Below are 56,044 nucleotides of genomic sequence, written 5' to 3' on the forward strand. Positions count from 1 at the left end.
TGAACCCACCAAAAAAGGTGAGCCGAGGTCAAACATCTGGCACTAACTTTCAAACACACTGTTGAGTTCTCAAACAACACACGCGCACCGGATCCACCCGCTAGGGTTTCACTCAGGGCTTCTTACTGTGGTTAGCTGCATCTAGTCGGATTCGCGTCGCGCTGGACTTTCGTCCGCGCCGCTCCGCCCGCAGCAACCCCTCCAACCTACCCCGGTCGGTCTCGCTTCGTCAACCCGGAAGTTGTAAAAACTTCTGTGTCGGCTCTGCAACCGCCCGTTGGTTCGTCCACCTGCATACGCTGGTTTCCGATCCGCGTCGCTGCGGTGAATCTTTCGACCCGCTCGCGGCGACAGGCAGAACTTTAGGCAGAGGCCCATGCCATCTGCAAATCGACTGGTCAGAGGCTTGCCGACCGTTCCCAAGGTCCAGTCGCGTTCCCGAGGTGACCGCCTCCGCCGCCACATCGTCCTCATCAGCCCGGTCTTTCGTCCCACGTGGTGGAACGCGTACGGCTGGGTAACCTTCCGGCGTGTCAGACCTCGAGCTTCCCCTTACCGACCGGCCGCGGCCCTACGTCGACAGTGAGGTGGGCCGGCTCCGAACGGTCATGCTCCATCGACCGGGCCCGGAGCTCCGACGACTCACTCCTCGCAACAACGGCTCCCTGTTGTTCGACGGCATCCCCTGGGTCGACAGAGCCCAGGAGGAGCACGACGCTTTCGCCGAGGCACTGCGCGCGCACGACGTCGAGGTTCTCTACGTCGACCGGCTGCTCGCCGAAGCGCTCGCCGACCCCGGCGCACGCAAGGAGATCTCCGAATCTCTGCTCGGTGACCGGCGGTGGGGCGACACGCTCCGGCGGCGGGTGTCCGACCATCTCCAGGAGCTGGACGCCGAGCACCTCGCCGCAACTGTCATCGCGGGCCTCGCGCACGAGGAGCTCCGCAACGGCTCCGGGCTCACCTACCAGCTGATGGACCAGTACGACTTCGTGCTCGAGCCCCTGCCGAACACACTCTTCACCCGCGACTCGAGCGTCTGGATCCGCGGCGCGTCCGCGGTGATGAGCATGGCTATGCCCGCACGCCTGCGCGAAAGCACGATCACCGGCACGATCTACCGCTGGCACCCGCGCTTCGCGGGTTCGCCGTCCCTGTACGGCCGTGACCTCGAACCGCTCGAAGGCGGCGACGTCCTGCTGCTCGCGCCCGGCGTTGTCGCTGTCGGCGTCGGTGAGCGCACCACGCCTGCCGGGGCCGAGCGACTGGCGAACCGACTGTTCGCGGATGGACGATCGAGCACGGCCCACACCGTGCTGGCCGTTCCGATCGCTCAGCAGCGCGCGACCATGCACCTCGACACGGTCTGCACGATGGTCGACCTGGACGCGGTCGTCGCCTACCCCGCCGTGGCCGACACGCTCATGGCGTACCGGCTGACGGCGGGTCACGACGGCGAGCCGACGGTGAGCGGTCCGGTGCCGTTCCTCGCCGCGGCCGCGGAGGCGATGGGCCTGGAACGGCTGCGCGTGATCCCCACCGGGCTCGACCCAGTGACCGCCGAGCGCGAGCAGTGGGACGACGGCAACAACACCCTGTGCCTCGCCCCCCGGCTGGCGGTCGCCTACGAGCGGAACGTCGAGACGAATGCGCAGCTGGAAGACGCCGGCATCGAGGTGATCAGGATTCCGGGCAGCGAGCTGGGGTCGGGTCGCGGTGGACCGAGGTGCATGTCGTGCCCGATCGTCCGCGACCCCCTCCCAAGCCGTGATTAGCGCAGCGTGAGCTGGCGCCCGCGAAGGCCGTCGCGGGCGCGACGCTCGGCAGCGTTCAGCGGATCGGTGACCGACACCGCGTCCGCGTAGCGCTTGGCGAGATCGGCCAGGGGCTGCTCGTACTCCGCGGGCTCGGGGTCGCGGGGCAGATCCCATACCGGCGCCAAGAGACCGTGCGCACGGAAAGCGCCGACGTACCGGCCGGTCGAGCCGAGCGCGAGATCACCCGCGGCCTGCAGCCGGGCGAGCGCGTCGAGCGCGACGTCTTCCGCCTCGGGGAGCACCCACCGCAGGTGCGCCTTCTCCGTCACCTGGCACCAGTACGCGGCCGGTGCGGTGGTGACGGCGACCGTCGGCAGGATCGACGAGTTCGCCTGTTCGAGGCTCCCCGTGATCTCCGGGTCGTCGGGGCGGGGCTCGTCGAGCCAGTAGTCGAACGTCTCGTGCACGGTGACGTCGAGCCGCCCGTCGTCAGCAAGCATGTCCTGCAGGCGGGGACCGGGCTCCGGAAGGCCGGACGCACCGACGTAGTTCCCGGGTTCCGCGAGTAGCGCGTCTTCGAGCACGGCCGCGACGTCACGGCTGAGGTCGCCGGACCGGGCCGGCATCTGCACCGACAGGAAGATCCGGCCGTCGGGCTTGACCAGGGCCGGGAGCGCCATCGGCAGCACCGTGGTCAGCACGACCGGCCGGTCGGGGTGGTCTTTGAGTGCCAGTGGTGCGGTCGCCGCTGGTACCAGCTCGCGGAGCGCGACCCACTCCGCCTCGGTCGCCAACCCTTCGAACGGACGCCCGACGAAGACTTCCCTGACCCTCTTCTCGCGACGCTCGCGTCCCCGCTTGCCCACAACCGCTCCTCACTGCTGACTTCGGTCGGCAGGAGCCTACGACGAGGGTCCGACAGTCGGATGCCCCGCACGGCGCAGACGTACTTCGATCACCGTGCCGCCGCCTTCCCGCGGGCGCAGCGAGACCCAGCCGCCCTGCCGGTCGAGCAGCTGCCTGATGATGTACAGCCCCAACCCGACGCCGCCGAACCGTCGCTGGTCGCCGCGGTCGACCTGCCAGAACCGCGTGAACACCGACTCGGTCTGCTCGGGCGGTACGCCGATCCCCCGGTCGGCAACGCGGAACCACACCGAGGCTCCGTCGGCCCCGGCGGTGACCTCCACGTCGCCACCGTCCGGCGAGTACTTGTAGGCGTTCGTCAGCAGCTCGGTGACGATCGTCGGAATCGTGTCGGCCTCACCGACCGCCGCCGGCAGTGTCGCCGGGATCCGGGTCCGGAGCCGGTGGCCGTCCTCGCTGGCGGGTGCGGACGCGAGCGCGGAAGCCAACGTGGTGCGCAGGTCGAACGGGTGGGTCGGGGGCTGCGGCGTTCCACCCGCGCGGTCACCACTGAGCAGTCGATCGACGAGGTCCGCGAGCTGCCTGCTGCGGGCCACGATCACGTCGGCGGCGCCGCGGCGCCCGGCGTCGTCGAGCTGGTCCCACCGGGTGACGAGCGTTTCGGCGTACCCGCGGACGATCGTGAGCGGCGTTCGCAGTTCGTGGCTGGCGGTCGCGAGGAAGAGGTTCTGCGCCTCGTCCTGTCGTCGGGCCTCGCTGATGTCGTAGAACGTGACGACGCGGCGGGCGGCGTCGAGCGCGGCGCACCGGGCCTCGACCCAGCGGCCGTTGGCCAGTCGGTGCTGACCCACCTGACCGGGCACCGGGATCGGGAACGGCAGGGGCTCGTTGAGCATCGTCTGCGCCGAGCGACCGGTGATCTCCTCCGCTGCGGGGTTCCAGGCCTGGACGAGCCCGCCGACGTCCGCCACCGCCAGGCCCTCGGGTACGGCGGCCGCCACCGTGCCGATCGGTTCGGGCAGCCGATCGGGGCGCATCAGCGCGAGTGCACCGACACCGGCGGCGAAGCATTCGAGAACGGCCCGTTCGGTCTCCAGCCGCCCGTCACGTGGCGACTCGAGGGCGACGGCGAGCGCCCCCAGCGGACCGAACCGGCGGACGACCCGCGTCATCAGGATCCAGTCGCAGTGATGTTCGCGCAGGTCGTCGCGGATCAGCGGGGTCGCGTCGTCCACGCCGAACTCGATCGTGCGATGCGGGCCGCCGAACAGGCGCGAGAACGACGAGCCCGACAGCGGTAACCGCAGCCCGGCCATCCAACTGACGCTCTCGCCGGCGGCGACGACCCGCAGCGCACCGGGCTCGCTCAACAGGAACGCGGCACCGACCCCGCCGACCAGCTCCTGGAGCGCGTCCAGCACCCGCCCGAGCGCGGACAGCTCGGCCGGGCGACCGGCGACGTCGTCGAGGATCCGGGTGACGGACCGGAACGCCTCCGCGGCGTCCAGCGATGGCAGCACGCCCCCATCGTGCCCTAGGCCCTGTCCTGCGGATCCATGCTCGGCTACGGCTGCGAGCGAGATCCGCAGGACAGGGCTTAGTGGACTTTGCGGTCCAGGTGGCTCAGCAGACGTGCCGGGCGGTTGGTCGCGACCATGTCGGCGCCCAGTCCGACGACGAACTCGATGTCCTCGGGCTCGTCGACGGTCCAGACGTAGAGCTGGTTGCCCGCGTCGTGGATGCGCTCGGCGAAGCGGGGCCTGGACCGCAGCACGTGCAGCCCCGGCCCGGCGATCGTCGCCCCGAACGGCAGCGTGCCTTCCCGGTAGAGCCGCGGAATGCCGTCGAACAGCATGACGGCGGGCAGCGTGGGCGCGAGCTCGCGCAACCGCCGGACCGCCATCGGCGAGAACGACATGACGACGACAGTGGAGTCGGCGACGTCCGGGGACCGGTACCGCGGCACCAGCCCGAAGCGGCGCAGGCTGGCGACGACACGCTGCTCGACCAGTCCGCCCCAGCGGGTGGGGTGCTTGGTCTCGACGTAGAGCTGTACCTGCCGGCCCGAGTCGACGAACAGCTCGAGCAGCCGGTCGAACGTCAGCACCCGACGCTCGGCGTCGCGGATCTTGTCGTCATCGAGGTGGGGAAGTCGGTAGTCGAGGTCCCGACCCCTGGCGACCAGCGCGTCGGCCGACTCCGGCAGGTCGATTTTCCACCCGCCGAAGTCGAGCGAATGCAGGTCCTGCAGCGACCGGTCGCTGACGGCGCCCCATCCGTTGGACGTCCGTTCGAGCCGACGGTCGTGGACGCAGACGAGGTGGCCGTCGCGGGTCAGCCGGACGTCACACTCGAGGCCGTCAGCACCCTCTACCAGCGCCTTTTCGTAGGCGGCCAGCGTGTGCTCGGCGAGCAGAAAGGAAGACCCTCGATGGGCCACGACCAGCGGGTCGTCGAATCGCACGGCAAAAAAGATAGCTGAGTGGCTGGAGGGGAAGGGGGTACGCCTGGAAACACTGCGTCACCCTTTGGTGAACGAAAAGTGACTAACCAGGCGAACGGGCTCAGAGGACGCGAGCGGGCAAGCCCGTGTCCGCGACCACGGCCCGGCCGGACCGCTCCCAGGCGAGCATCCCGCCGTACAGGTTCGCGACGTTCTCCCAGCCCTGCGCGGCGAGATACGCGGCTACCTGCGCCGACCGACCACCGACCCGGCACACCACGACGACGTCACCGACGGTCGGCACCTCGGCCAGCCGATGCGGGATCTCGTACATCGGGATGTGATGGGCGTGCGGCGCGTGGCCGGCGTCCCACTCGTCCTGCTCACGGACGTCGAGCAGGTAGATGTCGTCGCCCAAGGAGTCGGGCGTGACATCGGGAACGTCTGCGGGAATCGACGGCTGCACCATGAGGTAAGTCTGGCTTATTTCCGAACGAGGGCGGGTGGGCGGGGGGTGTAGGGCCGGACTGTCAGCTTCAGCGCTGGATGAGCTCGCTGGTGCCCGCAGTGGTGGGATCGGCCTGCTGGTTGACCGCGTATGCGGCGCCCAGCCCACCGAATCCGACCAGGATCAGCACCGCGCCGAGCACCACGCAGATCTTCGTCCACGTGGGGAGCGACCGCGGCGACTCGTCCTCGGACTCCTGGAGCGGAGCCCGCATCGGCGGCGGCGCCAGGCGCATGTTCATCTGCACCTGGGGAACCGGGCGGCGCTGCTGCACCGGCGGGGCACTGACCGGCCCGCGCTGCGGAGGAATGCGCGGACTCGGAACAGCGACCGCGACCGCGACCCGCGGCGGAGCCTGCTCGGGTACCCGACGCTGCGCTGGGATCATCGCGGTCGCCGCGCCCGGTGCGGACGGTGCCGACTGAGCCGGCAGGAAACCGGTGTCGGCGGACGGCGGCTTGATCCTGGGGATCTTGCCGGTCTTGCGCCCACCCGCTGCCCGTCGGAACTTCGGGTCGTCGGGTTTGACGAAAAGAACTCCGGTCGGCGTGTCGCCGTTCGCGTGCCTACCCACGGTGGCCTCTGTGCGTCCTCTCGAGCGACGGTCATGAGACTGCCAGGACGCCAGTACTGTAACGACTCAGCACTACTCCGGGGTAGTTTTCGGCCAGACAGTTGGCGATTAGCGGGACGGGCCGATGCGAACGACCGAAATGTCGATGCGTTCGGTTGATTAGTTGAACCGCCGCTCGCTGTCGTACGTCTAGGCGCGTAACAGCGAGCGACGGCCCTGGTCGTGCCGGTGTCACCTACCGCGCGTAGCGTTGTTGGCCGGATTCGCGGCCAGCCACTCGCCCACGCTGTCCTTCTCCACCGCGCTCCACAGCGCGATCGCCTTCTCCTTGTCCGAGACGACGACGCTCTGGCCGTCGACCTCCTGCGACCCGAGGTGCGGCGAGGTGATGAACGAGATGTCCCCCGGGCGCAGGCTGCGGAACTCCAGCGCCATGTCCTTGAGCGAGAAGTCGTTGTCCACGGTCAGGGACTTAGTCGAGGCGTCCAAGAAGTTCTTCAGCTTCACCGGGTTGGTCAGCGTGCCGGAGTCGGTGGCCTTCTGCATCAGCGCCCGGAGGAAGATCTGCTGACGCTGGACCCGGTCGAAGTCACCGTTGGGCAGGCCGTAGCGCTGGCGGACGTAGTCGAGCGCGGCATCCCCGTCCAGGTGGTTCACCCCGGCCTTGAACGTCCGCTTGCTGCGCGGGTCGGTGACGGTCTTGTTGACCGTGACGTCGACGCCGCCCAGCGCGTTCGTCATGTCCTTGAAGCCGTTGAAGTCGATCTTCACGACGTGGTCGATCTTCACGCCGGTGAAGTTCTCGACGGTCTTCACGGTGAGCGGGATGCCGCCCCACGAGAACGCCGCGTTGATCTTGGCCCGGGCGCCGCCGTGGCCGTCGAGTTCCGGCACGGAGACGTAGGTGTCCCGGGGGATCGAGATGATGTACGCCTTCTTGTGGTCCGCCGGGATGTGCAGAACCATGATCGCGTCGCTGCGCTCGTTCTTGCTCGCGCCGCCGGTCTTCGGTGACCCGTTCGGGTCGTAGTCGGCGCCGTCGCGGGAGTCCGAGCCGAGGAACAGGATGTTCTGGGTTCCGCCGACGGACTTGCCCGGCCGGTCGTCGAGGCCGGAGAACGCGTCGGTGCGGTGCAGCTTCTCGTCCAGGCCGGTGACGTACGCGACGCCGCAGCCGGCCACCACGAGGAGGATCACGGCGACCAGAGCGCCGATCACGAGGGCGATCCGGCCCCAGCGGGGCTTTGCCTTGCGGGGCGCGGTGAGGGGGCCGGCTCCGCCGGGATTGCCGTAGACGGTGCCGCGGGTGACGCGTGGTTTCGACGCGGGGGGTTCGGTGCGCGCCACGGGGTTGGCTCCTCGCTGTGGGGGTCGTCTTTCGCTGTATCGCCTGTGTCGGACGAAATTCAGCGTATAGACGGCAGTCGAGGAGAACTGTTGCGCTGCTGACGTACCAGCGCACCCCTAACGAGGGTTTTCGCAGGTCAGAGCGCCGACGTCGGAGAACCGACAGTCGAGTGCGAGGCGAACCACTCGATGGTGCGGGCCAGGCCGTCCGCCGGACTCACCGCGGGTGCGAAGTTCAGCAGCTCACGGGCGCGCGTCAGGTCGGGGCGGCGCAGCTCCGGGTCGTCGGTCGGCCGCGGCAGGTAGCTGATCGTGGACCGCGAGCCGGTCAACTCGACGATCGTCTCGGCCAGCTCGCGCATCGTCAGCTCGTGCTCGCTGCCGAGGTTGACCGGGCCGGGCTCGTTCGAGTCGAGCATCGCGAGGATGCCGTCGACCAGGTCGGAGACGTAGCAGATCGACCGCGTCTGACCGCCGGTGCCGTGCACGGTGATCGGTGCGCCGGCCAGCGCCTGCGACACGAACGTCGGGATCGCCCGGCCGTCGTCCGGCCGCATGCGCGGCCCGTACGTGTTGAAGATCCGGACGATGCCGGTGTCGACGTCGTGGATGCGGCGGTAACCGGCGGCCGCGGCCTCGGCGAACCGCTTGGCCTCGTCGTAGACCGAGCGGGGCCCGACCGGGTTGACGTTGCCCCGGTAGGTCTCCGGCTGCGGGTGCACCTCGGGGTCGCCGTACGCCTCGGAGGTGGACGCCAGGACGAGCCGGGCGCCCTGCTCGCGGGCGAGCTCCAGGCAGTGGAACGTGCCGGCCGAGTTGACCTTCATGACCTCGAACGCGAGCTTCTCGAAGTCGGTCGGTGACGCCGGTGAGGCGAAGTGCAGCACCGCATCGAACCGGCCGGTGACCGGGAGGCCCTCGATCACGTCGGCCTCGACCAGGGTGAATCGGGGCTCGTCGACCAGGTGCGCGATGTTCTCGCGGCTGCCGGTCACGAAGTTGTCGACGATGACGACTTCGGCCCCGCGGGCGAGCAGCGCGTCGCTGAGATGGGATCCGACGAACCCGGCACCGCCCGTCAGCAAGATTCGGTCGCCGGTTCCGTACCGCTGTGCCATCTGCGTGCGACCGCCCCAGGTGTGTCGGCTGTGGTTCGGCCCAGGGTACCCAGGCCGCCCGGAAACGAACGCAGCCCGGGGTGCCCAGCGGCGTGATGCCCTGCCAACACGGCGGAAACCAAACCAAAGTGGCGGCGTCCCACCCTCCCGGACGAGGGGTGAGACGCCGCCACGTGGCGGGGAAGGATCAGAGGCTCAGACCGCGCCCGAACCGGTCAGCGACCGGACCTCGAGCTCGGCCCACTTCTCCTCGTCGCGCTCCTTCGACAGGTACGTACCGATGATCGCGCAGGCGAACCCGATCGGGATAGAGACCAGACCGGGGTTGTCCAGCGGGAACCAGTGGAAGTCGACGTCCGCGGGGAACAGCGACAGGCTCTTGCCGGTCGTCGGGCTCACGCCCTTGCCGGACACGACCGGTGAGAAGAACACCAGTACGACGGCAGCGATCAGGCCGCCGTAGATGCCGGCGGTCGCACCGGTGGTGTTGAATCGCTTCCAGAACAGCGAGAGCAGGATCGCCGGCAGGTTCGCCGACGCCGCCACCGCGAACGCCAACGCGACGAGGAACGCCACGTTCAGCTGTTGCGCGAAGATCGCCAGGACGATCGAGATCGCACCGATCACGAACGCGGAGATCTTCGCGACGTTGACCTCCTGCCGCTCGTCGACCTGGCCGCGCTTGATCACGTTGGCGTAGAAGTCGTGCGCGAGCGACGAGCTGGACGCCAGCGTCAGGCCGGCGACCACCGCGAGGATCGTCGCGAACGCCACCGCGGCGATGACCGCGAGCAGGATCGCTCCGCCGCTGTCGCCCGCGTACTCCTTGCCGAGCTCCTCGGCCAGCTGTGGTGCCGCGGTGTTGCCTGCCGCGTCCTGGGCCGCGATCGCCTTCCCACCGACGAGCGCCGCGGCACCGAAGCCGAGCGCCAGCGTCATCAGGTAGAAGATCCCGATCAGGGTGATCGCCCAGTTGACCGACGTCCGGGCCGCCCGGGCGGTCGGCACGGTGTAGAAGCGGATCAGGATGTGCGGCAGACCCGCGGTGCCGAGCACCAGCGCGAGGCCGAGGCTGATCAGGTCGAGCTTGCTGATCAGCGTCTTCGTCGCATCGCCGGCGGTCTCGACGCCGTAGCGCAGGCCCGGTTCGAGGAACGCCGTCCCCTTGCCGGAGGCCTCGGCCGCCTCGCCGAGCATCGTCGAGATGTTGAAGTTGAACTTCCACAGCACGAGCACGGTCATCAGGGCGGCGCCGGTCATCAGCAGCGCGGCCTTGACGATCTGCACCCAGGTGGTGCCCTTCATGCCGCCGACCGTGACGTAGACGATCATCAGCGCGCCGACCAGCACGATCGTGACGATCTTGGCCGTGTCGGCGGTCATGCCGAGGAACGTCTCCCCGGCCTTGATGCCGAGCAGGAGGGCCACCAGCGCACCTGCGCCGACCATCTGCGCGAGCAGGTAGAAGATCGAGACGACGATCGTGGAGAGCGAGGCGGCGGTGCGCACCGGCCGCTGGCGCATCCGGAACGACAGCACGTCGGCCATCGTGAAGCGGCCGGAGTTGCGCAGCGGCTCGGCGACGAGCAGCAGCGCGACCAGCCAGGCCACGAGGAAGCCGATCGAGTACAGGAAGCCGTCGTACCCGTTCAGCGCGATGATGCCGGCGATGCCGAGGAACGACGCCGCCGACATGTAGTCGCCGCCGATGGCCAGGCCGTTCTGGAAGCCGGAGAAGCTGCGTCCGCCCGCGTAGAAGTCCGTGGCGGTACGGGTCTGCCGGCTGGCCCAGATCGTGATGCCGAGCGTCGCGGCGACGAAGATGATGAACAGGACGATCGTGAGCGTCCTGGCGCCGGAGCTCGTGCCGCTCGCCTCCGCGGCGAGGATCGTGTCGACGGTCATTCAGCTGCCTCCCCCGACGCGGTGGTGTCGTCCTTGCTCTCCGACTTGACCTTCCCCTCCGAAGAGGTGGAAGCGGTCGGAGTGGGTGAGGCGACCGACGCCGTCTCGGCATCGAGCTCGGCCTTGATCTGCGTGGCGAGCGGGTCGAACTTCTGCGCGGCGTAGCGCGAGTACAGCCACGCGATGAGGAACGTCGAGACGAACTGCAACACGCCGAAGACGAAGGCGATGTTGATGTTGCCGACGACCTTGGTGGCCATGAAGTCACGCGCGTAGGCGGACAGCAGGACGTAGAGCAGGTACCAGACCAGGAAAGCCACGGTCATCGGGAAGATGAAGCGGCGGATCGTGCGGCGTAGCTCGGTGAATTCCGGACTCGACTGCATCGCGAGCGCGCGGGCGGCGCGTTCGTCTGGAGCGTCGGCGTCCGTCGGCTGGACATCGGTGGACATGCGGGCACCTCCCCGGTGATCAGAGTGGGTGCCCGCACGCTAAGGGTGCTTGACCGGTCCGGACGCTGCGTGTGCACCTAGTTGCGACGAGCGGTCACGCGGCTGCGCTCAGTGGCCTGGGTCACAGCGCCGGACGGTCTCCCAGCCACTAAGTCCTCCACCCAGACGCCCGGAACCGGAATCGATTGTCAGACCGGGAGTTTCTCCCGAGCGAGCTTCGCGGCGTGCTCGGTCGACTTCCGCGCGGATTTCGCCGCGTGTCCGGTCGACTTCCGGGCCGACTTGGCGGCGTGCTCGGTCGCCTTGCGGGCGTCCTTCGCGGCACGCCGGGCCCGCCACGACATGCTCGGGCGCCCCTGGGTGTCGACTGCGGCGAGCACGAGCCCACCCAGCACGGCGAGGTTCTTCTCGAACTCGGCGCGCTGGCGGGCCTTGGTCTCCGGCGTGGCGTCGGACGACTTGTGCGGCAGGATGCCGCCGGCCGGAACCAGCGAGCCGGCGAGCAGGAGCGCCGAGAGCCGAGGAGCGCGGCCGAGCGCGAGCGTGGTGCCGGCCAGGATCTGGATGGCGCCCGTCGCGCGGACCACCGTCGACGGGTCCTTGGGAACCGACGGGAACTGGTTGGAGACGCGCTCGATCAGTGGCCGCACGGCTTCCGCGGATTCCTCGGGGTCACGCAGCGCGGCGTAGCCCCCACGGACGAACGTGTAGCCCAACAGCATGCGGGCAGCGAAGCGTACCGGTGTCATCTCTTCTTGATGCCCGCTGATCAGCTCTCTAACGCGCGGTGGCGACGAACAAACCGGTATCCGTGGTGAGGTGGAAGTGACCGTCGCGGTCGATCACGGCGGCTACTTCGGCCCGGATCTCCGCGGCGTGCTCGGCGGAGAGCCGCGGCCCGCACACGGCCGTCAGGAGCGTCATCACCGCACTCGGGTCGACCAGGCGGAACCCGTCGGAGAAGCGTTCCTGGCGTACCCCGGCGAAGCGGTCGGCCAGCACCAGCGCGCCGTTCCCGAGGTGGAACCGCGGCACGTCGAGCGGACGCCACCCCACGACCCGACCCGCTAAGAGCCGGTCGAGCTCGATGAGGTGCGTGGGGCCGTCGGCGGCGAGCACGATCGACCCACCCGGCCGCAGCACCCGATCGAACTCGTCCAGCGCGGGCATCGGGTCGTCGAGCACCTCCAGCAGGTGGTTCGCGACGACGGTGTCGAACGCCGAGTCACCGAGCGGCAGGTCGGCGAGCTCTCCCTGAGTGACGGTGACCTGCGGGGCACCGTCGACCGCGTTGCGCAGTTCGGTCACGGCGTCGGGATTGGTGTCGGTGAGCCAGACCCACCAGGCCATCGGCAGACGGTCGTAGTTGTACGTCCAGAGCAACCCGGCGCCAGCGCCGACCTCGAGCACCGCCGCGACGTCCGGCGTGTGGGCGAGGATGCGGTCGAACAGCCAGCCGTACCACGGCAACCCCGCGGTCAGCGGGTCGTGTTGCGCGCGCATCCCTTCGGATAGCTGGGAACGGCCGGTGCGCCGCACGGATCCACCCTGGGTGGCATCGCGGAAACGGTGCATGGTTCCCGTCCTCTCGGGTCGCGCGCCTCGCCACGACTGTGAATGCCTTGGGTATAGCGTCTGTTTGCTGCCGTTCGGAAGAGGTTTCCCCGTACTGGAATCACCATTCTGGGGTACAGGGCGATTTTCCTCGAAACGTTCGACAAGACCACAACTATCAGTGACGAAGTGACTCTGGTGCGTGTAGGCGAAGCATCATTGCTCCGACGTTCGCGGGAATTCTGCGCCGCGTCACCATGGACACCGTAACCATCACTGCGAATGCCAGGGGAACCGTCCAGGCGGCGGGCTGGGCCACCAGCGCGGCCGGCCACCCGGTGAGCGTCGGACCGGCCACGGCGAGCAGCACCGCGACCGCGGCGGCGCCACCTCCCACCAGCAGACCGGCAGCCGCTCCGGCGTCGGTGAGCCCACGCCACCAGATACCGAGTACCAGCAGTGGACAGAAGCTCGACGCCGCGACCGCGAACGCCAGTCCCACCACCTGGGACACGTCGAGACCGTGCAGCTGGAGCGCGAGCACTGTCGGCACCGCACCCGCGAGGACCGCCGCCCAGCGGAAGCCGGCCACCGAACCGGCGGACCGGCTGACGTCGGGTGTACCGAGCACGTCGGTGGCGAGCACACCGGCCACCGCGACGAGCAGACCCGACGCCGTCGACAGGAACGCCGCGAACGCCCCCGCCGCCACCAGGCCACCGACCAGCGAGGCCGCGAACCCGTCGAGCATCGCACCGGGCAGCACGAGGACGACCGCATCGGTGTTGCCGGTCATGAACAGCTCGGGCGTGTAGATCCGCCCGAGCGCTCCGTAGATCGCCGGGAACAGATAGAACGTGCCGAGCAGGCCCAGCACGACCAGCGTCGTCCGGCGGGCCGCCGCGCCGTCGGGGTTCGTGTAGAAGCGCACGAGGACGTGGGGCAGGCCCATCGTCCCCAGGAACGTGGCGAGGATCAGCGAGTAGACGCCGAACAGCGTCGATCCGCCGGTCGTCGACGGGGTGAGCCAGGCGGTGCCGTTCCGCGCGGCGAGGCCGACCAGGTGCGGCACCGTGGCGTCGGCCGGGAACGTCACAGTGGCCGGGCCGAGCTCGTGCGTGCCCGGGTTCAGCGTGGCCGTGCCGGCCCGCTCGCCGCCGTCGACCCGGCCGTCTACCCGGATCGTCACCGGCTCGGTCACCTCGACCTGCACCGGCGCGCGAACGTCGACGTCGGTCGCGGCCCGGAACGTCGGGGCGGTCGGCGGGGTGAGCTCGGCACGCTGGTCGGCTTGCCACGCGAGGAGCAGGACGGCGACCGGGAACACGATCGCGGTGAGCTTGAGCCAGTACTGGAACGCCTGCACGAACGTGATCGAGCGCATGCCGCCGCCGGCGACGTTCGCGGTGACGACGATCGCGACGCCGACCGCGCCGACCCAGTAGGGCGCGCCGGTCACGGTGCCCAGCGTCAGCCCGGCCCCCTGTAGCTGGGGCACCAGGTAGAACCAGCCGATGAAGACGACGAACGCGGTCGTCAGCGATCGCAACCGCGGCGAGGAGAGGCGCGTCTCGGCGAAGTCCGGCAGCGTGTAGGCGCCCGAGCGGCGCAGCGGGGCGGCGACGAACAGCAGCAGCGCGAGGTACCCGGCGGCGAACCCGACCGGGTACCAGAGCATGTCGATGCCGTTCTTCATGACCAGGCCGGCGATGCCGAGGAAGCTGGCGGCCGACAGGTACTCGCCGCTGATCGCGGCCGCGTTCCAGGTCGGGCTCACCGCGCGGCTGGCGACGAGGAAGTCGCTCGTGGTGCGGGCCAGGCGGACGCCGTAGAGGCCCAGCGAGATCGTCGCCAGCGTGACCGCGACCACGGCCACCAGCCCGGCGACATTCATGAGGTGGTCGCAGCTGCGAAGCGGCGGCGGCCGCTGGGGCACACGTTCACGATCTTTCGACCAGTTCGACGAAGTCGCGCTCGTTGCGTTCGGCGCCCCGGGTGTAGATCCACCCGGCACCGACGAACAGCGGGTACGCGGCGACGCCGAGCAACAGCCACGGCAGGCGGACGCCGAACAGCGTCACCTCGGCGAGCGCCGGGAACAGCGCGAACAGCAGCGGCAGCGAGCCGACGGTCAGCGCGACCAGCGCCGCGATCCGCACCGCGAGACCCAGCTGAGCCCGCACCAGCCCGCGTACCAGGACCTCACCGACGTTGGTCTGCTGGTCGAGTTCGGCCCGCACCGGCGGAGTGCGACGCGTTGGCGCCATGTCACCGAGGACCACGCGGACGCGCTGCGTACGAGCAGGTTCCTCCACGTCAACGCCACCCCGTCTTCGCGGCCCGCACCAGACGGTCCTTGAGCTCACGAGTGTGGCGGCGACTGACCGGCAGCTCCCGTCCGTCCACCACGACCACGTACCCGCTCGAGCCCAACCGGAGCTCGGCGATCACCCGCAGCGCCACCAGGTACGAGCGATGGATCCGGACGAACCCGGCGTCGGCCCAGCGTTCGGCGAGCAGCGAGAGCGGCACCCGCACGAGGTGGTTACCGTCGGCGGTGTGCAGCCGCGCGTAGTCGCCGTGCGCCTCGACCCACCGAACCGACGACCGCGGCAGCATCCGCGTGGTTCCGGCCAGCTCGACCGGGATGACGTCGTCCGCGACCGGCTCGGGCTGCGTCTGCCGACCGGAGCTGACCGCGCGTGCCCGCGCCGCCCGCCGGACCGCCTCGGCCAGCCGGTCGGCGCGCACCGGCTTCAGCAGGTAGTCGGCGGCGCCCAGGTCGAACGCGTCCACCGCGCGGTCGTCGTGCGCCGTCACGAAGACGACCACCGGCGGCGACGCGAAGCGGCCGAGTAACCGGGCGAGCTCCATGCCGTCCAGGCCCGGCATGCGGATGTCGAGGAACACGACGTCGACCTGCCCGTCACGGAGGTGCCGCAGCGCCTCGGTGGTGTCGCCGGCCGTCACGACCTCGGCGACGCCCTGGTCACCGCGGAGCAGGTAGGCCAGCTCGTCGAGCTGGAGGGCCTCGTCGTCGACCGCGAGCACTCGCAATTTCATGACGCCCACCCACTCACCACACGCACGCCCGGTTGGAACTTCGGCACCCGCATGCTCACCTTCGTGCCGGCTCCGGGCGCGGTCTCGACGACCAAGCCGCAGCCGGGCCCGAACACCGAGCGCAGTCGGTCGTCCACATTAGTCAGGCCGACGTGTGCGTTGCGGCTCTCGTCGTCGGTGCGTTTCAGTTGGTCTGGATCCATGCCGACGCCGTCGTCCTCGACGCTGATCAGGCACTCCGACCCGGCGTCGGACGCGATGATGCTGACCGTCCCGGTGCCGGCCTTGCTCGCCAGCCCGTGGCGGACGGCATTCTCCACCAGCGGTTGCAGGCACAGGTACGGGACGACGACCGGCAGCACCTCGGGCGCGACCTGCAGGCGTACCTGGAGCCGGTCGCCGAACCGGGCCCGCTCGATCAGCAGGTAGCGGTCGATCGAGCGCAGCTCCTCGGCCAGCGTCGTGTACTCGCCGTGCGCGCGGACGCTGTAGCGGACGAATTCGGCGAACTCCTCGATCAGCTCCCGGGCGCGATCGGGGTCGGTGCGCACCAACGCGGAGATCGCGGACAGCGCGTTGTAGATGAAGTGCGGGCTGATCTGGGCTCGCAGCGCGCGTAACTGCGCCTCCGCCAACCGCTCGCGGGAGGCGTCGAGCTCGGCGACGGCCAGCTGCGCGGACACCCAGTCGGCGGTTTCGACGGCGGCTCGGACGAGACCGGGTACCGGGTCGGTGTCGACGATCGCGACCAGCGCGCCGGCCATCTCCTCCCCCGTCGACAGCGGGACGACCACGGCGCCGCGGACCGGGCACTCGAGGAGGTCGCAGAGCAGGTCGTCGGCGTGCAGAGCGACGACGCGACCGGTGCCTTCGAGCGCCTTCAGCACCGCAGGGGCGTGGTGCTCGCCGGGACCGTCCCAGGCCAGCACCCGGTCCGGTGCGACGAGTCCGACCGCCGGACCGCCGAGCAACTGGTGCAGCGGGCGGATCGCTTTCGCCGCGGTCGCCTCGGTGAGGCCGGACCGCAGCGGCGGCGCGGCCAGGCTCGCCACGTGCAGCACCTGGTAGGTCGCCCGCTGGGTGGGCGTCACGATGACCCGCCGCTTCCGCGACCGCAGAACCAGAGCGACGCCGAGCAGCACCGCGACGAGGACGACCGCGGCGGCGGCACCCGCCGTGGGCGATAAAGGAGCAGCACTGCTCATGCCGTCATTTTGGGGTGTGGTGGACGGACCGCGCGAGCGGATCCGTCAGTACGCCCCGTCCCGCTTCATGACCGCGAAGAGCGTTTTGTACAGAATCATGAAGTCGAACGCGAGCGACCAGTTGTCGACGTAGTACAGATCGAGCCGGACCGCGTCCTCCCAGGAGAGGTTCGACCTGCCCGAGACCTGCCACAGGCCCGTGATGCCGGGCCGCACCAGCATCCGGCGCCGGACGTCACCGTTGAACTCCTCGTTCTTCACCGGCAGCGGACGCGGACCGACCAGCGACATCTCGCCGAGCAGCACGTTGATCAGCTGCGGCAGCTCGTCGATCGACGTCTTGCGCAGGAAGTGCCCGACCCGGGTGATCCGCGGGTCGTTCGACATCTTGAACAGCAGGCCGTCGGTCTCGTTGCTGCCGAGCAGCTCGGCCAGCCGTTCTTCCGCGTCGACGTACATCGTCCGGAACTTCCAGACCCGGATCGTCGCGCCGCCGCGGCCGGCCCTGGCCTGGCGGAAGAACACCGGACCGGGGTCGGAGATCTTGATCGCCAGCGCCGCGATGCCGAGGATCGGCGAGATCAGCAGCAGGCCGAAGAACGCGGCCAGTCGGTCGAGCAGGCCCTTGAGCAGCCAGCCGACGCCGGAGATCGTCGGCTCTTCGACGTGCAGCAGCGGCAGGCCCTCGACCGGCCGGATGTGCACGCGCGGGCCGGCGATGTTGGTGAGCGCGGGCGCGACGACGAGCTCGATGCCGCTGCCTTCCAGCTGCCACGCGAGCCGGCGCAGCGCGTCGGGCGTCACGCCGCGGGCGCCGCAGACCGCGATCGTGTCGGCGCCGACCTGCTTGACCCGGTCGAGCGGCTCCACCTTGCCGTTGAACACCGGGATCGGCAGCGACGCCACCTCGGCGGTGGGTTCGGTGAGGCAGATACCGACGGGCACCAGGCCCGCGTTCGGGTTCCGGGTGGTGATCCGGTAGACCGACAGCGCCTCGCCGAGCGTGCCGACCAGCAGGATGCGCTGGGACGCACGGCCACGCTTGCGGACGACGTGCAGCACCTTGCGCGTCACGAACCGCACGAACAGCGTCACGACGGCGGTGAGCGGCAGGACCGTGCCCACCGACAGACGCGACAGGTCGGCCTTCTGCGTGAACGCGAGGAAACAGACGATCGCGGTGAGCGTGATGATCGCCTTGACCACACGCTTGAACTCGTCCGGGCCGAGGCCGAGGTAGCGGCTCTCGTAGGCGCCGTGCACCCAGAGCGCCAGCACCCAGGACGCCGGCAGGATGGCCAGCGCAGTCCAGTTCAGCACGTCGCGGTCGAAGAAACCCGAACCGGCCTGCTCGTAGGAATTGATGACGAACCAGCCGGCCGCCGAGCAGCTCAGGAAGTCGAGCAGGAGCAGCAGCCAACGGTACCGGTTGGCCCAGCGCGGGTGCCGGGTGCCGCTCCGCGTACGGGGCGAGCGCTGCACTCCTCCTGGCTCGAGCACGAGGCTGCTCTCCAGCGTCGGCGCCAGCGCGTTCGCGACTGCCTCGGGAGGCTCGACCGGAGCCGGGGCGATGGTCGCCGGCGGGGCAACGGGCGAAGGTGCGGGTGGAGCGGCGAGGTCGGGCATACGGCCGTTCTTCTTAGGGATTGGCTGTGAGGTAGGTGCCGGTGTCCGTTCAGCGCGCTGGGTCACGACTGTCGCCTCGACCGCACGAAGGTCCACTCCCCACTCCGGTCACCCGTCGGATGAAGCACGGTAGCGCTCCTTCTCCCAGTGCGAAACCAGGGACACCGGTGACTGGTGGGACTGATCACTGAGTGCATGGACTTCACCGGATCAACTTGGACATTCTGCGGTCAGCGAGCGGTTTGCCGCCCGTCTGGCACGTCGGGCAGTACTGCAGCGACCGATCGGCGAACGAGACCTCGCGTACGAGGTCTCCACACACCGGGCACGGCAAACCGGTCCGCGCGTGGACCCGCAGCCCGGAGCGCTTCTCCGCCTTCAGCGTTGCCGAACCCTGGCCGATGCTGCGCTTGACGGCGTCGCTCTCGACCGATCGGAGAGCACCGTACAGCCGGGTGATCTCTTCGTCATTCAAACGACTCGAGATAGCGAACGGCGAAAGCTTCGCGACGTGCAGAATTTCGTCGGAGTAGGCGTTACCCACTCCGGCGATGACGGTCTGGTCGGTGAGCACACCCTTGATCTGGCCGCGGTGGCTGCGGATGCGCTCGGTGAACTCCTCCTCGGAGACCGCCAGCGCGTCCGGGCCGAGGCGCGCGACGCCCGGGACCTCGTTCGGGTCGCGGACCAGGTACACGGCCAGGCTCTTCTTCGTGCCGGCCTCGGTCAGGTCGAAGCCGGACTCGTCGTCGAGGTGGACGCGGAGCGCGATCGGCCCGCGGCCCGGCTTCGGCGGCGCGGCGGGCAACTTGTCGCGGTAGTGCAGCCAGCCCGCTCGCGCGAGGTGCGCCACCAGGTGGATCCCGTCGACGTCGAGGTCGAGGAACTTGCCGTGCCGGGTGGCGCCGGTGATCATCGCGCCGTGCAGCGCGAGTGGCGTCGGGTCGTAGGTCTTGAGCACGCCGATCGCGGCGACGTCCACCCGTGTGATGGCGTGGCCGACCGCGCGCTCGCGCAGGTAAGCCGCGAGCGCCTCGACCTCGGGTAGCTCGGGCACACCTTCAGTCTGCCCCGGTGAATCCACTCGTCGCGCGCGGACCCCTACGGCGTGTCCGAATCGGTGCGGTCGGACTCGGCGGTACGGATGAGGGGTTACCGGAGTTCACGGATCGACCAGGGACTCCACCGGCGGCAGCGGAATCGGCAGGTCGGTGGGTGCGGCCGGCTCGGCGGACGGGCTGGCCGACGGGGCCGCCGCGGACGGCGTCGGCTCGCTGGTCTCCTCCGGAGAGGCCGGCTCCTCCACCGAGATCGTCACCTCGGCGGTGCGTTCCTCGGTGCGTCCGCGGCAGTCGGACGTCGTGACGGTGAGCCGGACGCGGAACCGGCCGGCCGGGAACCGGTGCGAAGTGATGAGCTCGTCGGCGTGCGGGCCGGGCTCCCCTGTGCAGTTCACGACCTCGACCGAACTGGCGGCCGTGCCGTCGCCCCAGCTCTCGCTGAACCCGGCGTACCGACCGTTCCCGTCCGACCACCGCACTCCGAAGCGCACCGGCTCGTCGGTGGTGAACGGCCCGTCCGGGACGACGATCAGCACGGTCAGCCCGGCGGCCGCGGCGGCGTCGCGCCGGGACGTCGGTGCGGCAGCGGGCAGCGCGGAGGCGTCCCGTGCCCGGCTGTCACCGGCCGGGGACACCGCCGGTGACGCGGACGGACCGGCGTCGAGCGCCGCACGGCCCGGCGCCCGCTCGACCTGCGCCACGGTCCGCTCGCTCGACGGGGGTCCGGCCAGCGCGGCGCCGAGCAGGAACGCCGGTACGGCCAGTGCACCCAGCACGGCCAGCCGACGCCCGCTTCCGTTTCCCCGCCCCACACGCAACCCAACGCCCGAACCGTCGGTTGGTAACGCGACACGACCGATAAGTACCAGATAGTGGGGCGAAGTACGGTCAGATGGCCTCCCAATGTGGTACGCATCGGACGGCGAAAACGATCAGACGGGGGTGACCCAATCGCTGCGCCGGTGATGCCACGCACCCGGCCCGCAGAGCGCTACCGAGCCCGGATCGCGGTGGTCGGTGGCGATCGGGATCCGGGACTGCACCGGGCGGCGGGTCTCCTCGAGTCCGAACCGAACTTCGACGTACTGACCGATCACGTGGCCGGCCGCGAACGGCTCGCGCTGCTCGACCGCGCCCAGCCGGACGTCGTCCTGGTGGGGCGGTTCCCGGGTCGACCGGACCTGACCGCGTTGATGTCCCGCGAAGTGATGGACGCCTCCGGGCGGCCGAGCCGACTGATCGCGCTGGCGTCCGGGCCTCCGGACGCCGAGCTGCGGGCCGTGCTCCGCGCCGGGGCGATCGGCTTCCTCCGCGCCGACGCGAGGCGAAGCACCGTGCTCGAGCTCATGCTGCGCGCGGCCGAGGGCGCGGTGCCCAGCAGCCCGGCCGCGGTGAACACGCTCGCGACGGCGTTCGCCGCACCGCCGCGCCAGCCCGGGTCGGGCGCGCGGCTGAGCCAGCTCACCCGGCGCGAGCGTGACGTCCTGCGTCTGGTCGCCAAGGGGTTGTCGAACGGGGAGATCGCGGCCGCGCTGGTGGTGACCACGAGCACGGTGAAGACCCACATGAACGCAATCCTCGGCAAGCTCGGGCTCCGCGACCGGGTGCAGGCGACCGTGTTCGCCTACGAGAGCGGCCTGGTGCGCCCAGGTGGACCCTAGGTGCCGGTTTTGCGGCCGAAGATCCGCACCGGGGTGCCGCGCTTGGTGTACGCATACAGCGCCGTGGCGTCGGCCGGGAGCAGGTTGATGCACCCGTGCGAGCCCGGCGATCCCGGGTCGTAGAGCCAGGTCGTCGTCTGGTGGAAGCCCATGTCGCGGTAGAAGCGCTGCCAGTACGGCAGCTTGACCTTGAAGTACGACGAGATCGTGCTGATCTTCTTGTCCTGGATCTTGAACGAACCCGTCGGCGTGATCAGGCCGACGCGGCCGGTGCGGATCGGCACCGGCCCGTGGATCCGCTTGCCGGACCGCGTGACCCACATCACCTGGTGAGTCAGGTCGACGCAGACCCGGATGCCCGCCGAGTACCCGCACGACCCGAGCGACGCGTTGCTCAGCCGGCTGACGACGCTCGACGTGAGCGGACCGGCGTAACCGGCAGTGGGCCGGATGTCCATTCGCCGCTGAAACTTCTGGACGGCGATGCAGTCGGCGTAGCTCGCCTTCCCGTCGACGGGTAACCCGAGATACCGCTCGAGCTGACGCTGCGCCGGTCCGGTCCGCGGCGAGCAGCCGGCGGCCTGGGCGGTCGACGGGAGCAGCGCGCCGAGGGCCGCGCCGACGAGCACCACGGCGGCCGACAGGGCGGCCCAACGCAAAGACCAGCGGTTCATCGTTGTGAAGTATCGGAAGCGAGCTAACGCCGTCAACCAGAGAGTCATCAACTGGTCACTCGGCGAATTCGTTCCCGCACATCGGCCCAGGCTTCGGTCAGGCGCGCCCGGCGGGCGACACCGACGTCGTCGGTGCGGTGCTGGTACGAGCGGCGCTCCCGGCCGAGCAGCAACGCGAGGTTGACCAGGAACGGGGCCACGGTGGCCGGTCCTCCGTCGTCGACCAGGTCTTCGATGGCCCGCCGCGGACCGTGCAGTTCACCGAGCAGCACCCACAGCGCGGCCAGGTCGAACCCGGCCAGGTAGAGGCCGGCCGTCGCCCAGTCGAGGAACACGAATCCGTCCCGGGTGAGCAGGATGTTGTCCAGTTCCGGGTCGCCGTGGGCCAGCTCCCAGTGCCCGGCCGAGCGGCGCGCCAGCTCGGCCACCGCGGCGCGGTCGACGTCGTCGAACATGCCCTGACGCCGGGCGCGGTCGATCCGCGGCGTGTAGTTGACGATCCAGGACTGCCCGACGGGTGGCTGCCACTTGCCCAGCTGCCGTAACTCGGTGAGCGCTCCGGCGAGCTCGGTGGGCGGGATCGAGGCGGTCGGGTGCCGCTCGCGCGCCAGCGGCCGCCCGAAGACACGTTCGAGGAGCAGGACGCCACGCTCGGCGTCGGCGGCGAGGAGCTGCGGGGTGCGTACCGGCGGCGGCACGGTCTCGAACAGCCGGTAGGCCTCGAGTTCACGCAGGAAGTGCTCCCGCCAGAACGGGGAACTGCCGGCCAGGACCTTCGCCACCACCGGGTGCAGGTCGACCGAGCCGGCGATCACGAACGACGTCGAACTGCGGTGCAGGACCGCACCGGGCACGAACCGGGGACACACCTCGTAGACGAGGCCCAGCAGGGCATCGTCCGAGACCGGCTCGGCGTCCGTGAACAACATCGGGACCGACCCTACCGACGCAGGTCGGCGTAGTGGGGCAGAGCGCGGGTAACGCCGCGCCATGGTGAATTTCGGTTACACGCTCATGTGCGAACAGGCCGGCCCGACCGCGTTGGTGAGCCACGCGCGCCGCGCCGAAGAGTCCGGCTTCGACTTCGAGGTCATCAGCGACCACTACAACCCCTGGCTGGCAGCCCAGGGCCACGCGCCGAACGCCTGGTCCGTGCTCGGCGCGGTCAGCCAGGTCACCGAGCGGGTGCCGCTGATGACGTACGTCACCTGCCCCACCGTCCGGTACCACCCGGCGGTGATCGCGCAGAACGCCGCGACGACCGGGCTGCTCTCCGACGGTCGGTTCTGGCTCGGCCTCGGCGCCGGGGAGAACCTCAACGAGCACGTCGTCGGGCGGGGTTGGCCGCCGGCGAACATCCGTCACGAGATGCTCAGCGAGGCCGTCGACATCATTGCCGCGCTGTTCACCGGCGAGTACGTCAACTACGTCGGTGAGCACTTCCGGGTCGACTCGGCCAAGCTCTGGGACACCCCCGAGGCACCGCCGCCGATCGGGATCGCGGTCTCGGGCAAGCAGTCGGCCGAGCTGGCCGCCGAGAACGCGGACTTCCTCATCGCGGTGGAGCCGGTCGGCGACCTGATCGACCAGTTCGAGCGGGAGAGCGGCAAGAAGAACGCTCCCAAGGTCGGTCAGCTGCCGATCTGCTTCGACGCCGACCGGGACGCCGCGATCGCCAGGGCGCACGAGCAGTTCCGCTGGTTCGGCAACGGCTGGAAGGTCAATGCCGAGCTGCCCGGCCCGGCAGGATTCGAGGGTGCGACCCAGTTCGTCCGTAAGGAAGACGTTGCTGAATCGATTCCGTGCGGAGCGGACCCGGCGGCGATCGTGGAGGCCGCCCGCCCGTACGTCGACGCCGGCTTCACCCACCTCGCGTTCGTGCAGATCGGCGGCGACCACCAGGAGGGCTTCCTCGACTGGTCGGAGAAGGAGTTGCTCCCCGCCCTGCGAGACGGCTTCCGAGCCTGACCGCGGCCCGAGTGTGGCGCAGATGACACTTTCTGGGCTGGAAGGGGATGCGCGGGGGCGATTCGAGCGCAACGATTTCGACACCGAACGGCGCTGGTAGTAGCGTTCCGCGCTCCGAGGTCGAGCGATGAGGGGATGCTATGAGAACCGCCGGAACGACCGGGGTGGCCACGGTCACCCATGGCCGCTTTCCGTCGGTGACCAGGGCAGCCATCTCTGGTGTCGGATCACGGACGCTCGCGGAACAGGTGCCTACCAAAACGAATTCGGCCCCGCCTGGCCCTGTTGGGCCGGCGAGGCCGGAGTTGATTCTGGTGGGCAAGGGGGGAGTTGAACCCCCACGTCCTTTCGGACACACGGACCTGAACCGTGCGCGTCTGCCATTCCGCCACTTGCCCGGCTGAAGACTTGGGAACTCTAACACGTGCCGGATGCTCCCCTCTCGGGGGTTCGCGGCGGCCGATACGATCATGCCGAACCGAGGACAGGAGGAACCGGTGGGCGTTCTGCAGCGCTTCGAGAAGAGGTTGGAGAACCTCGTCGAGGGGGCGTTCGCCAAGGTCTTCAAGGGAGTCGTGCATCCCGTGGAGATCGCTAGCGCGATGCAGCGCGAGGCGGATGCGCACAAGTCCATCTTGGGCGGTGGGCGCACACTGGTTCCCAACCGCTACATCATCGATCTCAGTCCGAGCGACCACGACCGGCTGGCCCAGTACGCGGCCCCGCTGGCGCAGGAGCTCGCCCAGGCCCAGGCCGAGTACATCGGTGAACAGGGCTGGACGGTGTACGGCGACGTCATCGTCGAGATCGAGCGTGGAGATGGCCTCGACACGGGGATGTTCCGGATTGCCGCCGAGGTCTACACCGGTGGCGTCGAACCGGCACACAACCCGAACCCGTACCAGAATCCGCCGCCGCAGGGGTACAACATGCCCCCGCAGGGCGGCGGTCTGCCGCCGGTCAGCGGCCCGCCCGGGTATGGCAACCCGGTCAGTGGTCCGCCCGGATACGGCAACCCGGTCAGCGGCCCGCCCGGTCCGCAGGGCGGGTACGGCGCCAGGCAGGCCCGGCTGATCACGTCCGACGGCCGGCAGTTCACGATCGTGATCGGCTCGACCGTGATCGGCCGTGGCGAGGGCGCCCAGGTGCGCCTGGCCGACGTCGGCATCTCCCGGCAGCACGCCCGCGTCGACTTCGACGGCTCCCGGGTGGTGCTCACCGACCTGAGCTCCACCAACGGCACCACGGTCAACGGGAACCGGATCAACGCGGCGGCGCTCCAGCACGGCGATGTCGTGCAGCTCGGAACGACGTCGCTCACGTTCCGGCTGGATGGCTGATGCCGGAAGTCGTACTCGCGGTCGCCCGGTTCGGCTTTCTCGCGCTGCTCTGGGTGTTCGTGTTCGCCGTCGTCGGAGTGATCCGGCGTGACCTGACCGGGGCCCGTCAGCCCCGGCTGGTCGCGACGCCCCGCGGTGTGCCGTTGGCACCCGCCGGGCGTCCGGCGGCAGCACAGAGCAAGCCAGGGCGGGCGAAGCGCGGAATCTTCGGCTCCGGTGGTGGCGGCGGAGGCGGCGCGGGTGTCCCGCGCACGCTCGTCGTCACCGAAGGAGCGCTGACCGGGACGCGGATCACTTTGGGTGATTCACCGATCACCCTCGGCCGTGCGGATGACTCGACGTTGGTGCTCAACGACGACTATGCGTCAGCGCAGCATGCACGTCTGGTGCCGCGTGCGGGCGAGTGGCTGATCGAAGACCTGGGGTCGACCAACGGCACGTATCTTGGCCCAACCAAGATCTCGGCCCCGACCCCCGTCCCCCTGGGCGCGCCGATCCGGATCGGCCGCACGTCGATCGAGTTGCGCTCATGAGCCAGCGAAGCGAGCGAAGCATGCACCTTTGGCACCTCCTCAGCGAGGATCGCGAATGAGCCTCACGCTGCGCTACGCGGCAAAGTCCGACCGTGGTCTCATCCGGGAAGGGAATGAAGACTCGGTCTACGCCGGTCCGCGGCTGCTCGCGGTCGCCGACGGCATGGGCGGCATGGCCGCCGGTGAGGTGGCGTCGAACATCGTCGTCAGGGCATTGGAACCGCTCGACGAGGACGTGTCCGCGCAGGACCTGGTCGACGCGCTCCGCGGGGCGATCGGCCATGCCAACCAACAGCTCCGCGACGCGGTGGACGCCAACCCGGCCCTCGAGGGCATGGGCACCACGCTCACGGCGCTGTTGTTCAGCGGGACGCGGCTCGCGCTCGCGCACGTCGGCGACTCCCGGGCCTACGTGCTGCGCAACAACGAGTTGCACCAGATCACCCGCGACGACACGTACGTCCAGATGCTGGTCGACGAGGGTCGGATCACCGCGGACGAGGCCAACACCCACCCGCAGCGCTCGCTGCTCACCCGTGCCCTGGACGGGCGCGAGGTCGAGCCGGAGTTCTCGGTTCGGGAAGCCCGGCCCGGCGACCGCTACCTGCTGTGCAGTGACGGGCTCTCCAGCGTCGTCTCCATGGAGACGATCGAGGACGCCATGCGGATCGACGACCCGGCGCAGGTCGCCAACCGGTTGATCCAGCTGGCGCTGCGGGGCGGCGGTCCGGACAACATCACCGTGATCGTGGCCGACATCCTCGACGACCGGCTGGCGGACAACGCCCCGGTCGTGGGCGGTGCCGCAGCCCGCGACCGCACCACGTCGGCCACTGCCGACACCGCGGCCGGTCGGGCGGCGCTGGCGGCTCCGCCGCGTCCCACCCTCGACGACAACAACTACGGCGTCGAGGAAGAGACCGGCGAGAAGGAGAGCGGCGGTCGCCACCGCCGCCGCACCACCGCACTGCTGACCGTGCTCGCCCTGGCGGCGCTCGCTGCCGGCGGGTACGCCGCCTGGCACTACACCCAGCAGCAGTACTACGTAGGAACGACCGATGCCGGACACGTTGCGATATACCGCGGCGTGTCCGGCTCGCTCGCCGGCCTGGAGTTCTCCACTCTGCAGTCCGACACCGACCTGCGCGTCGACGACCTCCTGCAGGTCGCCCGCGAGTCGGTGGAGCAGACGATCCCGGCCGAAAACCGTCAGGACGCTTACACGATCGTGGACAACCTCCGGCAGGGCCAGGTCCTCCCGTGGTGTCACGGCGATGCCACGCCGACACCCACACCGTCGGTGACCCCGTCGATTTCTTCCTCGCCCTCGGCGAACCCGAGCGAGAGCACGAGCCCCAGCACGAGCCCGACGCCGTCGAGCAGCGCCTCCGCGTCGCCGAGTGCCCCGGCCGCCTCTGCTTCCCGGCCGGCCGGAGACGTTCTTGCCGCTGGTGAGACCGACAAGCCCGGCGAGAATTGTCGGGTGGCCCGGTGACGGCTTCGGCCGCTCCCCGCCCCACCGGCGGCTCCGACCCCGCACTCACCAGTGTGATCGGGCGGCCGGACCGACCGCTGGCCAACAACCAACGCAACACCGAACTCTTCCTGCTGATCGTTTCGCTGGTCGTGGTGACCGGCATGTCGATCGCGGTGCAGGCCTCGGTGCTAGGCGAGATCAGCGGCAACGCGTTCGCGCTGCCCGGCCTGATCGCGATCCTGTTCTTCGGCGCGCACATGGCCGTGCGGGTCCTCGCGCCGTACGCCGACCCGCTGATCCTGCCCGCCGTGGCCACGATCAACGGAATCAGCGTCGTCTTCATCCGGCGTCTCGACCTGGGCCGGCTCACCCCCGATGAGCGGCTCGCCGCCGGCGTGCTCAGCGGCGAGGGCAGCGAGGCCTTCAAGCAGTACATCTGGTTGACGGTGGCGCTGCTGGGCTTCGTCGCCCTGCTCTTCCTCGTGCGCGACCACCGCTCGCTCGCGCGGTTCGGCTACATCGCGCTGTTCACCGGCCTCGTGCTGGTGATGCTCCCCGCGGTGCTGCCGTCGTCGCTGAGCGAGATCAACGGCGCGAAGCTCTGGATCATCATTCCGGGGCTCGGTCAGATCCAGCCCGGTGAGTTCGCGAAGATCGCGCTGCTGCTGTACTTCGCGCGCAGCCTGGTCGACAACCGCGACTTCCTGCAGATCGTCGGCAAGTACCAGACGCTGAAGGCCACCCCCGGCTTCCTGTTCCGCGCCTACGCGCCGATCATCGGCGCCTGGCTGGTCAGCCTCGGCATCCTGGTCTTCGAGAAGGACCTCGGTTCGTCGCTGCTGTACTTCGGCCTGTTCCTGGTGATGCTCTACGTCGCCACGAACAGCTGGCGCTGGCTGGTGATCGGCCTGCTGCTGTTCATGGCCGGCGCCTACTCGGCGTTCCTGGTGGTCAGTCGCGTGCAGCTACGCGTCAACGTGTGGCTGCACCCGTTCGACGACCCGTTCAACACCGGCTACCAGATCGTGCAGTCGCTGCTCGCGCTCGGCAGCGGTGGCCTGTTCGGGTCCGGGCCGGGCGCGGGCTCGCCGAACCTGCTCAGCCTCTACGCCAGCACCGACTTCGTGTTCGCGGCGATCGGCGAGGAGATCGGGCTGTTCGGCCTCACCGCGCTGCTGATGCTCTACGCGCTGATCGCGTCCCGCGGCATCCGCGCCGGCCTCGACGTCCGGGATTCCTACGGCAAGCTGCTCGCCGGTGGTCTGGCGTTCTCGATCACCTTGCAGACGTTCGTCATCGTGGGCGGCGTGACGAAGTTGATCCCGCTGACCGGTCTGACGACGCCGTTCCTGGCGTACGGAGGTTCGTCGCTGGTCGCCAACTGGCTGATCGTGGCCCTGCTGATCCGGATCTCGGACGCAGGTCGGCGTCCGGCCAAGGTGAAGGCTCCGCCGCTCCAGCTGCGGGACGCGCCGACTGAGGTGGTCAAGCTGTGAACGCTCCGCTTCGACGTGTAGCGGTCGCGGTTTTCGTGCTGTTCGCACTGCTCTTCGTCAACCTGAACTACGTCCAGGTGGTCAAAGGTGACGACTACCGCACCAGCGATCTGAACGAGCGGGTCCGGATCTCCAGCTACGAGCGCCCACGCGGGCTGATAATGGTGGAGGACCAGGCGATCGCCGAGTCCGTCGAGACCGACGGGCGCTACAAATACCAGCGCAAGTACCCGCAGGGCGAGCTGTACTCGCACGTCACCGGGTACCAGTCGATGATCTACGGCAACAGCGACCTGGAAGCCGCCGAGAACGAAGACCTCTCCGGCGAGTCCGACAAGCTGTTCGTCCGGCGGATCACCGACATGATCACCGGCAAGAAGAGCAAGGGCGCGAACGTCATCCTGACGCTCGACAAGGAAGTCCAAGCGGCCACCGCGGACGCCCTGGAAGGCGAGAAGGGCTCGGCGATCGCGCTGGACCCGAAGACCGGCGAGATCCTGTCGCTGGTCTCCAACCCGGCATACGACCCGAACCCCTTCGCGGCACACACCGACCAGCCGCAGAAGGACGCCTGGAAGAAGCTCAACGGAGACAGCGTCAACAAGCCGCTGCTCAACCGGGCGCTCCGCCAGACCTACCCGCCGGGCTCGACGTTCAAGGTCGTCATGGCGTCGGCCCTCACCGAAGAGGGCTACACGGCCGACACGCAGGTCGACGCGCCGAACCAGTACACCGCGCCGCAGACCACGAAGTACATCGAGAACTTCCACGGTGAGCAGTGCGGCAACGGCGTCCAGGTGACGCTGGAGTTCGCGCTCCAGGAGTCCTGCAACACGGTGTTCGCCAAGCTCGGCGTCGAGAAGCTCAAAGCGGAGAAGATCAAGGCCAAGGCCAAGGAGTTCGGCTTCGGGGACGCGGACCTACAGGTTCCGCTCGACGTCGTGGCCAGCCAGACCGGCGACATGCCGGACGACCCCGCGGTGGCCCAGTCCAGCATCGGCCAGCGTGACGTCCGGATGACGCCGCTGCAGGGCGCGATGATCGCCGCGGCCGTCGCCAACAACGGCAAGCTGATGACGCCGTATCTGGTCAAGAAAGTCGAGGCCGCCGACTACACGACGCTCTCGACGACCCGACAGCGGGAGCTCTCCGCTCCGCTGAACGACTCGAACGCCGCCGAAGTCCAGAAGATGATGCGGGCGGTCGTCGAAAACGGCACCGGACAGCGCGCCCAGATCGACGGGGCCGATGTCGGTGGTAAGACCGGTACGGCCGAGGACGGCGACGAGCGCCAGGACCACGCGTGGTTCATCGGTTATGCGATCGTCGACGGACAGCCGGTGGCCGCGGTCGCGGTGGTACTGGAGAACGCCGGCACGTCCAGCAGTTCGTCCGCGGCCATCGCCGGGACGATCATGAAGTCGATCATCGAACAGCGAGCGAACCGATGATCCGCACCGAGGGTCCACGCGGGCCCGCGATACCGAGGACGAGGCGATGACCGAGGCCCGCCTGTTTGGCGGCAGGTACGAGATCGGCCATGTGCTGGGCTACGGCGGTATGGCCGAGGTCCACATGGGCCGCGACCACCGGCTCGGCCGGGACGTGGCGATCAAGGTCCTGCGGTCCGACCTTGCCCGTGACCCCGGCTTCCAAGCGCGGTTCCGCCGCGAGGCCCAGAACGCGGCGGCGCTCAACCACCCGGCGATCGTGTCGGTCTACGACACCGGCGAGGACCACTCCAGCCGGGACGGCGTGGCGGTGCCGTACATCGTCATGGAGTACGTCGAAGGCCACACGCTCAAGGAGGTGCTGACCGCCGAGGGGCGGCTGGTGCCCCAGCGTGCGCTGGAGATCGTCGCCGACGTCTGCGCCGCACTGGACTTCAGCCACCGGCACGGCATCATCCACCGGGACATCAAGCCCGGAAACGTGATGCTGACGCCGCAGGGCGCGGTCAAGGTGATGGACTTCGGCATCGCCAGGGCCATCACCAGCGCGTCGTCGCAGATGACCGCGACGTCAGCCGTGATCGGCACCGCCCAGTACCTCTCGCCGGAACAGGCACGCGGCGAGACCGTCGATGCGCGGTCGGACGTCTACTCGACCGGCTGCCTGCTGTACGAGCTGATGGTCGGCGAGCCGCCGTTCACCGGTGACAACCCGGTTTCGGTGGCCTATCAGCATGTCCGCGAAGACCCGATTCCGCCGAGCCAGCGGAACCCCGAGGTCAGCGCGGTGATCGACTCGATCGTGCTCAAGTCGATGGCGAAGAACCCCGCTCAGCGGTACCAGAGCGCCGGTGAGATGCGGGCCGACCTGCTGCGCGCCGCAGCCGGTCGTCCGGTCGCGGCCGGGCCGATCCCGGCGGGCAACGAGCGCACCGCGGTGCTGGGAGGCGGCGGAGCGACCCGCGTCGTCCCGAGCGCCGGCGGGTACTCGACGTCGGTCGGCACCGCCGTTGGCAACGGTGCGGGAAGGCGACGCGGCGCCACCGTCGCGGTCGGGATCCTCGCGGTGGTCGCGCTGATCGCCGTGGTCGCGTTCGCCGCCAGCAAGCTCGGGGGCGGCGGCGGCACGGACGTCACGGTCTCCGACGTCGTGGGAGCGAACCAGGTCTCGGCGACGCGGGAACTCCAGGGCCAGGGTCTGAAGGTCTCGCCCCGCACCGTGCCGAGCGACGTCGGTCAGAAGGGCAAGGTCGTCGAGCAGAACCCGGCCGCCGGCGAGACCGCGAAGCAGGGCGACACCGTCGAGATCTCGATCGGCGGCGGCCCCGGCGAGGTCGACGTGCCCGACCTGAAGGGCCTCGACGAGGACGGCGCCAAACAACGTCTGGAGCAGGCCAAGCTCCAGTACAAGATCGAGGACGACGAGGAGAGCGACCTGCCCGAGGGCAAGGTCACCAGGCAGAACCCGGCCGCCGGGAAGAAGCTGCCGGAGAACGGCACGGTGACGGTCTACATCTCGAAGGCCAACCTCGCGCTGGTGCCCGACGTCGCGGGGCTGACCTACAACGACGCCAAGAAGAAGCTCGAGAACGCGGGCCTCAAGGCGGCGCGCAACGACGTGGCGTCCGACAAGCCGGCCAACACCGTGATCTCGCAGTCCGTGGCCCAGAACACGCGCCAGAGTCGCGGCACCACGGTCACGCTCCAGGTGTCCACCGGCCCGGAGGCCTCCGAGTCCCCGGACCCGGAGAACCCGTCGCCGAGTGACGACGACGAGCCGAGCGAGCCCACGGAGCCGACCGAGAGCACTGGAGCAACGGCGTCGACGGGACCGACCCCGCGGATCGGAACCAACTCACTGACGCGCTAGCACCCCAAAGGGCCCGACTGCACCTGCAGTCGGGCCCTTTCGCGTCTCTACGGCCTTCTCAGGACCGCTCGTTACGCATACGCGGCGAGGCGACGCTGCTCGACCTGGTCGACGAGCGCCGTCGAGCGGTCGACGGCGCCGGCGTCGCCACACGCGCCCAGCCAGTTGGCGAGCATGCGGTGCCCCCCTTGCGTGAGCACCGACTCGGGGTGGAACTGGACGCCCTCGATCTGAAGCTCGCGGTGGCGCATCGCCATCACGACGCCGGACGGCGTGCGCCCGGTGGTCTCGATCTCGGCCGGCAGCGTGTCCTCGACGACCGCGAGCGAGTGGTAGCGCGTCGCGGTGAACGGGTCGGGTAGACCGGCCAGCACGCCGACGTCGGCGTGGTGCACCTCGCTGGTCTTGCCGTGCAGCAGCTCGGGCGCCCGGTTGACGGTGGCGCCGTAGGCCACGCCGATCGCCTGGTGCCCCAGGCAGACGCCGAACAGCGGCACCTGACCGCCGAGCTTCTCGACCATCTGGATGCAGACGCCGGCGTCCTCCGGCGCGCCGGGGCCCGGTGAGAGCAGCACCCCGTCGACCGGGGCGCCGTCGACGTCGCCGTCGAGCACCTCCGCCGGCTGCACCGCGTCGTTACGTCGGACGACGCACTCGGCACCGAGTTGGCCCAGGTACTGCACCAGGTTGTAGACGAACGAGTCGTAGTTGTCGACTACCAGGATCCGTGGGCTCACGCCACGATTGTGTCATCCACCCGCAGTGGTCGGCGCTCCCGTTTTCGTGGGCGCAGTTGCTGGAGCGGTCGGGTTGTTCTCGTCGACGGTCTGGCCCGTGCCGTCCACGGTGACGTCCCCGAAGGGCAGCAACGGCTCCGCCCACGGGAACACCTTGAACCAGAGCGCCCAGCCCACGACGCCGAGCAGGATCAGCGCGCACAGCGACTTGAGCGCGGCGTTGCCGGGCAGGTGGTCCCAGATCCATCCGTACACGTCTACTGAACCTCGGGGGGCTTTCCGGCGGTGTGGGGCTGGGTCTTGGTCTGCTCGGCCCAGATGATCAGCCGCTCGTAGTTGTCCCACTTCGGGTTGCACGTCGTCAGCGTGAGCATCTTGGCGGTGGCTTTCTGCCCGGGGTTCACCGGGTTGGAGCTCACGACCGAGACCTGCGTCGGCAGCGTGATGAAGTTCTTCTTGACCGAGTACACGTACCAGTCGGTTTGGGTCTCGAGGACGATCGTGTCGCCGTTCTTGAGCTTGTCCAGGTCCCAGAAGATCGACGGCATGCGGTGGCCCGCGATGGCGAAGTTGCCGACTTCGTTCGGCATCTGGCTGTCCGGGTAGTGCCCGGGCGCGAGCTTGATGTCGTCGGGGTCGACGCCCTCGACGACCACCCACTTCTTGTCGAGCTTGGGGATGTAGAGGCGGGCGACGGCCTGGCCCGGCAGCGCCTCCGTGGGCGCCGCGGAGTTGCCCGGCGTCGGCCCGGCGGCCCACTGCTGGTCGAGCTGGGCGTTCAGCCGGTCCTGGTCGGCGTTGACCTGGTACGCCTTGCCGTAGACCTCATAGGCGGCGAACATCAGCACGACGAGGCCCAGGGTGATCAGGACCTCGCCGAAGGTGCGGATCGAGCTGCGGATCAGCGACTCGGGCTCGTGGCGTGCGTCAGCCCCGTCGGCCCGTCGTACGCCGGCAGCGTTACGACCTGCGGGTCTCCGACTGTGTATCCCAGGTTCCACGCGGACGCCGCTTGGCGGAACAGCGACACCCCTGGCGACGTGTCTAGGGCGCCCCGCATCGACGAGACGTTGCCAATCGCGGTTATCACGAACGCCGGCGAGAACGTTCTCCCGTGGAGCAGAAGGGTGTTGCCCACGCACCGCACGGCGCTGGTGGAGATCACGCGGATCCCCATGATCGTCATAGCTTCCGCGCCACCCGCCCATAGTGCGTTCACCACCGCCTGCACATCCTGTTGGTGCACGACCACGTCGTCCGCGTTGGCGCCGGGCGGGAGTATCCCGCCCGGCCGACGCGGCGCGTCGTCGAGCTTGACCGTGAGCGACGGTCCGCGAACCTTTCCGAGTCCTGCGGGCCCGGTTAGTGCGTCGACTTCCCCCTGCGGGCCTTTCAGGCGGGCGTCGGTGCGTGTGTGGGAGCGCGTTGCCTCATCAACTGAACGACGCAAATCAGCGGCGCGGCGTTCAGATGTTGCGACCTCAGTGTTACCGCGTCGAATCAACTCTGCGAGTTGATCGCGGCGTCCGCCACGCAGATCGGAGCCTTGAGAGGTTTCGGCGCTGGTGGCGAAAAGTACTCCTGCCAGCAGCAATACGACGGGAAGAGCGATTCGCCAGCCCAGCGCGTGGCGCGTCGAGCCTGCGGAAGGCCGACTCGCCCGGTGACGCGGAGAACGCGAGCGCCGGATCGCCGCCACATCGCCTCCTCGTCGAGAGCCTTCGACGACTACGCTAACCCGGGAACCCCGTATCAGGAGAAACCCGTGCCGAAGTCACGCGTACGTCAGAAGAAGGTCTACAAGGCACCGGCCGACGTCCGGCCGAGCGCTGCAACCACCGCAAAGCGGGCGAAACCTAGCCCGCGGTGGGTACCCGGTGTGGCCGTCGGGCTCATCGTCGCCGGGATCGCGTGGCTGGTGACCTACTACATGACCCAGGGCGAGTACCCCATCGCCGAGCTGTCCGCCTGGAACCTGGCCATCGGTTTCAGCATGCTGGTGGCGAGCCTGGGCGTCTTCACCCAGTGGCGCTGAGGTCCCCGTCATCCACAGGTAGTCCCCTGAACGGGTCTCTTACCTGTGGATATTGTGGATAACTTCGGCGCATTGCGGTCAACGGGCGCGTCGGCCTGTGGATAACTCCGAAATGCTTCGGCAGTGGCGCGTCCCCGTCGCGGTACCGTCCGCGAAGCTCGTCGTGTCCGCCGTGCTGGTCGTCGCGACGGTGACGATCGCCCGTGATCTCGTCGGAGCGGTCCTCGGCCTGTTGGTCGCGGGTGCGATGGCCCTGTCCGGTCTCCGTGATCTGCTGGTGCCCGTGCGCCTGGCGGCCGACGACGAGGGCGTCACGGTCCGGTCCGGGCTCAGGGGACGGCATCGCTACCCGTGGTCCGTCATCGAGCGGATCCGGGTCGACGAGCGGCGTCGGCTGCTGGGCAGGTCGACGATGCTCGAGATCGACGTCGACGACGACCTGTACTTCCTGAGCCGTTACGAGCTGGGCGCGCACCCGGTCGAGGTGGCCGAGGAGCTGACGACGCTGCGGACGGGTCGTTAGAGCAACACGCCGAACGACGCTGTCCGGATCGCGATGAGGACTACCAGTGCCACCGCCACACCGCCCAGCGCGATCCACTGGAGCCGGGCGCGATGGGGCCCGGCCGGCAGGTAGGCCATCAGCGCACCCACTGCGGCACCGACGACGAAGCCGCCGATGTGTCCCCAGATGCTGATGTTGGCGACCACGAAGCCCAGGCTGAAGTTCAGGATGATCAGGAACACCAAGCCGCGCGGGTCGGCGCGCAGCCGGCGCAGGAAGAAGAACATCGCGCCGAGCAGACCGAAGATCGACGCCGAGGCGCCGGCCGAGGCGTCGTTCAACGGCGAGAACAGGTAGACGGCCACCGAGCCGCCGACTCCGGCGAACAGATAGAGCACCAGGAAGCGTCCCCGGCCCAGCAGGCGTTCGCACTCGCGCCCGAGTATCCAGAGGGCGTACATGTTGAAGGCCAGGTGGATCAGCCCGTAGTGGAGGAAGTCGGCGGTCAGCAGCCGCCAGAACTCACCCGCGGCGATGCCGCCCTGGACTTCGATGAAGCCGCCACCGTAGGCGGGGACCGCAGCACCCCACTCGGTCACGCCGGTGACCGCGCCGAAGATGACGAATCGGCCGAGCTGGCGGATCGAGATCTCGTTGGTGAGCACGGCCGCAGCCACCGTGAGCACCCAGGCGGCGATGTTGATGCCGATCAGCGCGCGGGTGACCGTTCCCTGCTCACCCGAGAGGCTTCCGCCGAAGACCGTCCGCGCGGGGATCGTCGTCTTGCGTCCCTCACGGACGCATTCCGGGCACTGGAATCCGACCGAGGCCGGCTGCATGCAATCCGGGCAGATCGGCCGGTCGCATCGGACGCACGTCACGTACGTACCGCGGTCCGGGTGCCGATAACACACCGGCGTGGCGGTGGTCTGCGAGGTCTCCTCGGTCACTGCCCATCCTCTGCATCGCCTTTGACACGCCGAACGGCGCGCCCGGGAAACAAGTTCCCGGGCGCGGCCCTACGTCAGATCAGCGCTGCTCGATCGTGACGCTCTCGATCACGGCGTCCTGTACCGGACGGTCACCGCGACCAGTCGGTGCCTGCGCGATCGCGTCGACGACCTTCTGGCTCTCGGCGTCGACGACCTCACCGAAGATGGTGTGCTTCCGGTTGAGGTGCGGCGTCTGCGCCACCGTGATGAAGAACTGCGAGCCGTTCGTGCCCGGCCCGGCGTTCGCCATCGCGAGCAGGTAGGGCTTGTTGAACACGAGGTCAGGGTGGAACTCGTCCTTGAACTGGTAACCCGGGCCACCGGTGCCGGTACCGAGCGGGTCACCACCCTGGATCATGAACCCGTCGATGACCCGGTGGAAGATCGTGCCGTCGTACAGCTTCCGCTGGCCACTCTCACCGGTGCGCGGATGCGTCCAGTTCTTGCTGCCTTCTGCCAGGCCCACGAAGTTGCGCACGGTCTCCGGCGCGTGGTTCGGGAACAGCTTGATCGTGATCGGCCCGAAATTCGTGTGCAGAGTGGCGTAAAGATCGTCGGCCACGGGGTAGTTCCTCTCTATCGTGTAGGGCCTATCCTGCCACGCTGGTACGAGCTTGGACCGACGTGCAGGATGGGGACATCGATACCCACACAGGAGGGGCAAGATGGTGTTCCGTCGCAAGAAGGCCTCGACGCTGGACCAGGCGTCGGCCAAGGCCAAGGAGATCGGTGCAGAGGTCGGGGCGGGGGTCGAGCACCTTCGCAACGCCGCTGTGGCGACCGCCGGGGCGGCACGGGACGCGGTCAAGCCGGCGGTCGGCAGCGCGCGGGACGCGCTCGGGCCGAAGGTCGACGCCGCGCGGGTAGCCGTCGCCCCGAAGGTGGAAGCCGCACGGGTGGCAGTCGCTCCGAAGCTCGAGTCCGCGCTCGGCACAGCCCGGGAGACGGTCGGCCCGCGGGTGGAATCGGCCCGCGACACGGCCGTCACCGCGGTGAAGCCGAAGGTCGACCAGGTTCTGGTCGCGCTCGCGCCGCTGGTCGCGGCCGCAGTGGAGGCGCAGACGACGTCCAAGAAGCAGGTCAAGAAGTCTGCGAAGAAGTTCGAGAAGCAGACTCGCGGCCAGCGCAAGGAGGCCGCGAAGCGGGCTCGTGAGACCGCTCTGGCGCTGCGTGGTCAGCGGCGTCGGCGGTGGCCGTGGATGCTGGGCGCGCTCGCGGCCGGTACCGCGGTCGGTGCCGGTGTGGCCCTCGCCGCGCGGCGCAACCGCCGCCCGGAGTGGGAGGAGTACGACCTGGTCGAGCCGGACACCCGTACCACGGTGAAGGTGACCACCGACCCGGCAACGGCCGACACCACGACGACCGACACCACTACGTCGGCGGCTGACAGCACTCGCAGCTGAGTGCTTGCTCGAACGGCGAGGGGCCCGCGACCGATCGGTCGCGGGCCCCTCGCCGTTCGGAGCGACTCGTTCAGAGCCACTCGGATTTCTTGAACAATCGATAGAGCCCTGCCATCAGCAGAAAAATGATGAACAGCACGAGCGGATAGCCGAACCGCCAGGTCAGCTCCGGCATGTACTCGAAATTCATGCCGTACACGCCGGCGACGGCAGTCGGCACGATGCCGATCGCCGCGTACGCCGAAATCTTCCGCATGTCGTTGTTCTGCTGGATACCGGCCTGCGCCAGGCTCGCCTGCAAGATCGAGTTCAGCAGGTCGTCGAAGCTCGCGATCTGGTCGACGACGCGGCTGTGGTGGTCGGCGACGTCCCGGATGTACCGGCGGATCTCCTGCGGCACGCTGAGCACCGCACCGCTCACCAGGCTCTCCAGCGGCCGCGCCAGTGGCAGCACGGCCCGCTTGAGCTCCACGACCTCGCGCTTGAGCCGGTAGATCCGCGGGATGTCGACGTTCGAGCTGTCGAAGACGCTGGCTTCCATCTCGTCGATGTCGTCCTCGATCGCGTCGACGACCTCGACGTACCGGTCGACGATCTGGTCGACCACGGCGTGGAACACCGCCCACGGCCCCTGCCGGACCAGGTCGGGACGCTGCTCGAGGTTCGCCCGCACACCACGCAGACGGCAGGCGTCGCCGTGCCGCACGGTGACCGCGAACCGCTCGCCGAGGAACAGCATGACGTCGCCGGTCTCGACGACCTCGCTGGTGGCGGTGAGCTCGCCGCTGCGGATGTACCGCGCGGTCTTGATGACGACGAACGTGACGTCGGCATACCGCTCCACCTTCGGCCGGGCGAACGCGACGATGGTGTCCTCGACGGCGAGTTCGTGCAGACCGAACGTCTTCGCGACGTCGGCGAACTCGTCCGCGGTGACGTCGTGCAGGCCGAGCCAGACGAACGCGTTGTCGTTGCGCTTCGCGGACTCGAGGGCAGCGACGTAGTCCATTCGGCCGGCCTTGCGCTCACCGTCGATGTACAGGCCGCAGTCGACGATCGCGGAGCCGGGTGCGCGCGACGGGTGCGGGTCGGCCGCCGTCGTGGGCCCGTGGAGCGGGCGGGGTAGTACCTTGCCGAGCGTTCGGACCGGTGCGGCCAACGCTCGAGCCATCGGCCGCGATCGCTGCCGATCAGAAGGGTGTACCTCTGTGGGCCGGATTTCACTGTTGACCATGCCGTCACCTCCCGCTCGCGGGTTCACTGCGCCTTGCCCAACCGCCCAAGGATAGGCCGCTGTGACTCGGTACACGGCATGTACCCATTCAGCGACTGGATCGATCAAGTAGACTCGACGGTGTCCGGTAAAACTGATGTCGACCCCGCAGGGGAGAGTTAGATGCCCGTCCTGTTGGCCCCCGGCCGACTTACGGTCAACATGATCCGCACCGGCTTCGCGTCAGCCGCGCGCCGGTTCGACGAGTGGACGCTGCACGCGTTCAACGCGTAAGACGTCAGACGTCTTGACGCACGAAGGGGCGGCCCCATCCGGGCCGCCCCTTCGCCTGTCTTACGACTTGTCGTCAGCCTGCGACGACGCGGACGCCGGTGCGTCCGGGCGGAGCGGCCGCAGCCACGACCACAGCGCGAAGAGGGCGCCGAGCACGAACATTCCGAGGCCGGTCCACAGGTTGATCCGGATCCCGTCGGCCTTCTGGATTTCGGCGTCGGAGTCGAAGATCCCCAGCAGGATCAACACGACGCCGTAGAGCAGGAACAGGCCCGCGATCAACCACCGCAGGTCGAACAGACCGCGAGAAGCCGATTTGGCGTGCACCTCGTCGTCGGATTCGGACATGACGTATCGCCTCCTGACTCAGAGGAAAATGATCGACAGGACGGCGGTGATGCCGAGCGCGGTGAAACCGAGCACCTTCGGCGACTCCCACCAGCTGCGGACGTGCTGCGCGTCCGCCGCATCCGGGTTGTCCGGGTCGGGCACGCCCCACACCAGACCCTTCACCTCGTCGAGCGGCTTCGGCTTGGTGAGCATCGTGACGATCACCGTCACCACGACGTCGACGACGAACGCCGCGATCGCACCCCAGAAGTTCCGGCTCTGGGTCGACTCGATGAAAACGATCTCCGGGATACCGAGCTTGTTGTTCAGGCTCAGGTAGGCGAACACCGCTGCGGCGGTACCGGAGACCAGACCCCAGAAACCGGCCCACGCGGTCATCCGCTTCCAGAACACACCGACGATGAACGTCGCGAACAGCGGGGCGTTGAAGAACGAGAACAACGCCTGGACGTAGTTCATGATGTTCTCGAAGCCGGCGGCGATGAACGCGGTACCGATGCCGATCACGATGCCGATCACCGTGATGATGCGGCCGACCTGCAGGTAGTACCGGTCGGGCCGGTTCTTCGCGACGTACGGCCGCCACAGGTCGTAAGTGAAGACCGTGTTGAACGAGCTGACGTTGGCCGCCATACCGGCCATGAACGCGGCCAGCAGACCGGTCAGCGCGATCCCCAGGACGCCGTTGGGCAGAAACTTCGCCATCAGCTCCGGGATGGCGTCGTTGTAGGTGGGCCCACCCTCCTTGCCGAGCTGCGGAATGATCACCAGCGCCACCAGGCCCGGGATGATCGTCAGCGCGGGGATGAAGATCTTCGGGAACGCACCGATCAGCGGTGTGCGCTGGGCCGCGGACAGGTCCTTGGCGCTGAGCGCGCGCTGCACCTCCGCGAAGTTCGTCGTCCAGTACCCGAACGACAGCACGAAGCCCAGGCCGAAGATGATGCCGATCCAGTCGCCCAGCGGGTTCGTGGCGTTGCCGACCGCCGTGCCGCCCCACTGGCTGAACGCCGCGCTGCCGAGGTCGGTGTTCTCGCTGACCTTGTCCTTCAGACCGCCCCAGCCGCCGACCGACGAGAGGCCGACGACGACCAGCGGGATCAGGCCGGCGAGGATGACGAAGAACTGCAGTACCTCGGTGTAGATCGCACCGGAGAGGCCGCCGAGCGTGATGTAGATCAGAACGAACCCCGCGGAGACGAGGATCGCGATCCACAGCGGCCAGCCGAGCAGGCTCTGGATGATCAGGCCGAGCGCGTACAGGTTGACGCCGGCGGTGAGCACCGAAGCCACCGCGAACGACAGCGCGTTGAATGCGTGCGTCGGCGCGTTGAACCTCCGCCGGAGGTACTCCGGCACGCTGTGCACCCGCGTGCTGTAGTAGAACGGCATCAGCACCAGGCCGAGGAAGATCATCGCCGGCACGGCGCCGATCCAGTAGAAGTGCACCGTGGAGATGCCGTACTCGGCGCCGTTGGCGGCCATGCCGAGAATTTCCAGCGCACCGAGGTTCGCGGCGACGAACGCCAACCCCGTCACCCAGGCCGGTAGCGCGCGCCCCGAGAGGAAGAAGTCCTCACTGGTCGCCACCGCCCGCCGAGCGAGCAGACCGATCGCGATGACGATTGCGAAATAGATCCCGAGGATCGTGTAGTCGATCGCATTGACGTCGAGCGTGGCTGCAAGATCGGTCGTCATACGACCCAACCCCTTTCCGCTGGGGTCGGGCCGTTGGGGGCCTGAATTGGGTGCGGCGGCGCGGCCCAGCGGAGGGCTTGTACCCCAGGGTTATACTCCCGAACCCCGTTTTTCCGGAGCTACGAACACGCCCCGGCCTGTCCCGTGTTCGACGGTGGATTGGCCGCCATATAGGCGTCCATCGTGTCGTCCCGCATCGCTGCATACAGCTCTTCACCCTTGACCGGGTCGAGCTCGACCGAGCTACCCGCCGGCGTCTGCAGATCGTCGGTGAGGAACGGCAGCGTGGTGCAACGCAGGTTGTCGGGCCGCACGTTCTTCAGACCCAGCGCGAGGTCGGGCAGGTTCAGGTTCTCGTCGACGGTGACCGACTCGGCGACCGTGGAGAGCAGCTTGTCGAGCTTCTTCGGGTCGGTGATGACGCCCCGGGAGGTCATCTTCTTCGCGACCGCGAGGATGACGCGCTGCTGATTCTGCATTCGGCCGAAGTCGCCGCCGGGAACCGTCTTGCGCTGCCGCATGAAGTCCTGCGAGGCGTCAGGGGTGAGGAAGTTGCACCCTTTCTTCCACTTCCGCTCGGTGTGGATCGAGCTCATCGAGAAGGGGATGCAGACGGTGACGCCCCCGACGATCGACACGAGCTTCCGGACGCTGCTGAAGTCGAGGATGAACGCGCCGTTCAGCGTGACGTTGGTGAGCTGCTGGACCGTCTTCGCGGTCAGCGCCGGGCCGCCGAAGTTGTAGGCCGCGTTGATCTTGTCCTTGCCGCCCTGCCACTTGCCGTCGTCGGAAGCGGGGATGTCGACGTAGCTGTCCCGCGGAATCGAGACGATGTACGTCTTGGTCAGCGTCTTGTCGACGTGGGCGAGCATGATCGTGTCCGAGCGCAGGCCCTCGCTGGCGGCGAAGCTCGGGTCGTTCTTGCGGTCGTCCGACCCGAGGATCAGGAAGTTGAGCGGGCCCTCGGTGTATGTGGACTGCTTGTCCGAGAGGTCACCGAGGATGTCGGTGCGCTTCAGCTTGCTCTCGTAGCGGTACGTGACGCCGTAGGCCGCGGTCAGCGTCCCAGCGGCGAGCACGAGCAGCACCGCACCCAACGCGATGCAGGCCTTGGCCCACGGGGGCGCCTTCGGCTTCCGCGGCGGAAGCGTCGAAAAGCGGGCGGAGGCAGGACCGGGTGGTTCGGCCGGCGAGTCCGACCGCGCCTCCTGAAGGCCTACTGCCATCACGCTCCCTAGCGTCAGTCGCGCACCCGCCCGGGGATAGCGCGAGAAACAGCCAGAAGTGTAGGGGCGCCGAGCACGTCGTCACGCTGACCGCAGCACGGTCGGCGCGCCGAGCACCCGATTCCCGCCGCACCACAGTGGGCGGCTCCGGTGATTTCCGGCGACTTCCGGTCCAACGCCTGATTTCCAGCCCTCTGCCAGCGGATTTCGTCAGCCGGCAGGTATACCGCAACCAGTCGAAGGGGAGCATAGCCAAGCAACTGATGAAACTAGCCAGTGATCAGGAGACTGTGGATTGTTCCGTCCGAAGGGATGAGCCTCCAGTCACTCTCCGAAGCGGAAAGTAACCCAATGTAATGAGGTTCGGCCATTAATGCTGGTCGGTAAATGTACCGGTCGACCCATAACGCATTGCCCGAAGCAGGAACTGGGCATTTTCCGTTATTACGGGGATAAGGAACACGTGAACCAAAATAGGAACTGAAAAGACAAAAAACCGGGGCCGCGCTAGTTCGCGCAACCCCGGCTCGATGTCGGGCTCTACGTGGAGACGAGGGGAATCGAACCCCTAACCCCCGCCTTGCAAAGGCGGTGCTCTGCCAATTGAGCTACGTCCCCGTCACGCCGTGGGCGCTTCGTAAGACGCCGCAGCAGCGGGCTCGTTCAGCGGTGATCGGGCGCTGTGGTGGCCTCGTGCCAGAGCTCACGCTCATCGCTGGCTTCCTTGAACTTCTTGGCTGCCAGAACGGCGATACCCGCAACGGCTGCGAGTACGAGCGCCTTCTTCCACATGGAGAATTGCTCCCTTCTCCGCCCTCACCTCTGCGGGCGCTGGTGGGGCTAGCTGGAATCGAACCAGCGACCTCATCGTTATCAGCGATGCGCTCTAACCGACTGAGCTATAGCCCCCGACGCGAGACGAAACGTTACCCTACCCGTCCGCCCCGCCCCAAACCGAGTTACTGGTTCCGCTCCGCGAGCGTCAGCTCGACGCCGCCGACCAGGTCGGCACACACGTTGTAGATGAACGCCCCGAGTGTCGCCAGTGCGGTGAAGAGCACCATGTTGACCGCTCCGAGCAGCGCGGACCCGCCGATCACCATCTTCGCGGTGATCGCCAGGTCGACGCCCTGGCTACCATCCTGACCTGCGGTGACCGTGCTGATCGTCTCGTTGAGGCTGTCCCACACGCCCAGCGCGCCGAGCACCATGTACAGGATCGACGTGGCGACGATCGACGCGATGAACAGCACGAGCGACACCGCGAACGAGAACTTCATCACCGACCACGGGTCGACCTTCTTCAGCTGCAGCCGAGCCCGGCGCGGGCCACGGCTGGCGGCCGCCGACACGGTCTGACGCGCCGACCTGACCGCCTCGCCGACCTGGACCCGCGGCGGGGCCGCGGAGCCGGCCTGCTGGGCGGATGCACCACCGGAGACCGGCGCGGCGGCACCGGCCGTACCCGGCACCGCGTGCGCGGCAGGCGCGCTCACCGACGCCGCACCCGGACGGCTCGCCTGCGCCGGTCCGGTGTCGAACGAGGGCATCGCCGCCGTGGCGGCGGCAGCCGGCGGGCTGCTCGTCGGCGGTTTGGCCGCGGGGGTGACGCGGGTGGCCGCGTTGCCGGCTCCCGACGTCGGCGACGGGCTGCCGCCCGACGGCGCCGGGGTGACCGGCTTGCCGTAGGTGGTGCCCTGGCTCTTCGTCGCCGGGCGGGCCGCGCCGTTGGACGCGCTGCCAGAAGCCGGCGTCGCCGCGCCCGGCGTGGCACCGGCCGGAGTGGCATTGCCACCGGCGGCGGAAGCGGTGGCGGCAGGCTTGGCGGAGGCCGGGGTGGCCTTCGCCGCCGACGGGTTGGTGGGTGCGGCCGACTTCGCCGGAGTCGAAGACGCCCCCGCGGCCGGGGCGGGCTTGGCGCCCGCCCCGGCCGCCGGTTTGGTCGTCGCCGACGAGTCCGGCGTACCCGGCTTCGGCGGCTGCTTGGGCGCCGCAGCAGCGGGCTTGGTGGACGACGCGGACGACGCCCCCGTACCCGCGCTGCGTGTCGTGGTTTCCCGCGACGGCGTTGCGGAGCCCCCCACGGTGGCTCGCCCCACGGTGGCTTTACCCACCGCGGCGGACGCCCGGGCCGAGCTGCTCGAGTTCTGAGCGCCCGGACCGTCCGTGTTCTCGGAGTCAGTCATCAGCCGTCCTGTCCTTCAGGTTCGTCCTCGTTGCGCGCGATCGCCACCAGTGTCACCCCGGATGGGAGCTCCATGAGCTTCACCCCCATCGTGTTCCGGTCACGAGTGCGCCGCACCTGGCGCACAGGAGTCCGGATCACGCCCCCGTTGGACGTGATGGCGAAGAGTTCATCTTCGGTGGTCACCGCAAGGGCTGCGATGAGCCGTCCGCGCTTCGACACGATCCTGGCAGTGACGACACCCTTACCACCACGACCTTGGACCGGATACTCCTCGATCGGCGTCCGCTTGGCGAATCCGCCCTCGGTCGCGACGAGAACGTCCATGCCCTCCCGGGCGACGTGCATCGAGAGCAGCTCGTCCTCGCCCGCAAAGCGCATCCCGATCACGCCGGACGTCGCCCGGCCCATCGGCCGGAGGGTCTCGTCGTCGGCCTTGAAGCAGATCGCCTGCGCTTGCTTGCTGATCAGCAGCAGGTTGTCGTCCTCGTTGATCAACTCGGCACCGACGAGCTCGTCGCCGTCGCGGAGGTTGATCGCGATGACGCCGCCTTGGCGATTCGAGTCGAACTCGGTGAGCTTGGTCTTCTTCACCAGACCGTTGCGAGTCGCCAGCACCAGGTGAGGAGCGTCCTCGTAGGTGCGGATCTCGATGACTTCGGCGATCTGCTCGTCCGGCTGGAACGCGAGCAGGTTGGCGACGTGCTGGCCGCGGGCCGTACGACTGGCCTCCGGCAACTCGTACGCCTTCACGCGGTAGACGCGGCCCTTGTTCGTGAAGAACAGGATCCAGTCGTGCGTCGAGCAGACGAAGAAGTGCGCGACGATGTCGTCCTGTTTGAGCGCCGCACCCTGCACGCCCTTGCCGCCCCGCCGCTGCGAGCGGTAGAGGTCGACCTTGGTGCGCTTGGCGTACCCGGTGCGGGTGATCGTGACGACCACCGGCTCCTCGGCGATGAGGTCTTCCATCGAGACGTCGCCGTCGTAGGGCAGGATCGTCGTCCGCCGGTCGTCGCCGTACTTGTCGACGATCGTCTGCAGCTCTTCACCGATGATCTGGCGCTGACGCTCTTCGCTGGCGAGGATCGCCTCGAGCTCGGCGATGTCGGCCATCAGCTGGTTGTACTCGTCGGTGATCTTCTGCCGCTCGAGGGCGGCGAGCCGACGCAGCTGCATGTCGAGGATCGCGGTGGCCTGCAGCTCGTCGATCTCCAGCAGCTGCATCAGGCCGGTACGCGCGACCTCGACCGTCTCCGAGGCGCGGATCAAGGCGATGACCTCGTCGAGCGCATCCAGCGCCTTGAGGTAACCACGCAAGATGTGGGCCCGCTCCTCCTTCTTGCGGAGGCGGTAGCGGGTGCGCCGGACGATGACCTCGATCTGGTGCGCGACGTAGTACCGCACCATCTGGGCGATGTTCAGCGTCCGCGGAACGCCGTCGACGATCGCCAGCATGTTGACGCCGAACGAGTCCTGCAGCTGGGTGTGCTTGTACAGGTTGTTCAGCACGACCTTGGCGACGGCGTCCCGCTTGAGCACCAGCACCAGTCGCTGACCGGTGCGGCCGGAGGACTCGTCGCGGATGTCGGCGATGCCGCCGAGCTTGCCCTCCTTGACCAGCTCGGCGATGCGCTCGGCCAGGTTGTCGGGGTTGACCTGGTACGGCAGCTCGGTGACGACGAGCATCTGCCGGCCGCGACGGTCTTCCTCGACCTCGACGATCGACCGCATCCGGACCAGGCCGCGGCCGGTGCGGTACGCGTCGGCGATGCCCTCGGCGCCGACGATCAGGGCGCCGGTCGGGAAGTCCGGCCCCTTGATCCGGGCCGCCATCGCGACGATGGTCTCTTCCTCCGGCGCCTCCGGGTTGTCCAGGCACCACTGGACGCCGGCCGCGACCTCGCGGAGGTTGTGCGGCGGAATGTTCGTCGCCATGCCGACCGCGATGCCGGCGGAGCCGTTGACCAGCAGGTTCGGGAACCGCGCCGGAAGGATCGCCGGCTCGGTGGCCCGACCGTCGTAGTTCGGGACCATGTCGACGGTGTCTTCGTCGATGTCCCGGACCATTTCCATGGCCAGTGGGTCGAGCCGGCACTCGGTGTACCGCATGGCGGCCGCCGGGTCGTTGCCCGGCGAGCCGAAGTTGCCGTTGCCGTCGATCAGCGGATAGCGCAGCGACCAGGGCTGCGCCATCCGGACGAGCGTGTCGTAGATCGAGGTGTCACCGTGCGGGTGGAACTGCCCCATGACGTCGCCGACGACGCGGGAGCACTTCACGTAGCCGCGCTCCGGCCGGTACCCACCGTCGTACATGCCGTACAGGACCTTGCGGTGCACGGGCTTGAGGCCGTCCCGCACGTCCGGCAGCGCACGCCCGACGATGACGCTCATCGCGTAGTCGAGGTAGCTGCGCTGCATCTCCACTTCGAGCCCGACTGGCTCGACGCGGTCGCCGGGCGGTGGCGGGGTCGTCGTCTCGGTCACGAACTGCCTTCCGGTGTGGATATCGTTCCCACAGAGCGGGGATTTATACGATATGCCTTTTTAAGATGTGGATAAGGCTGTGAACTGTGTGGACTAGATGTCCAGGAAACGGACATCCTTGGCGTTCTGCTGGATGAACGACCGGCGTGCCTCGACGTCCTCACCCATCAGAACGCTGAACAGTTCGTCGGCGACGGCTGCGTCGTCGAGCGTGACCTGGAGCAGCGTGCGGGTGGCCGGGCTCATCGTGGTGTCCCACAGCTCGGGGTAGTTCATCTCGCCCAGACCCTTGAACCGCTGGATGTCGTCCGGCTTGGCCTTCGGGTTCTTCTCCTGGCGAAGCTTGATGAGCCCGTCGCGCTCGCGGTCGGAGAAGGCGTACTGGGCGTCGTCGCCCTTCTTGTTCCACTTCAGCTTGTAGAGCGGGGGCTGGGCCAGGTAGACGTGGCCGAGCTCGACCAGCGGCTTCATGAAGCGGAACAGCAACGTGAGCAGCAGCGTCCGGATGTGCTGACCGTCGACGTCGGCGTCCGCCATCAGCACGATCTTGTGGTAGCGGAGCTTCTCGATGTCGAACTCGTCGTGGATGCCGGTGCCCAGCGCGGTGATCAGCGACTGGACCTCGTTGTTCTTCAGCACCCGGTCGATCCGGGCCTTCTCGACGTTCAGGATCTTGCCGCGGATGGGCAGGATCGCCTGGAACTTCGGGTCGCGTCCCTGCTTCGCCGAGCCGCCCGCCGAGTCACCCTCGACGATGTAGAGCTCGCACTCGCGCGGGTCGGACGACTGGCAGTCGGACAGCTTGCCCGGCATCGCGTTCGAGTCGAGCGCGCTCTTGCGGCGAGCGAGCTTCCTGGCCTGCTGAGCGGCGATACGGGCCCGGGAGGCCGCGGAGGCCTTCTGGATGATGCCGCGCGCCTCGCTGGGATTGCGCTCGAACCAGTCGTTGAGCCACTCGTTGCAGATCTTCTGGACGAACGACTTCACCTCCGTGTTGCCGAGCTTCGTCTTCGTCTGGCCCTCGAACTGCGGGTCGGCGATCTTGACGCTGATGATCGCCGCGAGCCCCTCACGGATGTCGTCACCGGTCAGGTTGTCGTCGTTCCCGCGGAGGAGCTTCTTCTCCTTGGCGTACCGGTTGACGATGCTCGTCAGCGAGGTGCGGAAGCCCTCGTCGTGGGTGCCGCCCTCGTGCGTGTTGATCGTGTTCGCGAACGAGTGGATCGACTCGCGGTAGCTCTCGTTCCACTGCATCGCGACCTCGACGGCGAGGCCCTGGCTCTCCCCGGCGAACTCGATCACGCTCTTGTGGATCGGCGTGTTCTTCTCGTTCAGGAACCGGACGTAGTCGGCGATGCCACCCTTGTACTGGTACGTGTACTCGCGGGGCTTCTCGCCGCGGTCACCGTCAGGGTCGCGCTCGTCACGCAGGATCAGCGTCAGGCCCCGGTTGAGGAACGCCATCTCCTGCATGCGGCGACGGATCGTCTCGAGGTTGTACGTCGTGGTCTCGAAGATCGTCGGGTCGGCCCAGAACGTGATCGCCGTACCGTGCTCGCTGGTCGCCCCGCGCTTCTCGAGCTTGGCGGCCGGCTGCGTGTTCTCGTACGGCTGGTACCAGACGAAGCCTTCGGTCTTGATCTCGACCTCGAGCTTGTGCGAGAGCGCGTTGACGACCGAGACGCCGACGCCGTGCAGACCGCCGGAGACCGCGTAGGACTTGCCGTCGAACTTGCCACCCGCGTGCAGGACGGTGAGGACGACCTCGACCGCCGGGCGCTTCTCGACCGGGTGCATGCCGACCGGGATGCCACGGCCGTTGTCGACGACGCGGACGCCGCCGTCGTCGAGCAGCGTGACCTCGACCGTGTCGCAGTAACCGGCCAGCGCCTCGTCGACCGCGTTGTCCACGACCTCCCACACCATGTGGTGGAGACCGCGCTCACCGGTGGAACCGATGTACATACCTGGGCGCTTGCGGACCGCTTCGAGGCCTTCGAGAACAGTGATTGAGCTGGCGTCGTATCCGGACTTCTTCTTTTCTGACACGGACTGGCCTCGGCTGCTCTCTCCGCCGGCGGTCCGGCGGCGTCGGGCTAGCGCGGCGCGGCGGAGCCTGACACGCGCGGGTACCGCTCCAGTCTAGCCGTCCCGTCCGACAGGAAGTCGCAGCGGCGCGTCCTGTGGGCGAGCTGGCGCTTCCGAGCCCCCATCCACGTGGGTACCTACTGGGGCTGCCTGCCGACTTCGTACGACCGATCTCCCGGCGAGAGCCCAACCGGGGTGGTGGTCGGGTACCGACCGTACCGCGAGGGTCCGACCGAACCGGCTCCGTTCGTCGTCCGCGAGGTGCTCTCCGACGTTCCCCGGTCAGGGGCGGGCGCCCGGTCGTCCGGCGTCGAACCGGTCGTCGGCGCAGGAGTTCCGGCCCCGGACGCGCGCGTGCCACCGGCGGTCCGGCCACCGACCGACGCACCACCACCGGAGAGGCGGCTCGCGAAGACCCGGAGCAGTTCCGTGGTCTGCGACAGCGGCGCCTCTGCCTGCCTCGCGCGCTCGGCCGCCTGGCTGAGCTGGGCGGCCAGACTCGCGGGTGCCGTCATCGCCGGCCGCCCTTCCGGCTGGTCGGCGCTGAAGGTGCCGACGACCTGCGCTGCCTCGCGGAGGTTGCGCGATGCGTCGAGGACGGGCCGTCGGTGTTGCTGGGCCTGGTCGGAGAGGAAGCGGAGCCGACCGGCTATCCGCTCCAGCTCAGATGCCATCGGGCCGCCTCCTGGAACCATCGGTACCGGTTCGAGCGCTCTCCGCGTTCATTCTTCCACCGGACCGACGTGAATCCTTACGGGCGTCGCACTCATTCAGGTACCTGGGCGACGAAGTCGCGGCCGGCCTCGACCGCGTTGCGCATCAGTTGAATCGACCGGTCGAGCTCCTCGAGGTTCAGCTGCAGCAGTTCGAGGATGCGCCGGTCCTGGCCGGTCACCGAGCCGGCGATCTCCGCGCCGACCTCTGCGATCGCATCGCGGATCTGCTGTCTCAGGTTGTCGAGGCTCGCTGCTTGGCGGTCGACCTCACCCAGCCGAGCGAGGAGCCGTCGTTTCTCGGCTGCCGCAGTCGCCATGGCCGATCACTGTAGCGGCCCCGTACGGGGGTGAGTTGCCCGGTGAAGTGATCGGGAACGGTGTGCCGATTGTGAAGCGTGATGCAGTAACGATCCGTGTCGATCAATGTCGATTTTAGTTGATCCACATATCCACAGGCAGCCTGTGGATAACTTTCGCCGTCCTCGCTCACCACCTCCGACAGTCCGACTGGATCATGTTTGATTTATGTTGATCAACATAGATCGCCGTTGACACAGCGAAAACGAGGCGGTGTCGGAGATGCGGCGCAACGGAGAGCTGTGACGATGGGGGCATGGCGTCTGACGTGCAGATCATCGGAGCCGGCATCGCAGGTTTGGCCTGCGCGCGCGCGATCGCGGGAGCCGGACATCGGGTAGTCGTCCGCGAGGCCGCGGACACCGTCGGCGGGCGCATGGCGACCCGCGTTCTCGACGGACGGCCGGTCGACCTCGGGGCGTCGTATTTGACCTGCCGCGCCGAGGCGTTCCGCACGGTCGTCGACGATTGGGTGCGCCGCGGTCTCGCCCACCCCTGGACCAGCGCGTTCGCCGTGCACACCGCGCTCGGGCTCGAGCGCAGCGAGGACGGGCCGGTCCGGTACGGCACCCGCGGCGGCCTCCGGTCACTGGTGGAGGACCTGGCGACCGGCCTGCTCGTTTCCCTCGGTGACCCGGTGACCAGCGTCGGCCCCGGTCCGCGCGTCAACGGTTGGCCGGCCGACGCCGTCGTGCTCGCGATGCCCGACCCGCAGGCCCGCCGCCTGCTCGATCCCGAGTGCGTCGACGAGCTCGCGGAGACCGCGGATTCTCCCTGGTCACCGGTGATCGCGGTGGCTGCGGGGTGGGCGGAGCGGCAGTGGGACGTCGACGGCGTCTTCGTGCACGACGACCCGATGCTCGAATGGATCGCCGACGACGGCCGACGCCGCGCCGACTCTGCTCCGGTGCTGGTCGCGCACACGGGCGCGGACTTCGCAGCGGAGCATTCCGACGAGCCCGACCAGGCCGTCGGACCGGTGGTGGACGCCGTGCGGTCGATCCTCGGGATCTCCGAGGAACCGCTGTGGACGTTCGTCCAGCCGTGGTCCGAGGCCCGGCCGCTGAAGCCGCGGACCAGTCCGTACTTCTTCGGCGAGGCACGCATCGGCCTGTGCGGCGACGCCTGGGGCTCCCCGCGGGTCGAAACGGCGTGGGCGTCCGGGCACCAACTGGGCCTCGAGATCGCCGAAACGCTGGACTGACGCCTCCCCCGACCTGGGTCGATCGATATTGATCCACATATCCACAAGACACCTGTGGATACCGCCAGCCCGCTGGGACGGCACATCGATACATTGATCAATGTGCACTGGCCGGGCGAGCGGGGAGGTGGGGGATGACTGACGACGTCCCGTTGCTGTCCACCGTGGAAGCCGCCCGCCGGCTCGGCGTCAAACCCGCCACCCTGTACGCGTACGTGAGCCGGGGTCTGCTGTCCCGGGTTCGTGGCGCCGACGGGCGGGCGAGCTACTTCGACCCGGTCGAGCTCGATCAGATGGCCCACCAGCCCCGGACGCCCGCGCCCGGTACCGGCGGCGGCCTGGTCGTGCGATCCACCGTGAGCGAGGTCCGCGAGCAGCGTCTCTGGTACCGCGGCCGGGACGCGTGCGAGATGGCGCGCGTCGACTCGTTCGAGACGGTCGCGGCGTGGCTCTGGTCGGAGGGGCGCAGCCAGCCGCTGTCGTTCGCCAGCCCGGAGGAGTTCGTCGCCGCCGCGCGCTCGGCGTCGGACGGGCTCCCGCGCGACGTGCGACTGCTCGATCGGATCCGGGCCATCGTGGCTGCGATCGGTGCGGTCGACCCGCTCCGGGCCGACCTGCGTCCGGAGGCGGTGATGATCACCGCGGCCACGCTGATCGGAGCGCTCGTCGACGGACTACCCCGGCGGGGCTCCGACGCCGGCGAGGGTTCGGTGGCTCAGCGCCTGTGGGGCGCGCTGAGCTCGCTGCCCGCGGACCCGGCCGCCGTGACGTCGCTGAACACTGCGCTCGGTCTGCTCGCCGATCACGCGGTCACGGCGTCGACGCTTGCGACCCGGGTTGCCGCGTCCGCACGGGCGCACCCGTACGCGGCGGTGGGCGCCGGGCTCTACACGCTCGACGGGCCGGTGGAGAGCGGCACCGCCGCACTGGTGCACCGCACCCTGGCCGAGGCCGAACGGGACGGCAGCGTGGCGGTGGTGGCCCGGCTCCTCGATCAGAACAACCAGCTGCCCGGCTTCGACCACCCGCTCTATCCGGACGGCGATCCCCGCGGCCGGACGCTGATCGACGTACTCGCCGCCGAGCCGCCCCACCGCGGCCGGTGGGAGGCCGTCGAGCAGTTCCTGTCCACCGGCGGACGCGGCCGTCCGCTGGCGCCCACCATCGACTTTGGGGTGGCGGCGTTGACGTTCACCGCGGGCATGCCGCCCGACGCCGGGCTGGCGATCCTGGCGGTGGCGCGGTGCGCCGGGTGGGTGGCGCACACGCTCGAGGAGTACGGCGAGGACGTCGACCGGTTCCACGTCGACCGTCCGCAGCGGCGCGTTACCAGCGGTACCAACGGACGGGGCAGTCAGCCGTAGGTGTCGCGCGGCCCGCGGCCACGGATCGAGAGCGGCCCGCGCTTCCAGCTCGGTGCGGCCGGACCGTGCACCCGGATCTTGCGAACGACGTTCGGACCCACCTCTGCCGCCAGCATTCCGAGCAGCTTGCCGGAGAGCAGCCGCAGCTGGGTGGCCCACGCGGTCGACTCGGCCTGCAGCGTCAGCTCGCCGTCACGCAGCCCGACCGGCTTGGACTTGGCGGCGATCTCCGGCCCGACGAGGCTCTCCCAGTCGCCGATGACCCGCGCCTCGGAGGTGGGACGGTCCCAGCCGCGTTCGGCCACCATCCGACGGACCAACCGGCCCAACGGCTGTGGATCACGCGGATCGGGGCCGGCGCTGCTCCACCGCCGCCGCTTCGGGCTCTGTCCGTCGCCGGGTTCCCGTTTCGGCGCCCCTGGACGGGTCGTGTACGTGCGTCCGGCCGCCCGCGCGGCGTCCAGGGCGGCCCTGGCCAGCTGTGGCCCACTCGGCTTGAGGCCCGTCGGCTTCACCTCGGTCGGTTCGGCCTCGGCCGATTCGTCAGACACGCGTGACCTCCCCGGCCGCGACATCGAAACGGGCGCCCTGCAGTGCCGACGGAACGTCCGCGGCGACGGCGGCAGTCACGAGCACCTGAGAAGCATCCCCCACGAGCTCCGCCAGCCGCTCGCGTCGCTGGGAATCGAGCTCGGCAAAAACGTCGTCGAGGATCAGCACCGGCTCCCCGCCGTCAGCGCTGAGCAGGTCGTAGCTGCCGAGCCGGAGCGCGAGCGCGTACGACCAGCCCTCGCCGTGGCTGGCGTAACCCTTCGCCGGCAGCTCGCCGAGCCAGAGCACGACGTCGTCGCGGTGCGGGCCGACGAGCGTGATGCCCCGCTCGATCTCCTGACCCCGCGCCTCCGCGAGCGCCGAGAGGATGTGCTGGGTCAGCGTGGGCACGTCGACGTTGAACTCGGGCCGGTCGACGACCGGCTCCGGGGTATCGGAGACCGCGTCGCCGTGCGTCGAGGAGCGGTACGCCAGCCGCGTGCGGCCCTTGCCCGCGCTCACCGCGTCGTAGGCCTTCGCGACGTACGGCTCCAGCGCGCCGAGCACCTCCAGGCGGCCGGCCAGCAGCTCGGCGCCGTGGGCGGCCAGGTGGCCGTCCCACACCTCGAGCGTGCGGAGGTCTCCCCCGGATGTTCCACGTGAAGCACGCCGCGCCGACGCCGCGGTGCGCAGGAGCGCGTTGCGCTGCTTGAGCACCCGGTCGTAGTCGGCGCGCACGGCGGCGTAGCGCGGTGACCGGGCGACCAGCAGGTCGTCGACGAACCGACGCCGTTCGGACGGGTCACCGCGGACCAGCGCGAGGTCTTCCGGAGCGAACAGCACCGTGCGCAGCGCGCCCAGGATCTCGCGCGGCCGTGCCACCGGCGACCGGTTGAGCCGGGCCCGGTTGGCTTTCCCGGGCACGATCTCCAGCTCGACGACCAGCTCGCGGGCGTCGCGGACGACCGCGGCCCGGATCACCGCCCGGGTGGCACCGGCACGCACCAGCGGAGCGTCCGTCGCCACCCGGTGACTGCCCAGCGTGGCGACGTAGCCGATCGCCTCGACCAGGTTCGTCTTGCCCTGGCCGTTGGGGCCGACGAACACGTTCGGGCCGGGATCCAGGTCGACGGATACCGCCGCATAGCTGCGGTAGTCGACCAGAGACAGGTGGCGGACGTGCGTGCCACCGTGCCGGTTGGGGGTCCCGGCCCGATCCGTGTTCATCTCACCTTCGGGTGCTCAGCTGTCGATGGTGTCGCCAGGGCCGCCGAGGTCGGCGGCGGTGGCGGCCTGGCCCGCCTTCGTGGTGGCGTGGCCACCGAACTGGTTGCGCAGCGCGGCGACGGCCTTCATCGCCGGCGAATCGTCCTGACGCGAACTGAACCGGGCGAACAGCGAGGCGGCGAGAACCGGCACCGGGACGGCGTGGTTGATCGCCTCCTCGATGGTCCACCGGCCTTCGCCGGAGTCGTTGACGTAGCCCTTGATGTCGTCGAGGTTCGGGTCTTCCTGCAGCGCGTTGACCAGCAGGTCGAGCAGCCAGGACCGGACGACGGTGCCTTCCTGCCAGCTCTTCAGCACGCCCGGCACGTCCTGGACGACCTCGGCCGCCGTCAGCAGCTCGTAGCCCTCGGCGTAGGCCTGCATCATGCCGTACTCGATGCCGTTGTGAACCATCTTGGCGAAGTGGCCGGCTCCGACCGGGCCGGCGTGCACGTAGCCGTAGTCGCCCTCCGGCTTGAGCGCGTCGAAGAACGGCTGGACCTTCCCGACGTTCTCCTCGGTGCCGCCGACCATGAGGGCGTAGCCGTTCTTGAGACCCCAGATGCCGCCGGAGACACCGGCGTCGACGTAGCCGATGCCCTTCTCGGCGAGGTGGTCGGCGTTGATCTTGTCGTCGGTGAAGCGGGAGTTGCCACCGTCGACGACGACGTCGCCGTCGGAGAGCAGCTCGCCGAGTTCCTTGACGGTGTCGCGGGTCGGGTCACCCGCGGGGACCATCACCCAGACGACGCGCGGCGAGGTCGTGAACGCGTCCACGAGCTCGGTGAGGCTGCCGACGTCGGCAATCTCGTGGTTGCGGTCGTACCCGATCACGGTGTGGCCGGCGCGGCGCAGACGCTCGCGCATGTTGCCGCCCATTTTGCCGAGCCCGATGAGGCCGATCTCCATGCTGCTCTCCCCTGCATTTCGCGTGGCGGTCCCGGCGTCGGTCTTCCCCCACGAAACGACCTGACGCGGCGCTTCATGATCGATTCTTCCCCGAGCCCGGTGCGCAGATGCCAACCGGTCCCCGGCTATCTGGCAACTAGCCGGGGAACCGACCGCGAAACCTCGGCTACTGCGAGACGCGGACGGGCATCAGGAGGTACCGGTAGGCACTCTCGTTGACGGGCTTGGACTCCGCATCGGCCTCCTCACCGGTCAGGACGGCCGGCTTCAGCGGGGTCGTGCAGGACAGTACGGCGACCTCGGTGCCCAGGGCGTTCAGACCGTCGAGCAGGAACTGCGGGTTGAAGGCAATCTCGATGTCCTCGGCGTCGAAGATCGCGTCGGTGGACTCGGACGCGCGGGCGTCCTCGGTGCCACCGGCCTCGACCGTCAGGGTGCCGCTCGTGAACGCCAGCCGGACCGGGGTGTTGCGCTCGGCGACCAGTGAGACGCGCTTCACGACCTCGACCAGCGTCGCGGTGGGCACCTTGGCCTGG

General features: G+C 68.9%; 56 protein-coding genes and 3 tRNA genes (1 of these 59 cut by a window edge). 16 read left to right on the forward strand and 43 right to left on the reverse strand.

Features of this window, described 5'->3' with window-relative positions; all coding sequences use genetic code 11:
* Positions 1-530 precede the first annotated feature (530 nt).
* The gene (locus ACGFY5_RS36795) at positions 531-1,775 is read left to right on the forward strand and encodes an arginine deiminase (protein ID WP_392727878.1); all 1,245 of its coding nucleotides are present in this window, start codon (positions 531-533) and stop codon (positions 1,773-1,775) included.
* On the opposite strand, the gene ACGFY5_RS36800 is transcribed toward ACGFY5_RS36795, so the two are convergent.
* From ACGFY5_RS36800 to ACGFY5_RS36885, 18 genes are all read right to left on the reverse strand, one after another.
* Positions 1,772-2,623 carry a DUF5926 family protein gene (locus ACGFY5_RS36800; protein ID WP_392727880.1) on the reverse strand — a complete coding sequence of 284 codons (852 nt, stop codon included), beginning with the start codon at positions 2,621-2,623 and terminating at the stop codon, positions 1,772-1,774. The two genes, ACGFY5_RS36795 and ACGFY5_RS36800, sit on opposite strands and share 4 nt — an antisense overlap.
* Positions 2,624-2,659: 36 nt before the next feature.
* Positions 2,660-4,144 carry an ATP-binding protein gene (locus ACGFY5_RS36805; RefSeq protein ID WP_392727882.1) on the reverse strand — a complete coding sequence of 495 codons (1,485 nt, stop codon included), beginning with the start codon at positions 4,142-4,144 and terminating at the stop codon, positions 2,660-2,662.
* A gap of 77 nt (positions 4,145-4,221) precedes the next feature.
* Positions 4,222-5,088 (reverse strand): glycerophosphodiester phosphodiesterase family protein, encoded by an 867-nt coding sequence (locus ACGFY5_RS36810; RefSeq protein WP_392727884.1) that lies wholly within the window; start codon positions 5,086-5,088, stop codon positions 4,222-4,224.
* 100 nt (positions 5,089-5,188) lie between these two features.
* Complete coding sequence (locus tag ACGFY5_RS36815; RefSeq protein WP_392727886.1) at positions 5,189-5,536, reverse strand: rhodanese-like domain-containing protein; 348 nt, start codon at positions 5,534-5,536, stop codon at positions 5,189-5,191.
* A gap of 67 nt (positions 5,537-5,603) precedes the next feature.
* Positions 5,604-6,149 carry a hypothetical protein gene (locus ACGFY5_RS36820; protein ID WP_392727888.1) on the reverse strand — a complete coding sequence of 182 codons (546 nt, stop codon included), beginning with the start codon at positions 6,147-6,149 and terminating at the stop codon, positions 5,604-5,606.
* 231 nt (positions 6,150-6,380) lie between these two features.
* Positions 6,381-7,496, reverse strand: coding sequence for an LCP family protein (locus tag ACGFY5_RS36825; RefSeq protein ID WP_392727891.1), 1,116 nt, complete (start codon positions 7,494-7,496; stop codon positions 6,381-6,383).
* A gap of 137 nt (positions 7,497-7,633) precedes the next feature.
* Positions 7,634-8,614 carry an NAD-dependent epimerase/dehydratase family protein gene (locus ACGFY5_RS36830; RefSeq protein ID WP_392727893.1) on the reverse strand — a complete coding sequence of 327 codons (981 nt, stop codon included), beginning with the start codon at positions 8,612-8,614 and terminating at the stop codon, positions 7,634-7,636.
* A gap of 195 nt (positions 8,615-8,809) precedes the next feature.
* Positions 8,810-10,519, reverse strand: a complete 1,710-nt coding sequence (locus ACGFY5_RS36835; protein ID WP_392727896.1) for a cation acetate symporter — start codon at positions 10,517-10,519, stop codon at positions 8,810-8,812.
* Positions 10,516-10,971, reverse strand: coding sequence for a DUF485 domain-containing protein (locus tag ACGFY5_RS36840; RefSeq protein ID WP_392727898.1), 456 nt, complete (start codon positions 10,969-10,971; stop codon positions 10,516-10,518). The genes ACGFY5_RS36835 and ACGFY5_RS36840 overlap by 4 nt, the downstream gene beginning before the upstream one ends.
* 188 nt (positions 10,972-11,159) lie before the next feature.
* Entirely contained in the window at positions 11,160-11,720 is a 561-nt protein-coding gene (locus tag ACGFY5_RS36845; RefSeq protein ID WP_392727900.1) for a DoxX family membrane protein, read from the reverse strand.
* A 28-nt stretch (positions 11,721-11,748) separates the two neighbouring features.
* On the reverse strand, positions 11,749-12,546 hold the full coding sequence (locus ACGFY5_RS36850) for a class I SAM-dependent methyltransferase (protein ID WP_392727902.1): 798 nt from the start codon (positions 12,544-12,546) through the stop codon (positions 11,749-11,751).
* 157 nt (positions 12,547-12,703) lie between these two features.
* A complete protein-coding gene (locus ACGFY5_RS36855) occupies positions 12,704-14,419 on the reverse strand; it encodes a cation acetate symporter (RefSeq protein ID WP_392729053.1) in 1,716 nt (571 codons plus the stop codon).
* Between the two features lie 46 nt (positions 14,420-14,465).
* Positions 14,466-14,840 carry a hypothetical protein gene (locus tag ACGFY5_RS36860; protein ID WP_392727905.1) on the reverse strand — a complete coding sequence of 125 codons (375 nt, stop codon included), beginning with the start codon at positions 14,838-14,840 and terminating at the stop codon, positions 14,466-14,468.
* A gap of 1 nt (position 14,841) precedes the next feature.
* A complete protein-coding gene (locus ACGFY5_RS36865; RefSeq protein WP_392727908.1) occupies positions 14,842-15,588 on the reverse strand; it encodes a LytR/AlgR family response regulator transcription factor in 747 nt (248 codons plus the stop codon).
* Positions 15,585-16,793 carry a sensor histidine kinase gene (locus tag ACGFY5_RS36870; RefSeq protein WP_392727910.1) on the reverse strand — a complete coding sequence of 403 codons (1,209 nt, stop codon included), beginning with the start codon at positions 16,791-16,793 and terminating at the stop codon, positions 15,585-15,587. The genes ACGFY5_RS36865 and ACGFY5_RS36870 overlap by 4 nt, the downstream gene beginning before the upstream one ends.
* 45 nt (positions 16,794-16,838) lie before the next feature.
* The gene (locus ACGFY5_RS36875) at positions 16,839-18,419 is read right to left on the reverse strand and encodes a sugar transferase (RefSeq protein ID WP_392727912.1); all 1,581 of its coding nucleotides are present in this window, start codon (positions 18,417-18,419) and stop codon (positions 16,839-16,841) included.
* A gap of 202 nt (positions 18,420-18,621) precedes the next feature.
* On the reverse strand, positions 18,622-19,476 hold the full coding sequence (locus tag ACGFY5_RS36880; protein WP_392727915.1) for an Fpg/Nei family DNA glycosylase: 855 nt from the start codon (positions 19,474-19,476) through the stop codon (positions 18,622-18,624).
* A 105-nt stretch (positions 19,477-19,581) separates the two neighbouring features.
* Positions 19,582-20,292, reverse strand: coding sequence for a hypothetical protein (locus ACGFY5_RS36885; RefSeq protein ID WP_392727917.1), 711 nt, complete (start codon positions 20,290-20,292; stop codon positions 19,582-19,584).
* Positions 20,293-20,445: 153 nt separating this feature from the next.
* Between ACGFY5_RS36885 and ACGFY5_RS36890 the strand changes: the two genes are divergently transcribed.
* Positions 20,446-21,141 (forward strand): LuxR C-terminal-related transcriptional regulator, encoded by a 696-nt coding sequence (locus ACGFY5_RS36890; RefSeq protein ID WP_392729055.1) that lies wholly within the window; start codon positions 20,446-20,448, stop codon positions 21,139-21,141.
* Here ACGFY5_RS36890 and ACGFY5_RS36895 read toward each other — a convergent pair.
* Positions 21,138-21,815 (reverse strand): L,D-transpeptidase, encoded by a 678-nt coding sequence (locus ACGFY5_RS36895; RefSeq protein ID WP_392727920.1) that lies wholly within the window; start codon positions 21,813-21,815, stop codon positions 21,138-21,140. The genes ACGFY5_RS36890 and ACGFY5_RS36895 overlap by 4 nt on opposite strands.
* A gap of 47 nt (positions 21,816-21,862) precedes the next feature.
* The gene (locus ACGFY5_RS36900; protein WP_392727923.1) at positions 21,863-22,744 is read right to left on the reverse strand and encodes a phosphotransferase; all 882 of its coding nucleotides are present in this window, start codon (positions 22,742-22,744) and stop codon (positions 21,863-21,865) included.
* Positions 22,745-22,805: 61 nt separating this feature from the next.
* Between ACGFY5_RS36900 and ACGFY5_RS36905 the strand changes: the two genes are divergently transcribed.
* Positions 22,806-23,783, forward strand: a complete 978-nt coding sequence (locus ACGFY5_RS36905) for a TIGR03557 family F420-dependent LLM class oxidoreductase (RefSeq protein ID WP_392727925.1) — start codon at positions 22,806-22,808, stop codon at positions 23,781-23,783.
* Between the two features lie 312 nt (positions 23,784-24,095).
* On the opposite strand, the gene ACGFY5_RS36910 is transcribed toward ACGFY5_RS36905, so the two are convergent.
* A tRNA-Leu gene (locus ACGFY5_RS36910) sits at positions 24,096-24,181 on the reverse strand.
* Between the two features lie 72 nt (positions 24,182-24,253).
* Between ACGFY5_RS36910 and ACGFY5_RS36915 the strand changes: the two genes are divergently transcribed.
* The 6 genes from ACGFY5_RS36915 to pknB are packed head-to-tail and all read left to right on the forward strand — an operon-like array spanning position 24,254 to position 31,950.
* On the forward strand, positions 24,254-25,123 hold the full coding sequence (locus ACGFY5_RS36915) for an FhaA domain-containing protein (protein WP_392727928.1): 870 nt from the start codon (positions 24,254-24,256) through the stop codon (positions 25,121-25,123).
* Entirely contained in the window at positions 25,123-25,656 is a 534-nt protein-coding gene (locus ACGFY5_RS36920; RefSeq protein ID WP_392727931.1) for an FHA domain-containing protein, read from the forward strand. Before ACGFY5_RS36915 ends, ACGFY5_RS36920 begins: the two co-directional genes overlap by 1 nt.
* Positions 25,657-25,711: 55 nt before the next feature.
* Positions 25,712-27,151 carry a PP2C family protein-serine/threonine phosphatase gene (locus tag ACGFY5_RS36925; protein ID WP_392727933.1) on the forward strand — a complete coding sequence of 480 codons (1,440 nt, stop codon included), beginning with the start codon at positions 25,712-25,714 and terminating at the stop codon, positions 27,149-27,151.
* Positions 27,148-28,629, forward strand: coding sequence for an FtsW/RodA/SpoVE family cell cycle protein (locus ACGFY5_RS36930; RefSeq protein WP_392727936.1), 1,482 nt, complete (start codon positions 27,148-27,150; stop codon positions 28,627-28,629). The genes ACGFY5_RS36925 and ACGFY5_RS36930 overlap by 4 nt, the downstream gene beginning before the upstream one ends.
* On the forward strand, positions 28,626-30,080 hold the full coding sequence (locus ACGFY5_RS36935; RefSeq protein WP_392727939.1) for a peptidoglycan D,D-transpeptidase FtsI family protein: 1,455 nt from the start codon (positions 28,626-28,628) through the stop codon (positions 30,078-30,080). Before ACGFY5_RS36930 ends, ACGFY5_RS36935 begins: the two co-directional genes overlap by 4 nt.
* Positions 30,081-30,126: 46 nt before the next feature.
* A complete protein-coding gene (gene pknB / locus ACGFY5_RS36940) occupies positions 30,127-31,950 on the forward strand; it encodes a Stk1 family PASTA domain-containing Ser/Thr kinase (protein ID WP_392727941.1) in 1,824 nt (607 codons plus the stop codon).
* 71 nt (positions 31,951-32,021) lie between these two features.
* Here the strand turns inward: pknB and ACGFY5_RS36945 are convergent, their stop codons facing one another.
* From ACGFY5_RS36945 to ACGFY5_RS36960, 4 genes are read right to left on the reverse strand one after another with little or no spacing between them, the layout of a single operon-like run.
* A complete protein-coding gene (locus ACGFY5_RS36945; protein WP_392727944.1) occupies positions 32,022-32,687 on the reverse strand; it encodes an aminodeoxychorismate/anthranilate synthase component II in 666 nt (221 codons plus the stop codon).
* 12 nt (positions 32,688-32,699) lie between these two features.
* The gene (locus ACGFY5_RS36950) at positions 32,700-32,942 is read right to left on the reverse strand and encodes a hypothetical protein (RefSeq protein WP_392727946.1); all 243 of its coding nucleotides are present in this window, start codon (positions 32,940-32,942) and stop codon (positions 32,700-32,702) included.
* Between the two features lie 2 nt (positions 32,943-32,944).
* Complete coding sequence (locus tag ACGFY5_RS36955) at positions 32,945-33,688, reverse strand: class E sortase (RefSeq protein ID WP_392727949.1); 744 nt, start codon at positions 33,686-33,688, stop codon at positions 32,945-32,947.
* Complete coding sequence (locus ACGFY5_RS36960; protein WP_392727951.1) at positions 33,589-34,386, reverse strand: DUF881 domain-containing protein; 798 nt, start codon at positions 34,384-34,386, stop codon at positions 33,589-33,591. The genes ACGFY5_RS36955 and ACGFY5_RS36960 overlap by 100 nt, the downstream gene beginning before the upstream one ends.
* A gap of 66 nt (positions 34,387-34,452) precedes the next feature.
* Here ACGFY5_RS36960 and ACGFY5_RS36965 point away from each other — a divergent pair, with 66 nt between their 5' ends.
* Positions 34,453-34,722 (forward strand): cell division protein CrgA, encoded by a 270-nt coding sequence (locus tag ACGFY5_RS36965; RefSeq protein WP_392727953.1) that lies wholly within the window; start codon positions 34,453-34,455, stop codon positions 34,720-34,722.
* Positions 34,723-34,834: 112 nt separating this feature from the next.
* A complete protein-coding gene (locus ACGFY5_RS36970; RefSeq protein WP_392727956.1) occupies positions 34,835-35,245 on the forward strand; it encodes a PH domain-containing protein in 411 nt (136 codons plus the stop codon).
* Here ACGFY5_RS36970 and ACGFY5_RS36975 read toward each other — a convergent pair.
* Together ACGFY5_RS36975 and ACGFY5_RS36980 are read right to left on the reverse strand one after the other, a co-directional pair.
* Complete coding sequence (locus tag ACGFY5_RS36975) at positions 35,242-36,177, reverse strand: rhomboid family intramembrane serine protease (protein WP_392727959.1); 936 nt, start codon at positions 36,175-36,177, stop codon at positions 35,242-35,244. The two genes, ACGFY5_RS36970 and ACGFY5_RS36975, sit on opposite strands and share 4 nt — an antisense overlap.
* Positions 36,178-36,256: 79 nt before the next feature.
* A complete protein-coding gene (locus tag ACGFY5_RS36980) occupies positions 36,257-36,781 on the reverse strand; it encodes a peptidylprolyl isomerase (protein WP_344653183.1) in 525 nt (174 codons plus the stop codon).
* A 103-nt stretch (positions 36,782-36,884) separates the two neighbouring features.
* Here ACGFY5_RS36980 and ACGFY5_RS36985 point away from each other — a divergent pair, with 103 nt between their 5' ends.
* Positions 36,885-37,622 carry a hypothetical protein gene (locus ACGFY5_RS36985; protein ID WP_392727961.1) on the forward strand — a complete coding sequence of 246 codons (738 nt, stop codon included), beginning with the start codon at positions 36,885-36,887 and terminating at the stop codon, positions 37,620-37,622.
* A gap of 70 nt (positions 37,623-37,692) precedes the next feature.
* Here ACGFY5_RS36985 and ACGFY5_RS36990 read toward each other — a convergent pair whose 3' ends face one another.
* The 8 genes from ACGFY5_RS36990 to ACGFY5_RS37025 form a co-directional block, all read right to left on the reverse strand.
* Positions 37,693-38,793 (reverse strand): magnesium and cobalt transport protein CorA, encoded by a 1,101-nt coding sequence (locus ACGFY5_RS36990; RefSeq protein ID WP_392727963.1) that lies wholly within the window; start codon positions 38,791-38,793, stop codon positions 37,693-37,695.
* Between the two features lie 396 nt (positions 38,794-39,189).
* On the reverse strand, positions 39,190-39,477 hold the full coding sequence (locus tag ACGFY5_RS36995; protein ID WP_392727965.1) for a hypothetical protein: 288 nt from the start codon (positions 39,475-39,477) through the stop codon (positions 39,190-39,192).
* A gap of 18 nt (positions 39,478-39,495) precedes the next feature.
* Positions 39,496-41,178, reverse strand: a complete 1,683-nt coding sequence (locus ACGFY5_RS37000) for a sodium:solute symporter family protein (protein ID WP_392727967.1) — start codon at positions 41,176-41,178, stop codon at positions 39,496-39,498.
* A 119-nt stretch (positions 41,179-41,297) separates the two neighbouring features.
* Positions 41,298-42,404, reverse strand: coding sequence for an LCP family protein (locus ACGFY5_RS37005; protein WP_392727970.1), 1,107 nt, complete (start codon positions 42,402-42,404; stop codon positions 41,298-41,300).
* Between the two features lie 545 nt (positions 42,405-42,949).
* Positions 42,950-43,022 (reverse strand) — tRNA-Ala (locus ACGFY5_RS37010).
* Positions 43,023-43,067: 45 nt separating this feature from the next.
* On the reverse strand, positions 43,068-43,196 hold the full coding sequence (locus ACGFY5_RS37015) for a DLW-39 family protein (protein WP_345731705.1): 129 nt from the start codon (positions 43,194-43,196) through the stop codon (positions 43,068-43,070).
* Positions 43,197-43,236: 40 nt separating this feature from the next.
* A tRNA-Ile gene (locus ACGFY5_RS37020) sits at positions 43,237-43,313 on the reverse strand.
* Positions 43,314-43,363: 50 nt separating this feature from the next.
* Positions 43,364-43,900: a DUF3566 domain-containing protein gene (locus tag ACGFY5_RS37025; protein ID WP_392727973.1), complete on the reverse strand. Its 537-nt coding sequence runs from the start codon at positions 43,898-43,900 to the stop codon at positions 43,364-43,366.
* A 37-nt stretch (positions 43,901-43,937) separates the two neighbouring features.
* Here ACGFY5_RS37025 and ACGFY5_RS37030 point away from each other — a divergent pair, with 37 nt between their 5' ends.
* The gene (locus ACGFY5_RS37030; RefSeq protein ID WP_392727976.1) at positions 43,938-44,093 is read left to right on the forward strand and encodes a hypothetical protein; all 156 of its coding nucleotides are present in this window, start codon (positions 43,938-43,940) and stop codon (positions 44,091-44,093) included.
* A complete protein-coding gene (locus ACGFY5_RS37035) occupies positions 44,094-44,555 on the forward strand; it encodes a hypothetical protein (RefSeq protein ID WP_392727978.1) in 462 nt (153 codons plus the stop codon).
* Positions 44,556-44,589: 34 nt separating this feature from the next.
* Here ACGFY5_RS37035 and gyrA read toward each other — a convergent pair whose 3' ends face one another.
* The 4 genes from gyrA to ACGFY5_RS37055 all read right to left on the reverse strand — a co-directional run bounded on the left by gyrA (position 44,590) and on the right by ACGFY5_RS37055 (position 50,194).
* Positions 44,590-47,073: a DNA gyrase subunit A gene (gene gyrA / locus ACGFY5_RS37040; RefSeq protein ID WP_392727981.1), complete on the reverse strand. Its 2,484-nt coding sequence runs from the start codon at positions 47,071-47,073 to the stop codon at positions 44,590-44,592.
* 93 nt (positions 47,074-47,166) lie between these two features.
* Entirely contained in the window at positions 47,167-49,122 is a 1,956-nt protein-coding gene (gene gyrB / locus ACGFY5_RS37045) for a DNA topoisomerase (ATP-hydrolyzing) subunit B (RefSeq protein WP_392727984.1), read from the reverse strand.
* 176 nt (positions 49,123-49,298) lie between these two features.
* The gene (locus ACGFY5_RS37050; RefSeq protein ID WP_392727987.1) at positions 49,299-49,835 is read right to left on the reverse strand and encodes a hypothetical protein; all 537 of its coding nucleotides are present in this window, start codon (positions 49,833-49,835) and stop codon (positions 49,299-49,301) included.
* Between the two features lie 92 nt (positions 49,836-49,927).
* Entirely contained in the window at positions 49,928-50,194 is a 267-nt protein-coding gene (locus tag ACGFY5_RS37055) for a hypothetical protein (RefSeq protein WP_392727989.1), read from the reverse strand.
* Between the two features lie 296 nt (positions 50,195-50,490).
* On the opposite strand from ACGFY5_RS37055, the gene ACGFY5_RS37060 reads away from it, so the two are divergent.
* On the forward strand, positions 50,491-51,438 hold the full coding sequence (locus tag ACGFY5_RS37060) for an NAD(P)/FAD-dependent oxidoreductase (protein WP_392727991.1): 948 nt from the start codon (positions 50,491-50,493) through the stop codon (positions 51,436-51,438).
* A 134-nt stretch (positions 51,439-51,572) separates the two neighbouring features.
* On the forward strand, positions 51,573-52,802 hold the full coding sequence (locus ACGFY5_RS37065) for a citrate synthase (protein WP_392727993.1): 1,230 nt from the start codon (positions 51,573-51,575) through the stop codon (positions 52,800-52,802).
* On the opposite strand, the gene ACGFY5_RS37070 is transcribed toward ACGFY5_RS37065, so the two are convergent.
* The 4 genes from ACGFY5_RS37070 to dnaN all read right to left on the reverse strand — a co-directional run.
* On the reverse strand, positions 52,793-53,377 hold the full coding sequence (locus ACGFY5_RS37070) for a DUF721 domain-containing protein (RefSeq protein ID WP_392727996.1): 585 nt from the start codon (positions 53,375-53,377) through the stop codon (positions 52,793-52,795). The two genes, ACGFY5_RS37065 and ACGFY5_RS37070, sit on opposite strands and share 10 nt — an antisense overlap.
* Positions 53,346-54,560: a DNA replication/repair protein RecF gene (recF, locus tag ACGFY5_RS37075; RefSeq protein WP_392727998.1), complete on the reverse strand. Its 1,215-nt coding sequence runs from the start codon at positions 54,558-54,560 to the stop codon at positions 53,346-53,348. Before recF ends, ACGFY5_RS37070 begins: the two co-directional genes overlap by 32 nt.
* A 15-nt stretch (positions 54,561-54,575) precedes the next feature.
* Positions 54,576-55,508: a phosphogluconate dehydrogenase (NAD(+)-dependent, decarboxylating) gene (gene gnd / locus ACGFY5_RS37080; protein ID WP_392728001.1), complete on the reverse strand. Its 933-nt coding sequence runs from the start codon at positions 55,506-55,508 to the stop codon at positions 54,576-54,578.
* A 166-nt stretch (positions 55,509-55,674) separates the two neighbouring features.
* On the reverse strand, positions 55,675-56,044 hold the final stretch of the coding sequence (gene dnaN, locus ACGFY5_RS37085; RefSeq protein WP_392728004.1) for a DNA polymerase III subunit beta. 770 nt of this gene lie beyond the right edge of the window; the window shows 370 of its 1,140 coding nt (coding positions 771-1,140); the start codon falls outside the window, past its right edge — the gene reads right to left on this strand; the stop codon is at positions 55,675-55,677.

Origin of the sequence: Cryptosporangium sp. NPDC048952 (assembly GCF_043197895.1) — a bacterium.
Lineage (GTDB): Bacteria > Actinomycetota > Actinomycetes > Mycobacteriales > Cryptosporangiaceae > Cryptosporangium.

Excerpts from the sequence above, each read along its gene's own strand:
- ACGFY5_RS36815 (WP_392727886.1), bottom strand. The coding sequence starts at position 5,536 with ATGGTGCAGCCGTCGATTCCCGCAGACGTTCCCGATGTCACGCCCGAC.
- ACGFY5_RS36830 (WP_392727893.1), bottom strand. The coding sequence starts at position 8,614 with ATGGCACAGCGGTACGGAACCGGCGACCGAATCTTGCTGACGGGCGGT.
- ACGFY5_RS36835 (WP_392727896.1), bottom strand. The coding sequence starts at position 10,519 with ATGACCGTCGACACGATCCTCGCCGCGGAGGCGAGCGGCACGAGCTCC.
- ACGFY5_RS36840 (WP_392727898.1), bottom strand. The coding sequence starts at position 10,971 with ATGTCCACCGATGTCCAGCCGACGGACGCCGACGCTCCAGACGAACGC.
- ACGFY5_RS36845 (WP_392727900.1), bottom strand. The coding sequence starts at position 11,720 with ATGACACCGGTACGCTTCGCTGCCCGCATGCTGTTGGGCTACACGTTC.
- ACGFY5_RS36850 (WP_392727902.1), bottom strand. The coding sequence starts at position 12,546 with ATGCACCGTTTCCGCGATGCCACCCAGGGTGGATCCGTGCGGCGCACC.
- ACGFY5_RS36855 (WP_392729053.1), bottom strand. The coding sequence starts at position 14,419 with ATGAATGTCGCCGGGCTGGTGGCCGTGGTCGCGGTCACGCTGGCGACG.
- ACGFY5_RS36865 (WP_392727908.1), bottom strand. The coding sequence starts at position 15,588 with ATGAAATTGCGAGTGCTCGCGGTCGACGACGAGGCCCTCCAGCTCGAC.
- ACGFY5_RS36870 (WP_392727910.1), bottom strand. The coding sequence starts at position 16,793 with ATGAGCAGTGCTGCTCCTTTATCGCCCACGGCGGGTGCCGCCGCCGCG.
- ACGFY5_RS36875 (WP_392727912.1), bottom strand. The coding sequence starts at position 18,419 with ATGCCCGACCTCGCCGCTCCACCCGCACCTTCGCCCGTTGCCCCGCCG.
- ACGFY5_RS36890 (WP_392729055.1), top strand. The coding sequence starts at position 20,446 with ATGCCACGCACCCGGCCCGCAGAGCGCTACCGAGCCCGGATCGCGGTG.
- ACGFY5_RS36895 (WP_392727920.1), bottom strand. The coding sequence starts at position 21,815 with ATGAACCGCTGGTCTTTGCGTTGGGCCGCCCTGTCGGCCGCCGTGGTG.
- ACGFY5_RS36900 (WP_392727923.1), bottom strand. The coding sequence starts at position 22,744 with ATGTTGTTCACGGACGCCGAGCCGGTCTCGGACGATGCCCTGCTGGGC.
- ACGFY5_RS36905 (WP_392727925.1), top strand. The coding sequence starts at position 22,806 with ATGGTGAATTTCGGTTACACGCTCATGTGCGAACAGGCCGGCCCGACC.
- ACGFY5_RS36915 (WP_392727928.1), top strand. The coding sequence starts at position 24,254 with ATGCCGAACCGAGGACAGGAGGAACCGGTGGGCGTTCTGCAGCGCTTC.
- ACGFY5_RS36920 (WP_392727931.1), top strand. The coding sequence starts at position 25,123 with ATGCCGGAAGTCGTACTCGCGGTCGCCCGGTTCGGCTTTCTCGCGCTG.
- ACGFY5_RS36925 (WP_392727933.1), top strand. The coding sequence starts at position 25,712 with ATGAGCCTCACGCTGCGCTACGCGGCAAAGTCCGACCGTGGTCTCATC.
- pknB (WP_392727941.1), top strand. The coding sequence starts at position 30,127 with ATGACCGAGGCCCGCCTGTTTGGCGGCAGGTACGAGATCGGCCATGTG.
- ACGFY5_RS36970 (WP_392727956.1), top strand. The coding sequence starts at position 34,835 with ATGCTTCGGCAGTGGCGCGTCCCCGTCGCGGTACCGTCCGCGAAGCTC.
- ACGFY5_RS36985 (WP_392727961.1), top strand. The coding sequence starts at position 36,885 with ATGGTGTTCCGTCGCAAGAAGGCCTCGACGCTGGACCAGGCGTCGGCC.
- ACGFY5_RS36990 (WP_392727963.1), bottom strand. The coding sequence starts at position 38,793 with ATGGCTCGAGCGTTGGCCGCACCGGTCCGAACGCTCGGCAAGGTACTA.
- ACGFY5_RS36995 (WP_392727965.1), bottom strand. The coding sequence starts at position 39,477 with ATGTCCGAATCCGACGACGAGGTGCACGCCAAATCGGCTTCTCGCGGT.
- ACGFY5_RS37000 (WP_392727967.1), bottom strand. The coding sequence starts at position 41,178 with ATGACGACCGATCTTGCAGCCACGCTCGACGTCAATGCGATCGACTAC.
- ACGFY5_RS37005 (WP_392727970.1), bottom strand. The coding sequence starts at position 42,404 with ATGGCAGTAGGCCTTCAGGAGGCGCGGTCGGACTCGCCGGCCGAACCA.
- ACGFY5_RS37015 (WP_345731705.1), bottom strand. The coding sequence starts at position 43,196 with ATGTGGAAGAAGGCGCTCGTACTCGCAGCCGTTGCGGGTATCGCCGTT.
- ACGFY5_RS37050 (WP_392727987.1), bottom strand. The coding sequence starts at position 49,835 with ATGGCATCTGAGCTGGAGCGGATAGCCGGTCGGCTCCGCTTCCTCTCC.
- ACGFY5_RS37055 (WP_392727989.1), bottom strand. The coding sequence starts at position 50,194 with ATGGCGACTGCGGCAGCCGAGAAACGACGGCTCCTCGCTCGGCTGGGT.
- ACGFY5_RS37060 (WP_392727991.1), top strand. The coding sequence starts at position 50,491 with ATGGCGTCTGACGTGCAGATCATCGGAGCCGGCATCGCAGGTTTGGCC.
- ACGFY5_RS37065 (WP_392727993.1), top strand. The coding sequence starts at position 51,573 with ATGACTGACGACGTCCCGTTGCTGTCCACCGTGGAAGCCGCCCGCCGG.
- ACGFY5_RS37070 (WP_392727996.1), bottom strand. The coding sequence starts at position 53,377 with ATGTCGCGGCCGGGGAGGTCACGCGTGTCTGACGAATCGGCCGAGGCC.
- recF (WP_392727998.1), bottom strand. The coding sequence starts at position 54,560 with ATGAACACGGATCGGGCCGGGACCCCCAACCGGCACGGTGGCACGCAC.
- gnd (WP_392728001.1), bottom strand. The coding sequence starts at position 55,508 with ATGGAGATCGGCCTCATCGGGCTCGGCAAAATGGGCGGCAACATGCGC.